Source organism: Aeromicrobium sp. 50.2.37 (assembly GCF_024655735.1).
GTDB lineage: Bacteria > Actinomycetota > Actinomycetes > Propionibacteriales > Nocardioidaceae > Aeromicrobium.
Window position 1 is genome coordinate 50,257 of sequence record NZ_JANLGG010000010.1, and the last position, 56,102, is coordinate 106,358.

A 56,102-nucleotide genomic window follows, 5' to 3' on the forward strand; every position below is an offset into this window, starting at 1 on the left:
GCACGACACGCGGCGGCGTCGGCCGAACCCCCGGTGGACGGTCCGCCGGGCTTGTAGTGTGAGGGCGACGGCACCAGCTCGTCCCCGACGTCGTGACGGAAGAGGAGTGCACCTGTGGCACGCATCGGTGAGACCGCTGACCTGCTGAAGTGCTCGTTCTGCGGCAAGAGCCAGAAGCAGGTCAAGAAGCTCATCGCCGGACCCGGCGTGTACATCTGCGACGAGTGCATCGACCTCTGCAACGAGATCATCGAGGAGGAGCTGGCCGAGGGTGCCGAGCTGAGCCTCGGCGAGCTGCCCAAGCCGCAGGAGATCTTCGAGTTCCTCAACGGCTACGTCGTGGGCCAGGACAACGCCAAGAAGAACCTCGCGGTGGCGGTGTACAACCACTACAAGCGGGTCCAGGCGCAGGCCGCGACGGGTCGTCCCAAGGACGACGCCGTGGAGCTGGCCAAGTCCAACATCCTCATGGTCGGGCCCACAGGCTGCGGCAAGACCTACCTCGCGCAGACGCTGGCCCGCATGCTGAACGTGCCGTTCGCCATCGCCGACGCCACCGCCCTCACCGAGGCCGGCTACGTGGGCGAGGACGTCGAGAACATCCTGCTCAAGCTCATCCAGGCCGCCGACTACGACGTCAAGAAGGCCGAGACGGGGATCATCTACATCGACGAGGTCGACAAGATCTCGCGCAAGGCCGAGAACCCGTCCATCACGCGCGACGTGTCGGGCGAGGGCGTGCAGCAGGCGCTGCTCAAGATCCTCGAGGGGACCACGGCCTCGGTGCCTCCGCAGGGTGGTCGCAAGCACCCGCACCAGGAGTTCATCCAGATCGACACCACCAACGTGCTGTTCATCGTCGGCGGCGCCTTCGCGGGCCTCGAGGAGATCATCGAGCAGCGCAGCGGCAAGGTCGGGCTGGGCTTCAACGTCGGCGGCATGCCCGAGAAGACGCCGGCCGAGCCGGAGAAGGTCTACTCCCAGGTGCTGCCCGAGGACCTGCTCAAGTTCGGGCTCATCCCGGAGTTCATCGGCCGCCTGCCGGTGATCGCCGCGGTCGACAAGCTCGACAAGCCGGCCCTCGTGTCCATCCTCACCGAGCCGCGCAACGCGCTCACCAAGCAGTTCGTCCGGCTGTTCGAGATCGACGACGTCGAGCTCGAGTTCACCGACGAGGCGTGCGAGGCCATGGCCGACCTGGCACTAGCCCGCGACACCGGTGCACGTGGTCTGCGCTCGATCATCGAGCACGTGCTGCAGCCGGTCATGTACGACATCCCCTCCCGCGACGACGTCGCCAAGGTCGTCGTCACCGGCGCCACGGTGCGCGGCGAGGAGGGCCCCACGGTCCTCAGCCGCGACGAGGTCGCGAAGAAGGCGTCCTGACCGTCCGCCCGTGACCGTCGCGTACCGCCGGTACGCGACGGTGGCTAGGGTCGGGGCATGACCGTCGACATCACCCTGTTCGGGGCGACCGGGTTCACCGGCACGCTCACCGCCGTCTACCTCGGCACGCACCTGCCCGAGGGCGGGACCTGGGCCGTGGCGGGGCGCAGCGCCGCCAAGCTGCAGGACGTCGTCGACGAGGTCGCGGCAGCCGGCGGCGTCGCGCCCGAGGTCGTCCTGGCCGACGTGTCCGACCCCGCCTCGATGCGCGCGATGGCCGAGGGCACCCGCGTGCTCATCTCTACGGTCGGCCCCTACGTGCAGCACGGTGACCCGGCGGTGAAGGCCGCGGCGGAGGCGGGCATCGCCTACGTCGACCTGACCGGGGAGCCGGAGTTCGTCGACCGCACCTGGCTGGCGCACCACGAGACCGCCGTGAGGACCGGCGCGACGCTCGTGCACGCGTGCGGCTTCGACTCCATCCCGTACGACCTCGGCGTGCTCTTCACGGTCGAGCAGCTTCCCGAGGGCGTCCCCCTCGACGTCAAGGGCTACATCCGGGCCGGCGGCACGGCGTCGGGCGGCACCTACCACTCGGCGCTCGGGGCCTTCGCACGGATCCGCCAGGCCGGCGCCACCGCCAAGCAGCGCAAGGCCGCGGAGGCCCGGCCGCAGGGCCGGAAGATCCGCGGTGGGGGGACGATCGGCCGCGGGGCCGACGGCAAGGGCTGGGCCCTGCCGCTGCCCACCATCGACCCGCAGGTGGTGCTGCGCTCGGCGCGAGCCCTCGAGCGCTACGGTCCGGAGTTCTCCTACTCCCACTTCGCCCAGTTCAAGCGGCTGCCGATGCTGGCCGGCACGGTCGCCGGCGCAGGCGTCCTGCTGGCCGGGGCGCAGCTGGCGCCCACCCGCAAGGCGCTGCTGAAGCTGCGTGCCCAGGGTGACGGCCCCAGCCCCGAGAAGCGCGCCTCGTCCTGGTTCAAGCTCCGCCTCGTCGGCGAGGGTGGTGGCAAGCGCGTCGTCACGCAGGTGAGCGGCGGCGACCCGGGCTACGACGAGACCGCCAAGATGCTGAGCGAGTCGGCGCTGTGCCTGGCCTTCGACGACGTGCCGAAGGTCGCCGGCCAGACCACCACGGCCGTGGCGATGGGCCGCCCGCTCATCGATCGCCTCCAGCGCAACGGCATCGCCTTCGAGACGCTCGAGTCGCGCTGACCCACGCCCGGCCCCACTCCCACCGGCCCCACTCCCACCGGCCCCACTCCCACCGGCCCCACTCCCACCGGCACCGTCCCCACCTGCGGTGAGCTCTCCACCGAATGAGGTGGTGCGGTGAGGATTCCACCGTCCCAGCGCTGGGACGGTGGAATGCCCACCGGGTGACGGGCGGAGCGGACTCGGCGCGCTACTCGGTCTCGGCGAGCGTGGCGTCGGCCACCAGCTCGCCCGTGCCGTCGGCGGCCTCCGTGGTGAGGTCGCCGGTCACTCGACCGGCGGCCTTCACGTCGTCGACGGCCTGCAGCAGCAGGTCGAGCGAGGCCTGGGGCCCACGGACGGTCACGGCCGTCACCTCGGTGCGCTGGCTGACCTTCGCGGTCGACTTCGCCCCACGGATGCCGGCCAGCGCCTGGGCCGCGGCCGGCAGCAGCGCCGGGTCACCGTCGACGGTCACGTCGTCGGTGGTCGGCCAGGCGGCGCGGTGCACCGAGCCCTCCTGCCACCAGCTCCAGACCTCCTCGGTCACGTAGGGCAGGAACGGGGCGAGGAGGCGCAGCTGCGTCGACAGCGCCAGCACGAACGTGGCGCGGGCGGACTCCCCGGCCGGCGACTCCTGGCGGGCACGCTCCTTGACCAGCTCGAGGTAGTCGTCGCAGAAGTCCCAGAAGAACTTCTCCGCGACCTCGAGGGCCGAGGAGTAGTCGTAGGCCTCGAAATGGGCGGTGGCCTGCTCCACCACGCCGCGGAGCCCCGCCAGCACGGAGCGGTCGAGGGGCTCGGTCACGCGCGTGGCGTCGAGGTCGGCCGCGGTGGCACCGAGGCCGTAGTCCTCGGGGGCAGCGAGGACGAACTTGCTCGCGTTGAGCACCTTCATGGCCAGGCGTCGGCCGACCTTCATCTGGGTCTCGTCGAAGGGGGAGTCCGAGCCGGGGCGCGCCAGCGCGGCGCGCCAGCGGACGGCGTCGGCACCGTACCTGTCGAGGATCTCGTCAGGCACCACGACGTTGCCCTTGGACTTGCTCATCTTCTTGCGGTCGGGGTCGACCACGAAGCCGGAGATCGCCGTGTGCGTCCACGGCACCGAGCCGAACTCCTGGTGCGAGCGCACGACGGTGGCGAACAGCCACGTGCGGATGATGTCGTGCGCCTGGGGGCGCAGGTCCATCGGGAACGTCCGTGCGAACAGGTCGGCGTCGCGCTCCCACCCGCAGGCGATCTGGGGGGTCAGCGACGACGTCGCCCAGGTGTCGAGCACGTCGGGGTCGCCGACGAACCCGCCGGCCGCGCCGCGCTGCGACTCCTCGTAGCCCGGAGGGGCCTGCGACGCCGGGTCGACGGGCAGCGTGTCCTCCGCGGCGAAGATCGGGTCGTCGTAGTCGGGCTCGCCGTCGGCGTCGAGGCGGTACCAGACGGGGAACGGGATGCCGAAGAACCGCTGACGGCTGACCAGCCAGTCGCCGTTGAGGCCCTCGATCCAGTTGGTGAGGCGCGACTGCATGTAGCCGGGGGTCCAGTCGATCTCGTCGCCCCGGGCGATCAGCGCGGCGCGGAGGTCGGCGTCGCGACCTCCGTTGCGGATGTACCACTGACGGGTCGAGACGATCTCGAGCGGCTTGTCGCCGCGCTCGTAGAAGTTGGCCACGCGCTGGGTCGGCTGCGGCTCGCCGTCGAGGTCGCCGCTGTCGCGCAGCGCCTGCACCACGAGCTCTCGGGCCGAGAACACGGTCTTGCCGGCCAGCTCGGTCCACAGCGTCTCGCCGGGACCGCCGGCGACCCACTCCGGGGTCTCGCGCAGGAACCGGCCGTCGCGACCGATCACGGTGCGGTTGGGCAGCTGGAACTCGCGCCACCACTGGACGTCGGTCAGGTCGCCGAAGGTGCAGCAGTGCACGATGCCGGAGCCCTTCTCGGGGTCGGCGAGCGGGCTGGCGATGATCGGCACCTCGACGCCGAACAGCGGCGAGACGGCGGTGCTCCCGAAGAGGTGCGCGTAGCGCTCGTCGTCGGGGTGGGCGATGATCGCGACCGCTGCGGCGGTCAGCTCGGGCCTCGTGGTCTCGACGACGATCGGGCCGGAGGCGTGCTGGTAGGTCACGCGGTGGTAGGCGCCGGGGTAGTCGCGCGCCTCGAGCTCGGCCTGCGCGACGGCCGTCTGGTAGGTCACGTCCCACAGGGTCGGCGCGTCCTGCAGGTAGGCCTCGCCGCGACCCACGTTGCGCAGGAACGCGCGCTGGCTGACGGTCTGGGCGTCGGCGCCGATGGTGGTGTACTGCTGCGACCAGTCGACGCTCAGCCCGAGCGTGCGCCACAGCTTCTCGAAGACCTTCTCGTCCTCCTCCACGAGCTCGTTGCACAGCTCGATGAAGTTGCGCCGGCTGATCGGCACCTGCTTCTTCGGGTCGGGCTTCTCCGGCGGCGTGAAGTCGGCGTCGTAGGGCAGGGAGGGGTCGCAGCGGACGCCGTAGAAGTTCTGCACCCGACGCTCGGTCGGCAGGCCGTTGTCGTCCCACCCCATGGGGTAGAAGACCTCCTTGCCGCGCATCCGCTGGAAGCGCGCCACCACGTCGGTGTGGGTGTAGCTGAACACGTGACCCACGTGCAGCGAGCCCGACACGGTCGGGGGAGGCGTGTCGATGGAGTAGACGTCGGCCCGCTCGGCGGAGCGGTCGAACGTGTAGGTGCCCTGCTCGGCCCATACCTGGCTCCAGCGTTCCTCGAGTCCTTCGAGGGCGGGCTTGGCCGGGACGCGGTTCGCTGCAGTGGTCACGAGAGGACAGTCTAGGAGCCCGGGCCCTGGCGGGGGTGCCGGGCCGTAAGCGGCCGATGGTGCGGCGGGGGTGCCGGGCCGTGGGTGGCAAACGGTGCGGCAGGCCGCGCGGCGCCGGGTTGTGGCGCAGGGCGAGAGGGCGCACGGTGGTGGCATGGCCCTGACATCGATCGAGGACGAGCTCCGCCGGCTCATCGCCGACCGCGTGCGCGCGGTGGCCGAGCAGGACAGCAGGACGTTGGTCGACGCCCACCACCCCGAGGTGGTCAGCTACCCCGTGCTCCCGCCCGTCGAGACCCACGGGACCGAGGCCGTGGCCGACGGCCTGCGCACCTGGCTGGCGTCGTACGCCGTCGGCCCCGAGTACGAGGTGCACCGCCTGCACGTCGGCGGCGCGGACGACATCGGGTACTGCGCCTTCCGCTACCACGTGAGCGGACGCCTGCACGACGGTGGCGAGGTGGACATGTGGGTGCGCAGCACCCTGGTCTGCCGTCGTGTGGACGGCGCGTGGCGCGTCGTCCACCAGCACGAGTCGGTGCCCTTCGACCCGGCCACCGGCGCCGCGCTCGTCTCCGAGGCGCCCGTCGACTGACCCGGGACGACCGGCGCGGTGAGCCGCGACGGGGAACGGCGGAGCAGGGCTAGGCGCGGTGCTCGGGGGAGGAGTGCTCCTCGGCCAGGGGGTCCGCGGGGTGCGAGGGGTCTGCGGCGTGGTGGGCGACCGCGTGGTCGGGGGCGCCGCTCACGTGCCCGCCGTCGGTGCGGAACAGCGCGCTCGGCCACCACATCCAGCGGCCGAGGTCGAGGTTCAGGGCCGTCACCAGCACCGACCTCACGATGATCGTGTCGAGCAGCACGCCGAGGGCCACGGCGAAGCCGAGCTCGGCGAGGAACACGATCGGCAGGGAACCGAGGGCGGCGAACGTGCCGGCCAGCACGAGGCCGGCCGACGTGATGACGCCTCCGGTGGCGGCCAGCCCGATGAGCGCACCCCGCCGGGTGCCGTGCAGGAGCGCCTCCTCGCGGACGCGGGTCATGAGGAAGATGTTGTAGTCGATGCCGAGCGCCACGAGGAAGACGAAGGCGTACAGCGGGAGCGACGAGTCGGCCCCCTCGAAGCCCAGGACGTGGCGGAACACGAGGGCGCTGATGCCCAGGGCCGCGCCGAACGACAGCACCACCGTGGCCAGCAGCACCAGCGGTGCGACCAGTGCCCGCAGCAGCAGGGCCAGGATCAGCAGCACGGCCACCAGGATGATCGGGATGATCAGCCGGTTGTCGGCCGCCGAGGCGTCCTGCACGTCGTGGTTGATCGCCGTGGTGCCACCGACGAGGGCTCCCGGCACGTCGGCCAGCGCGTCGCGGGCCCGGTCGATCGTCTCGAACGCGCTCGTGGAGTCCGGCGCCGCCTCGAGGGTGCCCTCGACGTAGGCGATGTCGCCCTGCACGACCGGCTCGGTCACGGTGTCCGGCGAGATGCCCTGAACGTCCTGCAGTGCCGCAGCGGCCGCCTCGCCCGCGCCGCCGTCGGCCACGACCTGCACCGGGTCACCGGCGCCACCCGGGAAGTGCTCCGCCAGCTTCTCCTCGGCCACGATGGACGGTTGCTCGGTGGTGAACGACTCGGCGTTCGAGAGTCCGTCGGCGTCGAGCTGGACCACACCGAGGGTGAAGGCGCCGAGGGCGAGGGTCGTGACCACCCACACCGTGCGCGGCCGGTGCGCGATGCGCCGGCCCACCCGACCCCAGATGCCGCGCTCGGCGGGCTGCGGGTCGCCGAAGCGCGGCACGAAGGGCCAGAAGACCCAGCGGCCGAACACCACGAGCAGCACGGGGAGGAGGACGAGCATCACGACGAGGGAGACGACGATGCCCGCGGCGGCGACCGGTCCGAGCCCGGACGTCGAGCTCATCTGGGCGAGCAGCAGGCACAGCAGGCCGACGACGACGGTGCTGCCGCTCGCGAGGATGGCCGGCGCGGCGCGGTGCAGCGCGTGCGCCATCGCCTCGTGACGGTCCTCGGTGTTGCGCAGCTCCTCGCGGTAGCGGGCCACGAGCAGCAGTGCGTAGTCGATCCCGGCGCCGAGCACGAGCACCGACAGGATGCCCGCGCTCTGGCCGTTGACCGTCAGGTCCGCGTACCTCGCCAGCAGGTACACGACGCCCTGGGCGGCGAACACGCTGAGCACGCCGCACACGAGCGGGATGATCCACAGGATCGGGCTGCGGTAGGTGAGCAGGAGCATCACGACCACGACCGAGATCGCCGCGAGGAGGAGGATGCCGTCGATGCCGGCGAAGGCCTTCGCCTGGTCCGCGCCGAGCGCTGCGGGGCCGGCCACGTAGACGTCGGCCCCGCCGGCGCCGTCCTCCGCCGCGCTGCGCAGCTCGTCGACGACGTCGGGCAGCCTCTCCCAGCCGGTGTCGGGGTCGATCCGGAGGCTCACCACCAGCTGCGCGGCGACACCGTCCTCGGACGGGATCGGGCCCACGACGTCGCCGGTCACCTCGGGGATCGCCGCGAGATCGGTCTTCAGGGCCTCGAGCCGCGCCAGGTCGTCGGGCTGGGGGCCGTCCTCGCGCACGAGCAGGACGATGGCCGGGATCACGTCGGGGTCGGCGAACTGGGTTGCCTTCGCGATGACCTGCGTCGACTCCGCCTCCGCGGGCAGGAAGGAGGCGACGTCGTTCTCCTGCACGTCGGCGAGCTTCGAGCCGAACGAGCCCAGCCCGCCCAGGGCGATGAGCATGACGACCAGCACGAGCCACTTGGCCCGACGGTGGGCGATCCATCCACTGGTGCGGCGGTTCATGCGCGTGCTCCTGGGGGTCGGGTGCGCGACCGGCGCCGCAGCCCTCTCATCATGGCGGAGGAAGGGGGCCGCGCGGAATCAGGGAGATCCCTGACCTGGTCACCCTGGCCGACCGGGTCCACGCGGTCAGCACGCGCGGCACGGCCTGGGATACTGACAGGGATGAACCCCACCTACGCCGAGGTCGAGGCCGCCCTGCTGGGCCGCTGGCCCGAGACCAGGCTCGAGCCGTCGCTCGAGCGCATCACCGCCCTGTGCCGTCTGCTCGGCGACCCGCAGGACGCCTACCCCGTCGTCCACCTCACCGGCACGAACGGCAAGTCGTCGACGGCGCGGATGATCGACGCGCTGCTGCGGGCGCTCGACCTGCGCACCGGACGCTTCACCAGCCCTCACCTGCAGAGCATGACCGAGCGGATCAGCCTCGACGGCGAGCCGCTCACCGAGGAGCAGTTCGTCGAGGCCTTCGCCGACGTCGCCGCCTACGCCCAGGTCGTCGACGACAGCCAGCCGCACCCGATCTCGTTCTTCGAGCTCACCGTCGCCATGGCGTACGCGGCCTTCGCCGACGCTCCGGTCGACGCCGCGGTGGTGGAGGTCGGCATGGGAGGCGCGTGGGACGCCACGAACGTGGCGACCGGCCGCGTCGCCGTGGTCACGCCCGTGGCCGTCGACCACACCGCCTACCTCGGCGACCGCGCGGTGGACATCGCGCTGGAGAAGTCCGGCATCATCAAGCCGGGCGCCCACGCCGTGCTCGCCGGCCAGGAGCCCGAGGTGCTCGACGTCCTCATGCGCCGCAGCATGGAGGTCGGCGCCACGGCGCTGCGCGAGGGCGTCGACTTCGGGGTCGCCGACCGGCTCAACGCCGTCGGCGGACAGCAGATCAGCCTGCAGGGCCTCAACGCCCGCTACGACGACGTCCTCCTGCAGCTGCACGGCGCGCACCAGGCGCAGAACGCCGCCGTGGCGCTGGCCTCGGTCGAGGCGTTCGTCGGTGCCGAGCTCGACGGTGACCTGGTGCGGTCCGCGTTCGGCGAGGTCACGTCGCCCGGTCGGCTGGAGGTCCTGCGGCGCAGCCCGACGGTGCTGGTGGACTCCGCGCACAACCCGCACGGCGTGCGCGCTGCGCTCGAGACGGTCCAGGACGCCTTCACCTTCAGCCCGCTCGTCGGCGTCGTCAGCGTCATGGCCGACAAGGACGTCGAGCAGATGCTGCGCGAGCTGGAGCCGGTGCTGGCGCACGTCGTGTGCACCCAGAACAGCCTGCCGCGTGCCATGCGGGCCGACGAGCTCGGCGAGCTGGCCGCAGACGTGTTCGGCGAGGACCGGGTCACCGTGGAGCCCGGTCTCGACGACGCCCTCGTCCGCGCCATCTCGATGGCGGAGACCGGCGTGGGCATGGAGGAGGCGATCGGCAGCGGTGGCGTCCTCGTGATCGGATCGGTCGTCACCGCGGGCGAGGCCCGCGTCCTGCTCGGAGCGGGCTCATGAGGGGCATGTGCGCGGCGATGCTGACGTTCGAGGCGATCCTCCTCGGACTCAGCGTGCCGGTGATGATCTCCGTGGAGGACGTGCCGGCCGGCCTGGCGCTCACGCTCGGCCTGGGGCTCGCGGTGCTGTGCATCCTGACGGCCGGCATGCTGCGCAAGCCCTCGGGATACGTCGTCGGCCACGTGCTGCAGGTGGCGGTCGTCGCCCTGGGCTTCCTCGTGCCGGTCATGTTCTTCGTCGGCGGCATGTTCGCCCTGCTCTGGGCCAGCGCCTTCCTGCTCGGCCGACGCATCGAGGCCGACAAGGCCCGGTGGGCCGCCGAAGGTCCCGACCCCGACTGACCCTCGCGTCCCGGGGGAGTGCGGCCTACGGTGGACCCATGGTCAAGGTGCTCGCGGTCGCGGACGAGGTGGTGGAGTCGATCCACCACCCGCAGGTGCGACGGCTGCGGCCGGACCTCGTGCTGGCCGCCGGGGACCTGCCCTGGGACTACCTCGAGTTCCTCTCGTCCTGCCTCGACGTCCCGGTCGTGTTCGTGCCGGGAAACCACGACCCGCGGGTCGTGACCCAGCGCAGCGGTCTCATGGGCGTGCTGACCGGCGACGGCATGCCGTCGGCCGACCCCAGGCCCCTCGGCTGCACCAGCGCCGACGGCGTGGTGGTCGAGGCGGCGGGTCTGCGCATCGCGGGTCTGGGCGGCAGCATCCGCTACAACGCGGGTGCCAACCAGTACACCCAGCGCCAGCTGGCGCGTCGGGCCCGACGACTGGTACGACGGGCCGGTGACCGACCGGTCGACGTGCTGCTCACGCACTCCCCGCCGTTCGGCCTCGGCGACGAGGACGACCCGCCGCACCGGGGCTTCGAGGCGCTGCACGACGTGATCGACCGGCTGCAGCCCACGTGGCACCTCCACGGCCACATCCACCCCTACGGTCTGCAGAAGAGCGACCGGCACGTCGGCCGCACCACGCTGCGCAACGTGATCCCGTGGCAGGTCATCGACGTCGAGCCGCTCGCCGCACCGGTCGCCGCAGGTGTCGGGGGTGGGCGCCGTGGTCGGTGACTCCGGATCGCCCCGTGTGGACGCCGAGAGCGACTTCATGCGTGCGCGGCGGCACCAGGTGCTGTCGGCGCTGGCGGCACGGCTGCGCAACGACCACGACGACGTCGCGCAGTCGATGTCGTTCGACGACGTAGTCGAGGCGCTCGGCCGGCGCGGGGAGCACTACGCGGGCACGCGGGTCATCCCACTCGACTCGATCGTCGGTTCCGTCGACAAGGTACGCGACTTCGACCGTCGGTTCCGGCCGACGTCGACGCGCAGCCGTGAGCGCTGGGAGCGCCTGGCCCGCGCGAGCCGCACCGGCGAGGTGATCCCGCCGATCGAGGTTTACCAGGTGGGCGACCAGTACTACGTGCGCGACGGCCATCATCGCGTCTCGGTGGCCCGCAGCCTCGGCGTGAAGCTCATCGAGGCGCGGGTGACCGTCGTCGACACGTTCCTGAGGCCCGTGGGCGTGGAGCAGCGCAGCGACCTCGAGCTCAAGCACTGGCGGCGCCTCATGCTGGAGCGGGTGCCGTTCACCGGCGAGGCGCGTGCCGCGGTGGCTGTCGACGACCCCTTCGACTACGGCTACCTGGCCGAGACGGTGGAGGCCTGGGCCACCCGCACCATGCACGCCGAGGGCGCGTACATGGACAAGGCGACCATGGCGAGCCGCTGGTACGCCGAGGAGTTCAAGCCGGTCGTCGACATGATCGAGGAGGCCGGCGTCCGCGGGCCCGACGAGCGCCCCGCCGCGGCCTACCTGCGGGTCGCGGGGGAGCGGTACCGCCTCATCCGTGAGCACGAGTGGAACGCTGAGGTGCTCGAGGCCGTGCGCAAGCGCCGCCGCAAGGCCCAGCCGCCCCGCCCGTCCGACCGGTCGTGACCGGTCGGACGTGACGGAGCGCGAGCTCAGAGGCCGACGGTGAGGTTCTCCCCGCTCGTCGGGTCGAACAGGTGCAGCTTGTCGGTGTCGATGAACAGCACCGTGTTGTCGTCGTCGGTGATCTTGCTGGCGGCGTCGAGCGAGACGACCAGCTGGGTGCGCAGCGACTCGCTGTCGGCCTCGCGGGCGAGCTCGCGCAGCTGGTCCTGCGTGGTGGCGTCGGCGTCGTAGGGCACGTAGGCGTACTGCTGGTCGCCCAGCCACTCCCGGACGTCGATGTGCGCCTCGAACGTGCGCGAGGAGTCGGCCTCGTCCTTCAGCACCGACACGTCCTCGAAGTGCTCCGGGCGGATGCCGGCCAGCAGCAGGCCCTTGCCCTCGGCGCGCTCGGCCTTGTCGGCGGGCAGCGGGAAGGTGCCGAACGGCAGGGTGATCTTCCCGTCCTCGACGGTGGCCGGCAAAAAGTTCATCGGCGGCGAGCCGATGAAGCCGGCGACGAAGAGGTTGACGGGCTGCTCGTACAGCTCGCGCGGGGAGGCGAGCTGCTGCAGGATCCCGCGCTTCATGACCGCGACGCGGTCGCCGAGCGTCATCGCCTCGGTCTGGTCGTGCGTCACGTACACGGTCGTGATGCCGAGCTGCTTCTGCAGGCGCGCGATCTCGGTGCGCATCTGGCCGCGCAGCTTGGCGTCGAGGTTGGAGAGCGGCTCGTCGAACAGGAACGCCTTGGCGTCGCGCACGATCGCGCGGCCCATGGCCACGCGCTGGCGCTGACCGCCGGAGAGGTTGCCGGGCTTGCGCTCGAGGTGCTCGTCGAGGTCCAGCGTCTTGCTGGCCTGGCGGACCTTCTCGTCGATCTCCTTCTCCGACACCTTCTTCAGGCGCAGGGGGAAGGCGATGTTCTCGTAGACCGTCAGGTGCGGGTAGAGCGCGTAGTTCTGGAAGACCATGGCCAGGTTGCGGTCACGCGGCGCGAGGTCGTTGACCCGGTCGCCGTCGATGATCATGTCGCCGGAGGTGATGTCCTCCAGGCCCACGATCATCCGCAGCAGGGTCGACTTCCCGCAGCCCGACGGCCCGACCAGGATCAGGAACTCCCCGTCCTCGACGTCGATGCTGATGTCGTTCACGGCGGGGAAGCCGTCACCGTACTTCTTGACGATGTTCTTCATCTCGATGGTGGCCATGGGATCAACCCTTCACTGCGCCGGCGGTGAGGCCCGCGACGATCTTTCGCTGGAAGAAGAGGACGAGGAGGATGACCGGGATCGTGGCGACCACGGCACCCGCGGCCAGCAGGGACGCCGGCCGGTTGAACGGGTCGGCACCGACGAAGAACGACAGTGCCGCGGGGATGGGTCGTGCGTTCTCGGTGGACGTCAGCGAGATGCCGAACACGAAGTCGTTCCACGCGAAGAAGAACGTCAGGATCGCGGCGGTGAACACACCGGGTGCCGCGAGCGGGACGATGACCTTGCGGAAGGCCTGCCAGGAGGTCGCCCCGTCGACCTGCGCGGCCTGCTCCATCTCCCACGGGATCTCGCGGAAGAACGCCGAGAGCGTCCAGATCGCGAGGGGGAGGGTGAAGCTCATGTAGGGGATGATGAGGCCGGGCCACGTGTCGTAGATCCCGAGCGTGCGCCACATGTCGAACAGCGGCCCCACGAGCGAGACCACGGGGAACATGGCGATGACGAGCGCGGTGGTGAGCACGAACCGCTTGCCCTTGAACTCCAGCCGCGCGACCGCGTAGGCGGTGAGCGTGGCCAAGGCGACCGAGAGCAGGGTCGCGATGAGCGAGATGCCGATCGAGTTGAAGATCGCCCGACGGAACTGCTCGTCGGCGATGACGTCGGCGTAGTTCTGCCAGCCGGCGCCACCTCCGCTGGAGGGGAAGAAGCCGGGGCTGCCGTTGGTGACCGCCTCCTGGCTCTTGAAGGACAGCGAGATGATCCAGGCCACCGGGAGGAGGCACCAGATCATGATGGCGACGAAGCCGACGAGCGTGCCGATGCGGGTCGCAGCGTTCCTGTTCATGTCAGCCCTCCTGCCGTGCGTCCGCGAGGTTGACCCGGAACACCTTGACGATCACGAACGCCACCACGAGCACCGACAGGAACAGCAGCACCGAGAGGGCTGAGCCGATGCCCAGCTGGAACTGCTCGATCACCTGCCGGTAGGTGAGGAACGAGATCGACTCGGTGTTGTTGGCACCGGCGGTCATGACGAAGATGTTGTCGAAGATGCGGTAGGCGTCGAGCGCGCGGAACAGCACGGCCACCATGATCGCCGCCCGCATGTTCGGCAGGATCACCTTCCAGAGCCGCTGCCACCACGTGGCCCCGTCGACCTTCGCCGCCTCCAGCATGTCCTCGGGGACCTGCGCGAGGCCGGCGAGCAGGAGCAGCGCCATGAACGGCGTCGTCTTCCAGATCTCCGAGACCATGATCGCCACCATCGACGTCTGGTACTCCGCGAACCAGGTGAAGTCGTCGCCGAGGAAGGGGATCCAGCCGTTCACGAAGCCGTTGGTGTTGGAGAACGCGAACTGCCACGCGAAGCCCGAGACGACGGTGATGATGCCGTAGGGGATGAGGATCGACGTGCGGACGAGGCCGCGGGCGAAGATCAGCCGGTGCATGACCATGGCGAAGACGAAGCCGATGACGAGCTCGAACGCCACGGTGATGATCATGATGCCGACCGTGTTGGCCGTGTCGATCCAGAACAGTCGGTCGGTGAGGGCGGTCCCGTAGTTGGCCAGGCCCACGAACTCACGGTCGTCGGGTGCGGTGAGCGAGTAGCTGAACAGCGACAGGTAGAGCGCCCTCAGCATCGGGAACGCCGTGACCAGCAGCATGAGTGCCACGGCCGGGGCCACGAGGTACAGCGCGAGGCGGCTCTCGGCCTTGGCGCGGTCCGACGCGACGGGCTTGCCCGTGGACTTCTTCGGGGCCTTCTTGGGGGCGGTGGCGGTGCTCACAGGAGTGCCTCCCCTCGGAGGATCGCGGTCAGGAAGTCGGCCGACTGCTTCGGCGTCGACTCCGGGCTCACCGAACGCGGCGAGTGCCAGCGCGACTGGATGGCGCTCGAGACCTGGCTGTAGAAGGCGCTCTTGGGGCGGGGGCCACCGGTGTCGACGCTCTCGCTGTAGAGCTGCAGCAGGTCGGCCGGGTACGCCTCCTTGAGCTCGGCGGAGTCGTAGACCGACTGGCGCGACGGCATGAGGCCCTCGTTGACGGCCAGGGCCGACTGCGCCTCGGCGTTCGTGACGCAGACGGCAGCCTCCTGCGCGAAGTCGGGGTGCTCGGAGAACGCGCCGACGCCGATGTCGATGCCGCCGATCGGGGGCCGGGACTCCTCGCCCTCGACCGTCTGCGGGTACCGGGCCCAGCCGAGGTCCTCGAACTCCTGCTCGTCCTTCGGGCCACCGGGCTTGCCGATGAGCCCCTCGTAGTTCTTGTAGACGAAGGTCCAGTTGGTCATGAACTCGCCGGGGCCGTTCTCGGGGAACATCTGGCCGAGGCTCGTGCCCTCGTTCGAGGTGGTGAGATCGGGCTGCGCGGCGGGGGAGTCGGCGAGCTTCTGGATGACCGCAGCGGCGTCCTTGCCGGCCGCCGAGTCGATCGTGACCTTCGCGTCGCGGCCGTCCTCGACGGTGTCGGGGTCGAGGATGTTGCCTCCGGCGCCCTGGATGAGCGAGTTGATCCACACGACGTAGGCCTCGTAACGGTTGGCCTGCACGCCGACGGTGCCGCCCTCCTCGGAGGCCGCGTCGATGACCTGGTCCCAGGTGACCGGCTGGCTCATGTCGAGCCCGGCGGCCTCGGCGAGGGACTTGCGGAACCACACGACCTGCGTGTTGGCCCACTGCGGCGCGGCGACGACCTGGTCGTTCCACGTGACCGTCTCGGCCGCGCCCTTGAGGACGTCGTCGTCGAGCACCTCGTCGGCGAGGTCGCCCTCGAACGGCTTCAACCACTCGGCGTTGGCGAACTCGGGGACGAACACCGGGTCGAGGCTCATGAGGTCGGTGGAGCTGTCGCCTGCGGCGAGCCGGCGCGCGAGCTGGGTGCGCTGGTCGGTGGCGCTGGCCGGGAGCAGCTGGATGGCGATGTCGTAGTCGTCGGTGCTGCAGTCCTCGGCCAGCTGGTTCAGGGTGTCCTGGCCGTCCGGGTTGATGTACCAGTTGAGCGTGGGCTTGCCCTCGGATCCGCCACAGGCGGCGAGGAGCGAGGAGCCGAGGGCGAGACTCGCGACCATCACCGCCGTCCGACGTCGCGTGGTCGCCATGGGTCGGGTCCCCTTTCCCTCCGTCCCCGACGTGACCGGTGCCACACGGGAGTCATCAACGTAGGACGGTGGCGTCGGGGACGCAACCCCGGGGTCGCCCCGGCCGCGATCAGGCCGGATGGGGGCGGAGCCAGACCGTGGTGTCGGCGGGCAGCTGGTCGTCGGCGACCTCGCCGCTCGAGACGATCAGCTCACCCGGAGGCCGTGGGACCGGCACCGACGACACGTTGGTGTGGACGGTCGCCACCACGTCGCCACCGCTGGCGACGAGTGCGAACGACAGCAGTCCGTCGACGTGCTGCACGGCGTGGTCCTCACCGTCCTCGATCCACGCGAGCGACCGCGTGCCCAGCTCCAGCTCGCGCCGCAGGCGCAGCAGCGTGCGGTACAGCTCGAGCGTCGAGCCCTCGACACCGCGCTGGCGGGCGGGCGCCAGGTCCGCGTAGACCGACGGCTGCGGCAGCCACGGGTCGCCCGCGGGGCCGAAGCCGAGCGACGGGCCGGTGGACTCCCACGGGACGGGCACGCGGCAGCCGTCGCGCCCGCGGCGCTCGTGGCCCGAGAGCTCCCAGGTGGGGTCCTGCAGCACGTCGGTGGAGAGCTCGGTGGCATCGGGCAGGCCCAGCTCCTCGCCCTGGTACAGGTAGGCCGACCCCGGGAGGGCGAGCATGAGGGTGGTCGCCGCGCGGGCCCGGCGCAGGCCCAGCTCCGCGTCGGGCTGCTCGTCGTCGGGGCCGATGCCCTCCGTGTCCACCACACGGGTGGCGTCGCAGCGACCGAGCCTGGTGGCATGCCGCACGACGTCGTGGTTCGAGAGCACCCAGGTCTGCGGGGCGCCGACGTCGGCGGCGCTCTCGAGGGACCGGCCGATCGCGTCCCTCAGGGCGTCGGCGTCCCAGGGGGTCTGCAGGAAGGAGAAGTTGAACGTCTGGTGCAGCTCGTCGGGGCGCACGTACTGCGCGAGTGCCTCGGCAGGGCGCACCCATGCCTCGCCGCACAGCATCCGGTCGTCGTCCTGGTCCCACACGTCGGCGAGCGAGCCTGCGTAGCCCTCGACGAGGGTGCGCCAGGCCCGGTACACGTCGTGGACACCGGGCTGGTCCCACATCGGGAGGGCCGCACTGCGGTCGCGGGTCTCGTCGAGCGACAGGTCGGCGTCGGGCAGGCCCTCGGCCTTGACCAGGCCGTGCGCGACGTCGATGCGGAACCCGTCGACGCCGCGGTCGAGCCAGAAGCGCAGGACCGACAACATCTCCTCGCGGACCTCGGGGTTCGTCCAGTCGAAGTCGGGCTGGGTCACGTCGAACAGGTGCAGGTACCAGTCGCCGGGGGTGCCGTCGGGGTTCGTCGTGCGAGTCCAGGCCGGGCCCCCGAACTTCGACTGCCAGTTGTTGGGTGGCTCTGCGCCGTCGGGGCCCCGCCCGGGTCGGAAGACGTACCGCGCGCGCTCGGCGCTGCCTGGGCCGGCGGCGAGCGCCGCCTGGAACCAGGGGTGCTCGCTCGAGGAGTGGTTGGGGACGACGTCGACGATCACCCGCAGCCGGAGCTGGTGGGCCCGCTCGACGAGGGCGTCGAAGTCGTCGAGCGTGCCGAACAGCGGATCGACGTCGCGGAAGTCGGCGACGTCGTACCCGCCGTCGTTCTGCGGGGACACGTAGAACGGCGACAGCCACAGGGCGTCGACGCCGAGGTCGGCGAGGTGCCCGAGCCGGGAGGTGATGCCGGGCAGGTCGCCGATGCCGTCGCCGTCGGCGTCGGCCCACGACCGGGGGTACACCTGGTAGATGACGGCGTGGCGCCACCAGGGCTGGTTGCTCATGGATTCCTCGGGGTCGGGCTCGCTGGGGTCGGCGCGGACCACGCTACCGACGGGCGCACCACCGGACCGAAGAGCGGGGGCCTTCGCTAGGTTGAGGCCATGTCCCAGCGCACGCTCGTCCTGCTCAAGCCCGATGCCGTCCGTCGTGGTCTCGTCGGAGAGGTCCTCGGCCGCTACGAGGCCAAGGGCCTCTCGATCGTGGCCATGGAGCACCGCGCCATCGACGCCGCCCAGGCCGACGCGCACTACGCCGAGCACGTCGAGCAGCCCTGGTACCCGCCGCTGCGCGACTTCGCGACGTCGGGCCCGCTCGTGGCACTCGTGCTCGAGGGCGACGAGGCGATCGCGGTCGTCCGCGCCCTGAACGGCGCCACCGACGGCCGGGCCGCAGCCCCCGGCACCGTCCGCGGTGACCTCTCCCTGTCCAACCGTGAGAACCTCGTCCACGCCTCCGACTCCGAGGAGTCCGCGGCCCGCGAGATCGCCCTCTGGTTCCCCTCCCTCGCCTGACGCCTCCGGCGGACGCAAGATTCTGTGCTCGTGAGCGGCAGATCGAACGCTTCTGCGTTCGTGTCCGGATCCGGTCACGAACGCAGCATGGTTGAGTTCCTCGCACCCGAACGCAGAATCTTGCGTTGCTCTGGGTCCCAAGATGGGGACCGGGGAAGGAGCTCGGGGGCCAGGGCGCCTTCCCATCCGTGGGCTCGAGCCATCCGGTCGAGCTGGTCCATCACGGTGTGGGGGTGGTGGCGGATCGAGTACGACGAGAAGGTCAGCCCGTGCCGGCCGGTGATCACGATCTCGTTGGCTCGGACGAGGTCCTCGTCCCACTGCTCGATGGCGAGGTGCGGGATCCCGTGCACCTCGACGCCGAACCCGAGGCGCTCGCTCCACACGTCGAGGTAGAAGCGACCAGTCGGACCACGCACCGCCTCCTGCCGTGTGGCGACGGGAAGCCCCGTGGCTCGCCAGATGGCCGCGAAGTCTCGCTCGGGGACCGACTGGATCCCACCGGCCGCGTCGAGGATCGACGAGACGATCACGCTGCGATGCCGACACCGACCGCGGCGGGTCAGGGCCTCACGCAGGTGCCGGGTGGTGACGAGACCGGCCTGCAGGGCGCTGATCACGATCCAGCGTGCGTAGCGTTCGTTGCTGCTCCAGGAGGCGGTGTCGAGGATCGACCGCGCCGGCCTGGTCCGTCTCGGCCGGTGCGTCGGATGCACGTCGACATCGGTCAGCTCGTGCGACCAGTGTGCGGTGGCGCGGTCCCACGACGGTGCCCGTGCTCCCGCCGGCAGGACGACGACGGGGCGGGGGTCGCGCGCGTCGAAGCCGTCCTGTCGGAGCGCGGATGAGCCGGCGAGGGCTGCCCGCGGGGGAGAGGAGGCGAGCGCGACCAGGTCTCGTTCGTGCACGGTCAGGACACCGTTGTGCGTGACGACGACGCCCCGGCACGGGCGCTGCCAGACACCGGCGCGCAGGCGCTGACGCACAGGCCAGGACCCGAACAGCTCGACGGCGTGGCGGACGGACATGACGGACTCCATGCCTCCACCGTGTCGGCCCTCCGGCCCCCGACGAAGGGCGCGGCCGAAGGCTGTGGACGAAGACACGCGGGCACGAGAGCCCTGTGGACGGGGCGACGCAAGATTCTGCGTTCGTAACCGGCGTCTGGATCGATGCTGCGTTCGCGCCCGGATCCCGTCGTCAACGCAGCATCGTTCGGACTCTCGCTCACGAAGGCAGAATCTTGCGTCCTCCAGAGGAGTCAGGCGGGGTCGAGGGGAGGGGGTTCGGCGGGGCCGGTCCAGGGGACGACGACGTGGGCGAGGACGCCGTGGAAGCGGCCACGGACCTCCTCGGGGAGCCAGACGACCTCGTGGGACTGCGAGGCGAGGTCGACGGTGCCGTCGAGGGTCACGGCGTCCACGGCCTGGCGGGGGGCGTCGCCCACCCGCTCCTCGTACTCCACGAGCGTCACGCCGACGCTGATCGGCACCTCGTTGCGATTGACCAGGCCGATGCCCCAGAAGTCCTGCGGGTCGAGCGTGGCGTGCTCCTCGAGGTCGACCATGAGTGCTTCGACCGGGGCCACGACGCCGTCGAGGTCCACCTGCTCCATGCCCTCGACGTGCACCTCGACGCCGCGCACGTTGCGGGCGCCCTGGCCGTGGAAGTGCAGCACGTCGGTGGCGGCGGCACCGGGCGGCGCCACGACGGCGCCCCGGTCGATGCCCAGCACGGTGCCGACCTCGACGTTCGGCAGCTCGCGACCGTACTGGTCGCGGGGCACGAACCGCAGGATGGGGCGCAGGCCCACCTCGGAGCCGTTGCTGAGCGTCACCACCTGGTCGGGCGCATCCGGATCGGACGACTTCGGCACGTAGGAGACCGAGATCGGCGGCTTGCGTCGATTGAACAGACCCATGGCAGGCAAGCGTACGGAGTCGCGCTCAGTACCAGCCGGCGCCCTTCTTGAAGTCCCACGCCGCGCACGGCGAGCCGTAGCGGCCCTCGATGTATCCGAGGCCCCACTCGATCTGGGTCGCCGGGTTGGTGCGCCAGTCGCTCCCGGCGCTGGCCATCTTCGACCCGGGCAGCGACTGCGGGATGCCGTAGGCGCCCGACGACGGGTTCTCGGCGTTGACGCGCCAGCCGCTCTCCTGGCTCCAGATGTTGTCGAGGCACGAGAACTGGCCCTCGTCCCAGCCGTAGTCGGCGAGCATGGCGCGCGCGACGACCTTGGGGTCGGCGGCCTCCAGCGCCGCCTGCCGCTCCTGCTCCCGCTTCGCCTTCTCGGCGGCCGCCTTGCGCTCGGCGGCCTCCTTCTTCGCCTGCTCGGTGGCACGCTGCTGTCCGTCGGCCTTGGCCTGGACCTCCTCGACCTTGCGCTGGGCGCCCTGGTCGACGATCACGGCGTCGGACACGCGCTGGGCCTGCACGAGCGGCGTCGCGATGGCCGACACGGGGCGCAGCCCGGTCGCGGCGGCGGCGCTGTCCCCGGCTCCCACGGCCTGGGCGCCGGCCGTCAGACCGGCGGCCACGACGACCCCGCCGACGGCGAAGGTCGAGAGCATCCGACCGCTCGGCAGCGCGTCGACGACGTCGGCCAGCACGTCGAGGGTGCGGTCGCGGCGTCGTTCGAATGCCGACGGTGCGCGGTGGCGTGCCATCCGGTGCCGACCGCCCGACCGGTCGACGATGTCGTCGTGACGCACGCGCGCTCCTGCCTGGTGGGGGACGAGGGGGCGGGGAAGGGCCCGGTGGAAGAACCACCGAGTGTAGGCAACGATGCTGAGACCTCGCAGCGCTTCTCTCAGGTCGGCGCCCGTCCGGGTCGACACGGCCGCGTAGCCTGGGGCCATGTCCGTCGAGTCCGTCTTCCCCCGTCTCGAGCCGCTCCTGCCGACGGTGGGCAAGCCCATCCAGTACGTCGGCGGCGAGCTCAATGCCACCGTCAAGGAGTGGGACGACGTCAGCGTGCGTTGGGCGCTCATGTACCCCGACGCCTACGAGGTCGGGCTGCCGAACCAGGGCGTCCAGATCCTCTACGAGGTGCTGAACGAGCGTGACTGGCTGCTGGCCGAGCGCACGTACGCCGTGCAGGCCGACATGGAGGCGGTCATGCGCGAGCACCGCATCCCGCAGTTCACGGTCGACGCGCACCGCCCCGTCCGAGCCTTCGACGTCCTCGGCATCTCCTTCGCCACGGAGCTCGGCTACACCAACATGCTCACGGCGCTCGACCTGGCCTCCATCCCGTTGCACGCCGTCGACCGCACCGACGACGACCCGATCGTGCTCGCGGGCGGCCACAGCGCCTTCAACCCCGAGCCGGTCGCCGACTTCCTCGACGCCGCCGTCCTCGGCGACGGCGAGGAGATCGCGCTCGCCATCAGCGAGGTCGTGCGGGAGTGGAAGGACGAGGGACGTCCCGGCGGCCGCGACGAGCTGCTGCTGCGGCTCGCGGCCTCGGGCGGCGTGTACGTGCCGAAGTTCTACGACGTCGACTACCACGACGACGGCCGCATCGCGTCGGTCCGACCCAACCGCGAGGGCGTCCCGTGGCGCGTCGCCAAGCACACGGTCATGGACCTCGACCAGTGGCCGTACCCGCGCAAGCCGCTGGTGCCGCTGGCCGAGACGGTGCACGAGCGGTACTCCGTCGAGATCTTCCGTGGCTGCACGCGCGGCTGCCGGTTCTGCCAGGCGGGCATGATCACGCGCCCCGTGCGCGAGCGCTCGCTGCAGACCATCGGCGACATGATCGACACCGGTCTGAAGGAGTCGGGCTACCAGGAGGTCGGGCTCCTCAGCCTGTCCAGCGCCGACCACACCGAGATCGGCGACCTCGCCAAGCAGCTCGGCGACCGCTACGAGGGCACCAACACGTCGCTGTCGCTGCCGTCGACCCGCGTCGACGCCTTCAACATCACGCTGGCCAACGAGTTCAGCCGCAACGGCCGACGCTCGGGGCTCACGTTCGCGCCCGAGGGCGGCAGCGAGCGTCTGCGCAAGGTCATCAACAAGGCGGTGACCGAGGACGACCTCATCCGCACGGTCACGGCGGCGTACTCGCACGGTTGGCGACAGGTGAAGCTGTACTTCATGTGCGGGCTGCCCACCGAGACCGACGAGGACGTGCTGCAGATCGGCGAGCTCGCCAAGCGGGTCATCGAGGCCGGACGCGAGGCGTCGGGTCGCCGAGACATCCGCTGCACCGTGAGCATCGGCGGCTTCGTGCCCAAGCCGCAGACGCCGTTCCAGTGGGCCGCGCAGCTCGACCACGAGACCACCGACGAGCGTCTGCGGAAGCTCCGTGAGTCCGTGCAGTCGGACAAGCGCTTCGGTCGGGCCATCGGCTTCCGGTACCACGACGGACGACCCGGGATCGTCGAGGGACTGCTGTCGCGCGGTGACCGACGGGTCGGGCGGATCGTGGAGGCGGTGTGGCGTGACGGCGGTCGGTTCGACGGCTGGAGCGAGCACTTCTTCTTCGAGCGCTGGGAGGCTGCGACCGCCGAGGTCCTGGCCGACGAGCCGGTCGACCTCGACTGGTACACCACCCGCGAGCGCGACCACGACGAGGTGCTCCCGTGGGACCACCTCGACGCCGGGCTCGACAAGGAGTGGCTCTGGGAGGACTGGCAGGACGCGCTCGACCCCGACGCCCTCGAGATCGAGGACTGCCGCTGGACCCCCTGCTACGACTGCGGCGTCTGCCCGCAGATGGGCACCGACATCCAGATCGGCCCGACGGGCCAGAAGCTGCTGCCGCTCTCGGTGGTCTGAGCGACCTCAGGCGGCAGGGCGCTCGAGCTCGTGCTCGATCGTCCCACCGCGGTCGACGAGGGTGCCGAAGACGCCGATGAGCACGGCGCCGAGCATGAGCACCGTGACCGGCGCGGTCCACGAGCCGGTCAGATCGTGCAGCAGGCCCGTGCCGAACGGTCCGAGCCCGGCGACGAGGTAGCCGACGGACTGCGCGAACGCCGACAGCGAGGCCGTGCCTTCCGTCGTCGAGGCGCGGCGGCCGAACATGATCAGCACCCAGGTGAACGCGCACCCGCCGAGCCCGAGCAGGATCGCCCACAGCCACGGAGCCGCGGTCGGGGCCCACAGGACCCCGGCCCAGCCGCTCGCGGTCAGGGCGGCGAAGACCCACGGGAGGATCCCGCGGCCGCCGAGGCGGGCCACCAGCGGCGGCAGCAGGAGGGTCATCGGGATGCCGACGGCACCGAGCAGCCCCTGCATCGCCCCGGCCGTGCCCTGCGCGAGCCCGGCGTCGGCCAGGATCGTCGGGAACCAGCCGAACTGGGCGTAGGCCTGGGCCGACTGCGCGCCGAAGCAGAGGGCGCAGGCCCAGGCGAGTCGACTGTGGGCGAGCCGGGCCAGCGACGGTCCGACCGGTCGGACGTCGCGTCCCGCCCGCCCGGCACGGGCCGCGATCGGCAGCCACGGCAGCAGGGCGGCCACGCTCAGCACGGCCCACACCGCGATGCCGGGCCGCCAGCCACCGAGCGCGTCGGCGACCGGCACCGTGACCACCGAGCTCACGGCGCCGCCGGCCATGAGCGCGGCACCGTAGAGCGAGCCGACGAGGGGGAGCCGATCGGGGAAGTGCTCCTTCGCGAGGGCCGGCAGCACCACGTTGCCCACCGCGCACGCGGCGAGCGCCACGACCGACAGCACGAGGAAGAGCGCGGTGGAGTCGACGACCGACCGGGCGAGGAGCCCGAGGGCCAGCACGGCGAGCAGGGCGGCGGCGGTGCGGTCGAGACCGAGCAGGCGGACCACGCGTGCTGCCGTCGTGCCGAAGACGGCGAAGCACAGCACGGGGAGCGTGGTCAGGACGCCCGCGACCGTCGCGCTCATGCCGAGGTCGTCGCGCAGGGGGTCGATGACCACCCCGACGCTGCCGATCGCCACGCGCAGGTTGAGCGCGAGGAGCACGATTGCGGCCCCCACGAGCCAGGCGGGACCACCGCGACGGACCGACGACGAGGAGCTCACCGAGACATCCAACGCCACCGTCCGAAGGCGTCCGCACGCGGCCCTCGGCGAGAGCCCGCGATCGCCGACCTCGGTAGGGTCGGACCCATGTCCGACGGCAGCACGACCCTGCGTGGCACCCCCAACCCGGAGGCGCCCAACCCGCAGCTGCCCATCGTCCAGAGGCTGCGCATCCGCTACGCCAAGCGTGGCCGGCTGCGGTTCACCAGCCACCGTGACTTCGGCCGTGCCTTCGAGCGCGCGGTCCGCCGCGCCCAGGTGCCCATCGCGTTCTCGTCGGGCTACACGCCCCACCCGAAGATCTCCTACGCCGGAGCGGCTCCCACCGGCGCGGCGAGCGAGGCCGAGTTCCTCGAGATCGGGCTCACGCAGCCGCGTGATCCCGAGTCCGTCCGCGTGGCGCTGGACGACGCGCTGCCGCCCGGCATCGACGTGCTGGAGGTCGTTCCCGCGCGCGAGGGCGGGGGCTCGCTCGCGGACCGGCTCGAGGCGAGCGAGTGGGTAATTGAGCTGCGCGGGACCGCGCCGGAACGGGTGCAGGAGGCAGCCGACGCGTTCCTCGCGGCCGAGCAGGTCGACGTCGAGCGGATGACCAAACGAGGTCTGCGGACCTTCGACGCCCGCGCCGCCGTCCAGTCACTCTCCGTTGGTTCGTCCGACACCTCGGGTGTGGCGTATGCGATACTGACGGTGGTCGTCCGACACCAGAACCCGTCGGTCCGACCGGACGACGTACTCACCGGACTTCGCAACCGCGGGGGCCTCGAGCTCGAGCAGACGCCCCTGGCGACCCGCTCGGCCCAGGGTCCTCTGGACGTGGAGGACGGGACGGTCGGCGATCCACTCGCCCTCGACCGCGACGCATCCTGACAGGTGCTGACCGCGGCGGGGCGGACGGGGAGCCGTGTGACAGGCCGGACGTCGACCACCCGGGACGCCCCAGCGCCCCGGCACCGCCAGAAGACTTTCGGTGACCGAGCCCCCGGGCGAGGAGCCGCAGACGCAGAACCCCGGCCGTGCTCCGGCGCTCACGGGGCCTGAGGAGAGCACATGCTCGACGACGACAAGAACACATCCACCGCCGAGACCAGCACCACCTCGCGCACGAGACGACGGGCCGCAGCCCGGCCCGCGGGACCACCCGCGGCCGTGAGCACCGACATCTTCGCCCCGCCCGAGGCCCCGGCGAAGAAGGCGCCGTCGCGTGCCGCGTCCGGCAAGGACCCCGCCACGAAGGACTCCGGCGCGTCCGATGCCGGCTCGACGCAGGAGGCCCCGGCCCGACGGACCGCCAAGAAGGCGGCCTCCTCGGGCGGGTCCGACGGCGACTCCGGGTCCGCCGAGGCCCCGGCGAAGAAGGCGGCGGCCAAGAAGACCACCAAGAAGAGCACCTCCGCGAGCTCGACCGCCAAGAAGACCGCGGCGAAGAAGTCGACGGCGACGAACGACGAGGCCGTCGAGGACGGGGCCGGACAGGACGCCCCGGCCTCGAGCGGCGACTCCGAGCGCGCGAGCGGCGGTGGCCGACCGGCCCGCAGCCGTGGCGGTCGCAAGCCCGCCTCCGACGACGGCGCCACCGCCGCCGTGGCGTTCCAGGCTCCTGAGCCGGTGGCGGCGCCCGCCCGCGACGACCGGTCCTCCGACGACCGTTCCGGCGATGCCGCCGGCTCGGACGAGCAGGGCGACGACTCCGGCGACGGAGCCGGAGGCGGCCCCAAGCGCCGCCGCCGCAGCCGCGGCGGCCGCCGCCGCAACAACAAGGGTGACGACAGCCGCGACGGCTCGGACTCCTCCGACGGCGCCGAGGCCGGCGAGGCCAAGGGCCAGGACGACGGAGCCGGCGGCTCGTCGAACCAGGACGACTCCGGTGACGGGGGAGACGGCGAGGGTCAGAGCACCAACACCCGCCGTCGCCGGCGTCGCGCCCGCTCGGGCGAGCGCGCGTCCGCCTCGCCCGACGATCCGGAGAACACCGTCGTGCGGGTCCGCGAGGGTCGCAACCCCGAGGACGAGATCACCGGCGTGACCGGCTCCACGCGCCTCGAGGCCAAGAAGCAGCGCCGCCGCGAGGGCCGTGAGGCCGGACGGCGCCGCGCGCCGATCGTGTCCGAGGCCGAGTTCCTGGCCCGACGCGAGGCCGTCGACCGTCAGATGGTCGTCCGCCAGCACGTGTCGAAGGGCTCCGGCGCCGAGAGCGACGCCTACACCCAGATCGCCGTGCTCGAGGACTCCGTGCTCGTCGAGCACTACGTGGCCCGCGAGTCGCAGACGTCGCTCATCGGCAACGTGTACCTCGGCAAGGTCCAGAACGTCCTGCCCAGCATGGAGGCGGCCTTCGTCGACATCGGTGCCGGTCGCAACGCCGTCATCTACGCCGGCGAGGTCGACTGGAGCGGCGTGCAGAACGGCAAGGCCCGCAAGATCGAGGAGGCGCTGACCCCCGGCCAGCAGATCCTCGTGCAGGTCTCCAAGGACCCGATCGGCCAGAAGGGCGCGCGGCTCACGAGCCAGATCAGCCTGCCGGGCCGCTTCCTGGTCTACGTCCCGGGCGGCCAGTCCAACGGCATCTCCCGCAAGCTGCCCGACACCGAGCGCGCCCGGCTCAAGGCCCTCCTCAAGGAGGTGCTCCCCGAGGACGCCGGCGTCATCGTCCGCACGGCTGCCGAGGGCGCAAGCGAGGACCAGCTGACCCGCGACGTCACCGCGCTCACGGCGCGCTGGGACGACATCAAGGCCAAGGCCGGGATCGGCGAGGACGGCACCCCGACGGCCAAGGGTCCCCAGCTCCTGTACGCCGAGCCCGACCTCGTGATCAAGGTCGTGCGCGACCTGTTCAACGAGGACTTCGCCTCGCTGGTCGTCGAGGGCTCCGACGCCTGGGACAACATCTCCGGCTACCTGCGCCACGTCGCCCCCGACCTCGCCGAGCGACTGCAGGAGTGGTCGCCCGCCGAGCACGACGGGCGCGACTCCTTCGACGTGCTGCGCATCGACGAGCAGATCCACAAGGCGCTCGAGCGCAAGGTCTGGCTGCCCTCGGGTGGCTCGCTCGTGATCGACCGCACCGAGGCCATGACCGTGGTCGACGTCAACACCGGCAAGTTCACCGGCTCCGGGGGCAACCTCGAGGAGACGGTCACCAAGAACAACCTCGAGGCCGCCGAGGAGATCGTCCGCCAGCTCCGGCTGCGCGACATCGGCGGCATCATCGTCATCGACTTCATCGACATGGTGCTCGAGAGCAACCGTGACCTGGTGCTGCGTCGCCTGGTCGAGTGCCTGGGCCGCGACCGCACCCGCCACCAGGTGGCCGAGGTGACGTCGCTCGGGCTCGTGCAGATGACCCGCAAGCGGATCGGCACCGGCCTGCTCGAGTCCTTCAGCACCGACTGCGACCACTGCAACGGACGCGGTGTGGTCATCACGGCCGAGCCGGTCGAGCCGAAGAAGGACGAGCCGCGCGGCGGTGGACGTCAGCGTCGCGGTCGCGGCGGCAACGGCGGCAACGGCGGCAACGACAACAGTGGGTCGAACGGCGGCGGCGGCGGCAACAACAACGGCGGCGGCGGCAACGGCGGCGGCAACGGCGGCTCGCGTCGCGGACAGCAGAAGTCGACGACGGACGAGGCCGACTCCTTGGAGTCGACGACGTCGACGACGACCTCGTCGTCCTCGAGCCGGTCCTCCCGACGGTCCGGACCCCCCAAGGACGTGCCGACGGCCGAGGACGGCGCCCCGGCGCCTGCCGAGCAGCCGGCCGAGCCTTCCCAGCCGTCGGAGCAGGAGACGCCTGCACCGGCCGTCGACGCGGCGCTCGAGCCCGAGAGCTCGGCACCGGAGACGGCCGAGCAGCCTGTCGACGACGCCGTCGCACCGGAGGCCGAGGCCGCTGCCGAGCCCGTGCAGGACCCCCTGCCCGAGGCCGAGCAGGCGTCCGCTCCCGAGGTCTCGGAGGCGGACGGCGACCAGGCCTCCACCAGCGAGGACGCCCCCGTTTTGACCGAGCCGGGTGACGGTCCGTAGAATGATGTGTCGGCGCGCCCTGCGCGCCGATCCGCATGCCCGGGCGAGAGCCCGGCACCGGTCGCCGAACCAGCCCGCTGCGTTCGCCCGGCCCTGCACAGCCCCAAGCCTTGGCAAGCACAGCTTCCAGCAAGAACCGAGTGAGGAATCCCGTGGTCTACGCAATCGTGCGCAGTGGCGGCACGCAGCAGAAGGTCGCCGTCGGCGACGTCATCGAGATCGACCAGCTCGGCCTGGCCCAGGGCGAGGCGGTCTCGCTGCCGGCCGTCCTGTACGTCGACGGTGACACCGTCACGGCCGACGCCGACTCGCTCTCCCAGGTCTCCGTGACCGCCGAGGCGATCGGCGGTACCAAGGGCCCGAAGATCACCATCCAGAAGTACAAGAACAAGACCGGTTACAAGAAGCGCCAGGGGCACCGTCAGAAGTACACCCAGGTCAAGATCACCGGCATCGCGAAGTAGAGGACTGAACTCATGGCACACAAGAAGGGCGCAGCCTCCACCAAGAACGGCCGCGACTCCAACAGCCAGCGCCTCGGCGTCAAGCGCTTCGGCGGCCAGCTGGTCAACGCGGGCGAGATCATCGTCCGCCAGCGCGGCACCCACTTCCACCCCGGCACCAACGTCGGCCGTGGCGGCGACGACACGCTCTTCGCGCTGTCGGCCGGCTCGGTCGAGTTCGGGACGCGTCGCGGCCGCAAGGTCGTGAACATCCTCCCGGGCGAGTAACCGGCAGAACATCCGTCGAAGGGGTGGTCCGCGCATGCGGGCCACCCCTTCGACGTCCCTGCACCTCCCCTCCACCCCCGTTCCCAGGAGCATCCGATGGCCGTCCCCACCTTCGTCGACCGCGTGACGCTGCACGTCGTCGGCGGCAACGGCGGGCACGGCATCGCGTCGGTGCACCGCGAGAAGTTCAAGCCGCTCGGCGGGCCCGACGGCGGCAACGGCGGCCACGGTGGCGACGTCATCCTGCGGGTCTCGGCCGACGTGACCACGCTCGTGGACTACCACCACGAGCCGAAGCGCAAGGCCGGCAACGGAGCGCCGGGGGAGGGCGGCAACCGCAGCGGCGGTCATGGTGGCGACCTCGTGCTCAAGGTCCCCGACGGGACGGTGGTGCGCTCCGGCGGTGAGCACGGCACCGGCGAGGTGCTCGCCGACCTCGTGGGCCCCGGCACCGAGCTCGTCATCGCCGCGGGCGGCCGAGGTGGTCTCGGCAACGCCGCCCTGGCGTCGGCCAAGCGCAAGGCACCGGGCTTCGCCCTCAAGGGTGAGCCCGGCCAGGAGCGCACGATCATCCTGGAGCTCAAGGTCGTGGCCGACATCGGCCTGGTCGGCTTCCCGAGCGCGGGCAAGTCGAGCCTCATCGCCGCGCTGTCGCGTGCCCGGCCCAAGATCGCGGACTACCCGTTCACGACCCTCGTGCCGAACCTCGGCGTGGTGACGGCAGGGTCGACCACCTTCACCGTGGCCGACGTGCCGGGACTCATCGAGGGCGCCAGCGAGGGACGCGGCCTCGGTCACGACTTCCTGCGCCACGTCGAGCGGTGCGCAGCCCTCGTGCACGTCATCGACTGCGCGACGGTGGAGCCCGGCCGCGACCCGTTGAGCGACCTCGACGTCATCGAGGCCGAGCTGCGTGCCTACGCCGACGGCCTCGCCGAGGGTGCCACCGGCAAGGACCTGCTCGAGCGCCCGCGGCTGGTGGCGCTCAACAAGACCGACGTCCCCGATGCCGCCCAGATCGCCGAGTTCGTGCGCGCCGACCTCGAGGAGCGCGGCTACGACGTGTTCGACGTCTCCGCCGCCAGCCACGCCGGCCTGCGCGAGCTGTCGTTCGCCATGGCCGAGATCGTCGCGCGACGTCGCGCCGACGCGCCCTCGCGGGAGATCACCCGCATCGTGCTGCGCCCCCAGGCCGAGGCCGGCGTGGGCCAGGAGTTCACCGTCGACCAGCGCCGCGGCCCCGAGGGCCAGCAGCAGTGGATCGTGCGTGGCGCCAAGCTCACCCGCTGGGTGGGCCAGACCGACTTCAGCAACGACGAGGCGGTGGGCTACCTCGCCGACCGCCTCGCTCGCCTCGGTGTGGAGGCCAGCCTCGCGAAGCTCGGTGCCGAGCCCGGCGACGACGTCGTCATCGGCGGCACGGCCGACCTCGGCTGGGAGGACGCGGTCGTCTTCGACTTCGACCCCACGATCGAGGCCGGTGCCGAGATGCTGGGTCGTCGCGGTGAGGACCAGCGCCTGGACCGCGACGACCGGCGGACGAACGTCGAGCGTCGCGAGGCGCTGGCCGCCAAGCGGGCGCAGGAGGCCGAGCTCCGCGACCTGCGCGAGCGCGGCGAGGAGCCCGACTGGACCTCCGAGGACGAGGACGTGGACCCCGAGGGCACGGGGGCATGACCCGGCGGGTCGTCGTCAAGGTCGGCTCGTCGTCGCTGACGTCGTCGACCGGCCACCTCGACCCGGCCAAGGTCGACGTCGTGGTGGAGGCCCTAGCCGCAGCCCGGCGAGCGGGTGACGAGGTGGTGCTGGTCAGCTCCGGTGCCATCGCGGCCGGACTGGGGCCGCTCGGGCTCACGACCCGTCCCCGGGACCTGCCGACGCAGCAGGCCGCGGCCAGCGTCGGCCAGGGTGCCCTCGTGGCGCACTACTCCGAGCGGTTCGCGACCCACGGCATCACCGTGGGCCAGGTCCTGCTGACGGTCGACGACGTGACCCGCCGCAGCCACTACCGCAACGCTCACCAGACGTTCGCCAAGCTGCACGAGCTGGGTGTGCTGCCGGTCGTCAACGAGAACGACACGGTGGCCACGAGCGAGATCCGCTTCGGCGACAACGACCGCCTCGCCGCCTTGGTGGCGCACCTCGTGCACGCCGACCTGCTGGTGCTGCTCTCCGACGTCGACGGTCTCTTCACCGGCCACCCGTCGCTGCCCACGTCACGGCCGATCCCCGACGTCCACGGACCGGAGGACCTCCTCGAGGTCGACGTCGCACGGGTGGGGTCGAAGGTCGGTACCGGCGGCATGGTCACCAAGATCGAGGCCGCGCGGATCGCCACCGGTGCGGGCATCCCGGTGGTGCTGGCCCGGGCCGACCGGGCGGTCGCGGCCGTCGCGGGAGAGGCGGTGGGCACGCGCTTCCACCCCACGGGCCGACGCCGGCCCACCCGGCTGCTGTGGCTCGCGCACGCGAGCGAGACCAAGGGCCAGCTGCACGTCGACGCCGGAGCGGTCGCCGCCCTGACCTCGCGCAAGGCCTCGCTGCTGCCGGCGGGAATCGTCGGGGTCAGTGGCGAGTTCGGTGCCGGGGAGCCGGTCGACGTCGTGGGGCCCGACGGCCAGGCGGTGGCCCGCGGACTCGTCAACTACGACAGCGCCGAGCTGCCCAGCCTCATCGGCCGGTCCACGCACGCGCTGGCCGCCGAGCTGGGCGCCGACTACGAGCGTGAGGTCGTGCACCGCGACGACCTCGTCGTCCTCTGACCCGACCCGCTGGGCACGCACGATGCTGCCTTCGTGAGCGAAGCGTGGATCGATGCTGCGATCGTGACGGGATCCGGTCGTCGACGCAGCATCGTTCGGTCCGCCGCGCGGAAATGCAGAATCCTGCGTCCGTCGGGCGTCAGGGGCGGTCGACGTCGACCCAGACGAGCCGGTGGTCCGAGGCGGGGAACGGGAAGGTGCCGGTGAGCCGTGACAGGGGGTCGGCCTGCGTGGGCCAGAAGACGTGGGCGTCGCGGATGCGCAGGTCCCGGCTCGGCAGCACGTAGTCGGCTCGGATGTTGCCCGGCGGCTCCGCGAAGTCGGCGGTGTCGAACCGTGGGTCGCCGCGGTGTGCGTCGTTCGCCCCACCCTGGAGCCGGGCGGCCTCCACGGCGCCCTCGCTGGACGGGGTCACCGACGTGTTCACGCGCGGCAGGTCGAGCAGCTGGTTCGCAGCACCGGGGAGGGAGTCGCCGTCGACGGGGTCGGAGTTCAGGTCGCCGGCGACGACGAACGAGGCGGCGGGGGAGAGGCCCCCGCGCCGGCCGCGGTCGTCCGTGATCCAGCGCGCCTGGCGAGGGGCGCCGACGTAGTCCGCCCAGAAGCGGATCTCGTCGGCGTTGCGGCGGCCGTTGCGGTCCTCGGGACCGTCGAAGACCGGCGGTGTCGGGTGGCTGACGAGCAGGTGGACCGACCGTCGGCCGACCTTCACGGGCACGTCCCAGTGCGACTTGCTCGACAGGCGCAGCACGTCGACGGCCTCGGGGGAATAGTAGTCGACCGGCATGCGGTCGCCCGGCACGTCCTTCCACAGCTGCTTCTGGAACGTGCGGATCCGCTTCTCGTCGATCGGGTAGCGACTCAGCACCGCCATGCCGTGCTGGCCGGGGAACGCGCCGAAGCCGTACGCGTCGTCGGGACCGTCCGCGGCCCCGTCGCCGTCCAGGTCGAGACCGGTGGGGACGCCCGTGTTGACCGGCGCCGTGAACGTGTACCGGTACCGGATCGGCTCCGCCCCGTTCCAGCCTCGCGCCAGGTAGTTCCGCTCGAACAGACGCAGCGCCTCCGGGTCGTGGTCGACCTCCTGCAGCACGAGCACGTCGGGACGGGCCCGCTGGATGGTCTCGGCGACCGCGCGAGCCTGGGCATTCGTGTCGGTCGACAGGTCGCGCCTCAGGTCACCCTCGGCCGGCCGGTTGAGCGAGGCGTTGAACGTCGCGAACCGCACCGACGGCTCGTGGAGTCTGCCGTGCCCGTGGGCCGCCCCTGGGTCGGGCGCGGACGACGCGGCGGAGGGCACGGCCAGGACCGTACCGGCAAGGACGAGCGCGAGCGCGACGACGGCGCGATTCCCCCGAATCATGCGTCCAGTCTGGTGGGTGCGGCCGGCCGCGTCGAGAGCCCGGGGGTGAACGTCCGGTGACGCGCCTAGGCTGGAGACGTGGGACGGACGAAGGCGTCCGACGCGCTGGTCGTCGGGGGCACGGGGATGTTGAGGGGCCTCGTCGAACAGCTCGTGGCGCAGGGCCGCCACACCGTCGTCGTGTCGCGGCACGCCGACGGCACCACTGCGGGTGCCGCGGCCGTGGCAGCGGACTGGTCCGACCCCGACCACCTCGCGGCGAGGCTCGCCGGCGGCAGGTTCGGGCTCGCGGTGCTGTGGGTGCACGGGCCACACCGGGAGGCGGTCACCACCGTGGTCGAACCGCTGCTGGACGAGGGTGCCCTCGTCGTGCAGGTGTGGGGGTCGAGCGGGCCGCCGCCGCGTCCGGACGCGGTACGCGCGGCGCGCGCCGACCTCACCGTCCGGCACGTCGTGCTCGGCTTCGTCCGGGAGGGCGGCCGGTCGCGGTGGCTGACCGACGAGGAGATCGTCGGCGGCGTGGCCACGGCCCTGCACGACGTGTCGCCCGTGCAGGTCGTGGGCATCGTCGAGCCGTGGGCCCTGCGATCCTGACCGGCCCACCCACGGCAGCGCCGACCGTCGTCGGTCGCGGACTACGATTCTCTCCGTGAAGGAACAGGTGCACGAGCTGGCCCGCCGCAGCCGCGTCGCAGCCCGGACGCTGGCGCTCGCGTCGCGGGCGCAGAAGGACGCCGCCCTGCTCGCGATGGCCGACGCACTCGTGGCCGCCACCGAGCGGATCGTGGCCGAGAACGCGGCCGACGTCGAGACCGCTCGCGCCGACGGCACCCCCGAGAACGTGATCGACCGCCTGCTCCTGGACGCCGACCGGGTGGCGGCCTTCGCGCAGGGTGTGCGCGACGTCGCCGCCCTTCCCGACCCCGTCGGCGAGGTCGTTCGAGGGTCCACGCTGCCCAACGGCCTGCGCCTGGAGCAGCTGCGCGTGCCGATGGGGGTGATCGCGATGATCTACGAGGGCCGCCCCAACGTCACCGCCGACGCCGCCGCGATCTGCCTCAAGGCCGGCAGTGCGTCGCTGCTGCGCGGATCGCGGTCCGCGGCCCGGTCCAACGCCGCGATCGTCGACGTCATGCGCGACGCGATCGCCGCCGCCGGTCTGCCCGCCGACGTGGTCCAGGCCGTCCCCGCCCACGACCGCTCCAGCGCCACGGAGCTCATGCAGGCGCGTGGGCTCGTCGACCTGGTGATCCCGCGCGGGGGAGCCGGGCTGATCCGCACGGTCGTCGAGCAGTCGACCGTGCCGGTCATCGAGACCGGGACCGGGAACGTGCACGTCTACGTGGACGCCGACGCCGACCTCGACATGGCGCTCGACATCGTGCTCAACGCCAAGACCCACCGCACCAGCGTGTGCAACGCCGCGGAGTCGCTGCTCGTCCACCGCGACGTGGCCGAGGAGTTCCTGCCGCGCGTCACCGAGGCCCTGCAGACGGCGGGCGTGACGGTCCACGGCGACGCGGCCTTCGCCGCCGTCCCGGGGGTCTTGGCGGCCTCCGACCACGACTGGGCCACCGAGTACCTGTCGCTCGACATCGCCGCCGCGGTGGTCGACTCCCTCGACGACGCGGTGGAGCACATCCGCACCTGGTCCTCGGGACACACCGAGGCGATCGTCACGCGGTCGATCGACGCGGCGCGACGGTTCACGCTGGGGGTCGACTCGGCCGCCGTCATGGTCAACGCGTCGACCCGGTTCACCGACGGGGGCGAGTTCGGCTTCGGGGCCGAGATCGGGATCTCCACGCAGAAGCTGCACGCGCGCGGCCCGATGGGCCTGCAGGAGATGACGACCACGACGTACGTGGTGACCGGCGACGGCCACGTGCGCTGAGCATCACGGGGTCGGGCACCACCACGTCGGCCCGCCCTGCGCGCGCTGGTAGATTGCGACCATGCTCGAGTTCCTGGTCGCAGCCGAAGAGTCCGCCGAGGGCGGCCACATCAACCCGTACATCATCGGCGGTGTCGCCCTCGCGATCCTGCTGGTCCTGCTGTTCGCGCTGCTGGCCTTCGGCAAGGGTCGCGAGCACTCCTGAGCACGTCAGGGTCCGTGGTCGCCGAGCCCCTGCCCACGCGACGACGTCGCGTCGGGGTCATGGGTGGCACGTTCGACCCGATCCACCACGGCCACCTCGTGGCGGCGAGCGAGGTGCAGTCGTGGTTCGACCTCGACGAGGTCGTGTTCGTGCCGACCGGCCGCCCTTGGCAGAAGGCCGACCGGGAGGTCTCGACGGCCGAGCACCGCTACCTCATGACGGTGATCGCCACGGCGGCGAACCCTCGCTTCGAGGTCAGCCGGGTCGACATCGACCGCGACGGCCCCACCTACACGATCGACACCCTCCGCGACCTGGCCGCGGACATGCCCGACGCCGACCTGTACTTCATCACCGGTGCCGACGCGATGGCAGCGATCCTCACGTGGCGCGACCACGAGGAGCTGTTCGAGCTGGCGCACTTCGTCGGCTGCACGCGTCCCGGGCACGAGATGGACGAGCAGACGCTGGAGGGGCTTCCCGCCGAACGCATCACGCTCGTCGAGATCCCGGCCCTGGCCATCTCGTCGACCGACTGCCGTGTGCGCGTCACGTCGGGTGAGCCGGTCTGGTACCTCGTCCCCGACGGCGTGGTGCAGTACATCGGCAAGCACCGTCTCTACTCCCCACCCCCTGCGGCGCCCCCGGGCGTCGTCCGGGGAACCGACCCCGACTCCGAGGAGTCCTCATGACCGCGTCCGACCGGGCGATCGAGCTCGCCCGCGCCGCCGCTGCCGCCGCCGGCGAGAAGCTCGCCACCGAGATCCTCGCCTTCGACGTCTCCGAGCAGCTCTACATCACCGACGTCTTCCTGCTGTGCAGCGCGAGCAACCAGCCGCAGGTGCGAGCCGTGAAGGACGCCGTCGAGGAGAGGCTGCTCGAGCTCGGCGCCAAGCCCGTCCGCCGCGAGGGCGAGCGCGAGGGCCGGTGGGTGCTCATCGACTTCAGCGAGCTCGTCGTGCACGTGCAGCACAGCGAGGAGCGTGCCTTCTACGCCCTCGAGCGTCTCTGGAGCGACTGCCCGACCATCAGCCTCGCGTCGGCATGACGCGTCGGGTCGTGCTCTGGCGCCACGGGCGCACGGAGTGGAACGTCGCGGGCCGGGTGCAGGGGCAGACCGACACGTCGCTCGACGACGTCGGGCGCGAGCAGGCTCGTGCGGCCGCCGCACGCCTCGCGTCGCTCCAGCCGGTGCGGATCCTCAGCTCCGACCTCGAGCGCGCGCGCGACACGGCCGAGGAGCTGTCCCGGTTGTCCGGCGTGCCGGTCGAGCTCGACGAGCGGCTGCGCGAGATGAACTTCGGCGAGCGCGAGGGCCTCACGTGGCGCGAGTCGTGGGACCGCTTCCCCGAGCTCATGAAGGCGATGCTGGAGGACCGCGAGGAGCGGTTCCCGGGGGCGGAGCTGCACGCCGAGGCCGGCGCACGCCTGTCCGAGGCGCTCGGCGAGGCGCTCGAGACGCTGGAGGACGAGCAGACGCTCGTGGTCGTGGCGCACGGCGCCGTCCTGCGGGTCGGGGCCTGCACGTTCCTGGGCTTCCCGGAGGCCACGTGGCGGACCTTCGCCGGGCTCTCGAACTGCTCCTGGATCGCGCTCGAGCAGATCTCACCGGCGCACGGGACGCGCTGGCGGCTCACCGAGTGGAACGCCGGCACGCTGCCCGAGCCGGTCATGTCCGACGACGAGTGACCCCGGTTTGAGTCGCTCCGCGGCAGGGTCTAGAGTGTTCACTCGGTGCTCGACCCGGTCGGGTGCCACCCGCGAGGGGCATTGGCGCAGTTGGTAGCGCGCTTCCATGGCATGGAAGAGGTCAGGAGTTCGAATCTCCTATGCTCCACTCGTAGGACAGAAGGCCCCCGTCACTCGTGATGGGGGCCTTCTTCGCGTCAGGCGGGGGCCTTCTGTCCTACGAATCGAGGCGAGGGATTCGGGGACGACCGAGCGCCAGCGAGGGAGGGAGTCTCCTATGCTCCACTCGAACGAGAGAAGGCCCCCAGTCCTCGGACTGGGGGCCTTCGTCGTTCCGGCGGGGGCCTTCTCCCGTTCGAATCGGGACTGGTGATTCGGGGGCGACCTGCGGCTGCGCTTTCTCGGCTCCTCGTGGACCTGTGCCCCGAAAGGGCCTCGACCGGGCAGCCGGTAGGGGGCCGGTCGGGCTCCCGGGCCGCGGCCTGGATGGTCAGAGGTAGCTGAGGCACGTATCAAGGGCGTTGGAGGTAGGTCTCGTACCTCAAGACCGCTTCGAGAGGTGCGAGGCCTACCTCCGACTGCGTCGTTCGGTGCCCCACCTACCTCTGACGGCCCATCGCCGCGTCGGTGAGGCGGGGCGAGACGAGGGTCGGGCCGGTCCCGTGGCGCGGGCCCGAGGGACCTGGATCAAGATGGCTCCATGACACTGACCGACACGGACCTCACCCACCTGCGCCGCTGCGTCGAGCTGGCGCGGGAGGCGCTCGAGCAGGGGCACATGCCCTTCGGCTCGCTGCTCGTCGGCGCCGACGGCACCGTGCTGCTGGAGGAGCGCAACGAGGAGGGCGGCGGTGACCACACGCGGCACCCCGAGCTCGCACTCTCGGTCTGGGCCTCGACGCACCTGACGCCGCAGGAGCGGGCCGGCGCCACGGCCTACACGACGGGCGAGCACTGTCCGATGTGCTCGGCCGCGCACGGCTGGGTCGGCCTCGGTCGCTTCGTCGTCGCCGTGCGGTCCGACCAGCTGATCGGCTGGCTGGAGGAGTGGGGCGAGGGGGCGTGGCCGGTGGCGCCGCTGCCGATCGAGCAGGTCGTCCCGGGGGCCGTCGTCGACGGCCCCGCGCCGCAGCTGGAGGACGAGATGCGGGCGCTGCACCGGGCCCGCATCGAACGGGACCGCGCGCAGGGGTGAGCACCGCACCGCTCACCGGATGTTCGCGTGTCGTTTCTTGACTCGTTCAAGAAAGTGGCTACAGTCGGGGGCGTGACGTCGATCGAGGCACCCGAGCTCCTGAGGGAGGCGGGACTGCGCGTCACGCGCCCCCGGGTGGCCGTGCTCGACGCGCTCGAACGGACGCCGCACGCCGACACCGCCACCGTCATCGACGCCGCCCGGACCCTCGTCCCCGACGTCTCGCACCAGGCGGTCTACGACACGCTGGCCGCCCTCACCCAGGTGGGGATCGTCCGGCGCATCCAGCCGCACGGCCACACCGCGCGCTACGAGCGACGCGTGGGGGACAACCACCACCACGTGGTGTGCCGCGGCTGTGGCGACATCGCCGACGTCGACTGCGCCACGGGCGAGGCACCCTGCCTCGTCCCGTCGTCCGACCACGGCTTCGTCATCGACGAGGCCGAGGTCATCTTCTGGGGCACCTGTCCCTCCTGCACCGCCTGACTCCCGCGTCGTCGACGCGGACCGCCCGACCTGTCCAACCCCGTGAGAGGAACCCACGTGAGCGAGCACGACAAGCCCGACGCCGAAGTCGGCGAGATGAACGAGCCGGACCACGCCAAGGGCGCAACGGGAGGCGGCTGCCCCGTCGCGCACGAGTCGTTGCCCCACCCCACCCGCCAGGACGCGAACAAGGTCTGGTGGCCCGAGGGCATCAACCTCAAGGTCCTGGCGAAGAACCCCGCCGTCGCGAACCCGCACGGCGAGGACTTCGACTACGCCGCTGCCTTCGAGTCCCTCGACCTCGCCGAGGTCAAGCGCGACATCGAGCAGGTCCTCACCACGTCGCAGGACTGGTGGCCGGCCGACTTCGGCCACTACGGCGGCCTCATGATCCGCATGGCCTGGCACAGCGCCGGCACGTACCGGGTGCACGACGGCCGCGGTGGCGCCGGTGCGGGCCAGCAGCGCTTCGCCCCGCTGAACAGCTGGCCCGACAACGGCAACCTCGACAAGGCCCGCCGTCTGCTGTGGCCGGTCAAGAAGAAGTACGGCAAGAGCCTCTCGTGGGCGGACCTCATGGTCCTCACGGGCAACGTGGCGCTGGAGTCGATGGGCTTCGAGACCTTCGGCTTCGCCGGCGGTCGCGAGGACGTGTGGGAGCCCGACGCCGACGTGTACTGGGGCCCGGAGACCACCTGGCTCGGTGACGAGCGGTACTCCGGCGACCGCGACCTCGAGAAGCCGCTGGCCGCCGTCCAGATGGGCCTCATCTACGTCAACCCCGAGGGCCCCAACGGTGAGCCCGACCCGCTGGCCGCCGCCCGCGACATCCGCGAGACGTTCGGCCGCATGGCGATGAACGACGAGGAGACCGTCGCGCTCATCGCGGGCGGCCACACCCTCGGGAAGACCCATGGTGCCGCCGACCCCGACGAGTACGTCGGGGCCGAGCCGGAGGGCGCGAGCCTCGAGGAGCAGGGCCTGGGCTGGAAGAACTCCTTCGGGACCGGCCACGGCAACGACACCATCACCTCCGGCCTCGAGGTCACCTGGACCCGCACCCCGGTGCAGTGGTCGAACGACTACTTCGAGCTCCTCTTCGGCTGCGAGTGGGAGCTCACCAAGAGCCCCGCCGGAGCCTGGCAGTTCGAGGCCAAGGACGCCGAGGCGATCATCCCCGACGCCCACGGCGGTCCGAACCGCAAGCCGCGGATGCTGGTCACGGACGTGGCGCTGCGCGTCGACCCGGCGTACGAGAAGATCTCGCGCCGCTTCAAGGACGACCCGGCGGCGTTCGCCGACGCCTTCGCGCGGGCCTGGTTCAAGCTGACGCACCGCGACATGGGTCCGATCCAGCGCTACCTCGGCCCGGAGGTCCCCTCCGAGACGCTCATCTGGCAGGACCCGCTGCCCGAGGCCACCGGCGCTCCGCTCGACGAGGCCGCCGTGGCGGACCTCAAGCAGCGGGTCGCCGACTCCGGCCTCAGCGTGACCGACCTCGTGAGCACGGCGTGGGCGTCCGCGTCGACGTTCCGCAGCAGCGACAAGCGTGGCGGGGCCAACGGTGCCCGCGTGCGCCTCGATCCGCAGGTCGGCTGGGAGGTCAACAACCCCGGCGAGCTGCGTCGTGTGCTGGGTGTCCTCGAGGGCATCCAGGCCGACTCCGGCACGTCGGTCTCGCTGGCCGACCTCATCGTCCTGGCCGGTGGCGTCGGCATCGAGCAGGCCGCCAAGGCGGCCGGCCGTGAGATCGCGGTCCCGTTCACCCCGGGCCGCGTCGACGCCACGCTCGAGCACACCGACGTCGAGTCCTTCGAGTGGCTCGAGCCGCGTGCCGACGGGTTCCGCAACTACCTCGGCAAGGGCAACCGACTGCCGGCGGAGCACCTGCTGGTCGACCGGGCGAACCTGCTCGGCGTCAGCGCCCCGCAGATGACGGCCCTCGTCGGCGGTCTGCGCGCCCTCGGTGCCACCTACGACCGGTCCGCGCTGGGCGTCCTGACGGACCGTCCGGGCACGCTCACGAACGACTTCTTCGTGAACCTTCTCGACATGGACGTCACCTGGACCTCGGTCGATCCCGAGGCCGGCATCTACGAGGGTCGTGACGCGTCCGGCGAGGTGCGTTGGACCGGCAGCCGCGCCGACCTCGTGTTCGGCTCGAACTCCGAGCTGCGCGCCGTGGCCGAGGTCTACGCGAGCGACGACGGTGCCGACGCGTTCGTCGACGAGTTCGTCGGGGCCTGGGTCAAGGTCATGGAGGCCGACCGCTTCGACGTGCAGCGCTGAGCGAGGAGCACGACCCGCGAGGGGCCCGGACCACCACGGTCCGGGCCCCTCTCGCGTCGTCCAGGTCTGTCCGGGCTCGCGTCTACGCTCGCCGCATGGGACGCATCGTCTACGACACGGCCACGAGCCTCGACGGCTGGATCGCCGACGAGCGGCACTCCCTCGACTGGCTGTTCGCCGTCGACGGCGGCGAGCAGCCCGAGGAGGGGCTCCTGCCGGCCGACGCGGCGGTGCTGGTGGAGGGGTCCAGCACCTACGAGTGGCTCCTGCGCACCGAGGACGTGCTCGAGCACCCGGAGAGGTGGCGGGCCTTCCACGGCGACCGCCCCACCTTCGTGTTCACCACCCGCGACCTCCCCGTGCCGGCCGGCGCCGACGTGCGCCTGGTGCGTGGTCCCGTCGCCGACGTGCTGCCGCGGATCCGCGAGGCCGCAGCGGGACGCGACGTGTGGGTCGTCGGGGGAGGGGACCTCGCCGCCCAATTCCTCGAGGCCGGCGCGCTCGACGAGATCGCGGTCTCCGTCGCCCCGGTCACCCTCGGCAGCGGCGCCCCGCTGCTCCCACGCCGCGTGGAGTCGTCCCGCCTGCGTCTGCGCAGCGCGACGGCCGTGGGCCAGTTCGCGCGGCTGGTCTACTCCGTCGAGGGGTCAGGCCAGGCCGACGGCCAGGGCGACGACGCCGAGCAGCGGTAGGGCACCCTGCGTGATCGCAGCGCGGGCCTTGTCCGGGCTGGAGAGCAGCAGCACCGCGGCTGCGGCCAGCATGGAGCCGGCACCGACGAAGGCCATCGTGGCCCCGACGACGGTCTCGTCGACCGCCACGAGGACCACGCCGGCGCCCGCCACGAGAGCCAGGAACAGGTTGTAGAAGCCCTGGTTGTAGGCCAGCTCGCGCGTGGCCTGGGCATCCTCGGGCGTGGTCCCGAACGTCGCCCGCCCGCGGGCCGACGTCCACGCGAACGACTCCAGCCAGAAGATGTAGACGTGCAGCAGGGCGGCGAGCCCCACGAGGACCAGACCGACGATGAGCATGGCGACATCATGACCGATCGAGGCGTCCGTCGGGGTGCTGGCACCGCGCACCCCCACGGGCGTACGGTCCACCGAGGGCAGGAGGTGCCGTGAAGGTCGTCGTCGCAGGCGGTACGGGGGTCATCGGTCGGAGGGTCGTCGAGCATGCTCGCCGGCGGGGTCACGACGTGACGGTGCTGTCGCGAGGCAGTGGTCACGACCTCCGGCGGAGCAGGGCCGGTCTCGACGACGCCCTCGCAGGCGCCCATGCCGTGCTGGACCTCACGAGCGGCGTCACCCTCTCGGCTCGCACGGCGGTGCGCTTCACGACTTCGGTGACGCGCCGGCTGCTCACCGCGGGCGCCCGGGCCGGTGTGGGTCACCACGTGGTGCTCTCGGTGGTCGGCATCGACGACATCGACGCCGGCTACTACGCAGGCAAGCTCGCGCAGGAGCGGATGGTGTCCACCGGCCCTGTTCCGTGGACGATCCAGCGGGCGGCGCAGGTGCACGAGTTCGCCGAGCAGGCCCTGGACCTCGCCTCCGTCGGCGGCATCTCCCTCGTCCCGCGGATCCTCGCCCGGCCCGTGGCCGCCGACACCGTGGCCGAGCGTCTCGTCGACCTCGTGGAGTCCGGGCCGCAGGGTCGCGCGCCGGACCTGGTCGGGCCACGCGACGAGGTCGTCGCCGACCTCTCCCGGCAGTGGTTGGCGGCGACCGGACGGCGTGGCCGGGTCGTGCAGGTCTCCCTGCCCGGTGCCTACGGGACGGGGATCGCCTCCGGTGCGCTGCGCGGCAGCCCGGGCGCGACGGGGGAGGGGCCGGAGTTCCGGGAGTGGCTGGCGCGGCGGTGAGCCACCTCACGTAGAGCATTGGTTGCGTTGGTCAACCATTTCGCTATAGTTGACGAAGTCAACCAATCCGTCCTCTCGTGAAGTGAGCCTCCGTGTCCGAACCCAGCGTCACCACCCAGGCGCCCGCGGCCGAGGCCGCGGGCCAGATGACCCACCGCCAGGTGCTCGAGGCCCTCAGTGGCCTGCTGCTCGCGATGTTCGTCGCGATGCTGTCGAGCACCGTGGTCACCAACGCGCTCCCGCGCATCGTCACCGACCTCGAGGGCAGCCAGACCGGCTACACCTGGGTCGTCGTCGCCACCTTGCTGGCCATGACGGCCACCACCCCGATCTGGGGCAAGCTGGCCGACCTGTTCAGCAAGAAGATGCTCGTGCAGATCGCCCTGGTGATCTTCTCGGCCGGCTCGCTCGTGGCGGCGTTCGCGCCCAGCATGGGCGTCCTCATCGGTGCGCGCGCGCTGCAGGGGCTCGGCGTCGGCGGTCTGACCGCACTCGTGCAGGTCGTCATCGCCTCGATGGTCACCCCGCGGGAGCGTGGCCGCTACTCCGGCTACATCGGCGCCGTCTTCGCGCTGGCCACGGTCAGTGGCCCGCTGATCGGCGGACTGATCGTCGACAGCCCGCTCGGCTGGCGCGGCTGCTTCTTCGTCGGCCTGCCCTTCGCCCTCGCCGCCTTCGTGCTGCTCCAGCGCACCCTTCACCTGCCCGTGGTCCGTCGAGAGGTCTCGATCGACTACGCGGGAGCGACGCTGATCATGGGCGGCGTGAGCCTGCTGCTGGTGTGGGTCTCGCTCGCCGGCTCCAGCTTCGCGTGGGCCTCGGCCACGTCGGCCGGTCTGGTGATCGGTGGCGTCGTGCTCATCGCGGCCGCACTCGTCGTCGAGGCGCGGTTCGCCACCGAGCCGATCATCCCCCTGCGCCTCTTCCGCGACCGCACGACCTCCTTGGCCACGCTCGCCTCGGTGATGATCGGCATCGCGATGTTCGGCGCGACGGTCTACCTCAGCCAGTACTTCCAGTTCTCGCGCGGCATGTCCCCGACCGAGGCCGGGCTGATGTCGATCGCCATGGTCGGCGGGCTGCTCGTCTCGAGCATCACCTCCGGGCGCATCATCAGCCGCACCGGTGTGTGGAAGCGCTGGCTCGTGGGCGGCATGGTCCTCGTGACGGCCGGCTTCGCCCTGCTCGGCACGATCGACGGCTCGACGCCGCTGTGGACCGTCGGCCTGTACATGGCCCTCGTGGGGCTCGGCCTCGGCGCCACCATGCAGAACCTGGTCCTGGCCGTGCAGAACAACACGCGTCTGGAGGACATGGGGGCCGCCAGTTCGGTCGTCGCCTTCTTCCGCTCGATGGGCGGATCGGTCGGCGTCGCGGTGCTCGGGACGATCCTCAGCCACGACGTCAAGCGCAACGTCAGCGACGGCGTCCAGCAGCTGACGGCATCCGGCCAGCTCGACCGGGCCGACCTCCAGGCCGCTCAGCAGTCGACCGGCCACATCCCCGACATCTCGGCGCTTCCCGGCCCGTTCCGCACCCTCTACGAGGCCTCGTTCGGGGAGGCGTTCGGCCACATCTTCATGGTGGCGACGCCCTTCGCGGTCGCGGCGCTGGTCTGCATCCTGTTCATCAAGGAGGTGCCGCTGCGCACCACCATCGAGAAGGACGTGGACGTGCTCGAGGCGGAGGGCGAGCAGGTCGACGTGGTGACGAGCGTTCGATGAGCTCGAGCGTCACGCTCGATCCGACCCTGGACGCCCTGAGGCGGGTCGAGCACGAGGTCGCCACCCTGATGCGGCGCGCCCGGCGCGCGGTCGCCGACCGGGCCCGCCTCGTGCACCCCGACCTCCAGCCGGTCGGCTACCTGGTGCTCGTGCAGGTCGACGAGGACGGGCCGGTCCGGGGCAGTGCGGTCTGCGAGACCCTCCAGCTCGACAAGGGCGCGGTGAGCCGGACGCTGCAGCACCTCATCGAGCTCGGCCTCGTCGACCGCACGCCCGACCCGGACGACGGGCGCGCGACGCTCGTCTCGGTCAGTGCGGAGGGCCGACGTCGTGTCCGCGGTGTCGATGCCGAGCGCCGGGAGCTGCTGGCGCGCCGGTTCGACGGCTGGGACGAGCGAGACCTGGAGGGCGTCGCCGACGCGCTCCAGCGCTACAACGGCAGCTTCGAGAGCGAGCCCGAGGTGCCGCTCACGGGAGCGCCCGACGCATGAACACGCTGTTCGGGTCGGTCCGGTAGTCGGCGAAGGGGCCGCACACGACGAATCCGTGCCGGGTGTAGAGCCGGCGTGCGGGGGCGAAGTGGTCCTGGCTGCCCGTCTCGAGGGCGACGACCACCAGGCCCTCCGCCCGCGCCAGGTCGAGCAGGCGGGCGAGCAGCGCGGTCGCGACGCCCCGACCACGTGACCTCGGCGTGGTGCGCATGGCCTTCAGCTCGCCCAGGTGCGCGTCGTGGTGCTTGAGGGCACCGACGCCGAGCAGCGCGTCGCGCTCGGGGCCGGCCTCCCGGGCGGCGAGGAGTCGCACGTCGGGGCGGGCCAGCGCCTCGTGGGGGAGGGCATGCACGCTCTCCGGTGGCGACGTGGCACGCATCTCGGCGAGGTGCTCGTCGAGCAGGAGGGCGACGTCCGGGTCGTGGGGCGAGGCCGTCTCGATGCGCACGAGTCCATCATCCACAACGGGTCCGAGTACCGTGTGCAGGTGCAGCGAGAGGAGCCGACCGCGCGACCGCGCCAGCCGTGGTGGCGCCTCGTGGTCGTCGGTCTGGTCGCCGTCGCAGCAGCCGGACACCTGCTCGTGGTGACCCTCGCGGCGCTCCCGCCGAACACCTACTCCGACGCGGCACGCCCGGCCACCTCCTACCTGGGGGCCTACTTCGCGCAGAACTGGCGCCTGTTCGCACCGAACCCGGTCTCGTCGGACCGGGTCGTCCGGTTCCAGGGGGCGTACGAGCAGGACGGGGAGCTGGTCGTCACCGACTGGCTCGACTGGACCGACGTCGAGCTCGACCTCGTGCGGCACCGGCTGGTCGGTGGCCGCGCGGGCTACGTCACCACGAAGCTCTACGGCCCGCTCGGGTCGCGCTACCGACCGCTCGACGCCGACCAGCGAGCCATCGCCGACATCGCCGAGCCCGTGGAGGTCCTGGGCTGGCCGACGCTGCGCCGCGAGCTGGTGGCGGTCTCCGACGACCAGCTCGACGACCGACAGGTCGACCTCTACCTCGTGTACGACCGCGCAGCCGCACGGCTGGCGACCGAGGCGCTGGAGGCGCAGCACCCGGACCGCCGCATGGTGGCCGTCCGCTACGCCACGCGCAGCCAGGGGGTCACACCCTGGGGCTCCCGCGGGGAGGACGCCGAGGCCCGGGAACGGGCGCGGCCCACGCCGGTGCAGAGGATCAACGGCTGGCGTGAGCCCCTCCGAGGGACCGCGGCCGAGCGGGCGTCGGTCCGCGACTTCTGGGAGCGGCACCGATGACGGCTGCACCGATGAGGGCTGCACCGATGAGGGCGGGGCTCGACAAGGTCTGGGACTGGCTCACCGGGCGTCCGCACGCGACGCGCGGTCTCGCGGTGACGCGCATCGTGCTGGGCTTCATCGTCTGGACGCAGATGGTCGTCAACTGGCCCGACCGTCACTACACGTGGGGTGACGGCGCTGCCTGGACCTCGTCGGTGCGTGACGCGAAGCCCTGGTGGGGTCTCTTCGGCATCTTCCAGCAGGCGGACGGACTCACCTTCGACCTCCTCTACCTGCTCACCGTGGTGGCCGGCCTCCTGCTCATGGTCGGTCTCTGGACACGTGGTGCCGCCGTGCTGACGCTGTTCCTGTGGATGTCGCTGTACGTGAGCAACCCGTTCGTCGGCTCCGGTGGCGACGCCATCCTGCGCATGGTGCTGCTCTACGCGTGCTTCACCGACGCCGGTCGGCACTTCTCGGTCGACGCCTGGCTGCGTGGCCGGCGGGGAGTGGTCCGGCCGATCCTGCCGCCCTGGCTCTCGACCACCCTGCACAACGTGGCGGTCGTGCTGATCATCCACCAGGTCGTGATGGTCTACGTCGGGTCGGCGCTGTGGAAGGTGCAGAGCGCCGTGTGGCTGGAGGGCCGAGCCGTCTACTACCCGCTGCAGACCGAGGCCTACTCGCCGTGGCGAGACCTCATCCACCCGTTCTCGAGTGCCGAGCCGATCGTGCTCGTGGCCACCTGGACGGCGATCGCGGTCCAGCTGCTCTTCCCGGTCCTGCTCCTGTACCGCAGCACCCGCGCCCTCGGGCTGGTGGTGGTCACGGGCATGCACGTGGGCATCGGCGTGTTCATGGGCATCATGTACTTCTCGCTCGTCATGATCGCCGTCGACATGATGCTCGTCAGCGACGCGTCCTGGCGGCGAGCCGCACGGTGGTGCCGAGCGCGTCTGGACCGGGTGCGTGCGAAGGCCCGCGCGCGCAGCTCCGACGAGACCACGACTGTGTGATGCGTCTCAACGTCCGGCCGATGGGACCGATGTTCCACGATTGCCTGAGATCTGCGTAAGATGTTGCCCGCGGTCGCCTGTGGCGGTCGTCACTGGCACGCGGCACACGTCGAGGGAACGATCTTCTCGCGCCGCAACAACAGCGACACGGGAGTCATTCCACATGAACAAGCTCGGCAGGAACACCCTCGCGCTCGGAGTGAGCACCTTGCTCATCACGTCCGCGGTGTCCTTCTCGGCCAACGCGGCTGAGAACTACGAGTCCTACGGCCAGGCGCAGTACGTGCTCGGTGCCGGGGCCCTCGACGGCAACGTCATCGACCCGCTGGTCGACAACGTCGTCGAGTCGCCCACCACGGACGCGTGCGAGCCCACCGAGGAGGACTGCCCCGAGAGCGACTCCACGGAGAGCCCGCTCGGCGACGCGCTGGCCCCCCTGACCACCGGTCTGGGTGACGCCCTGGGCGGCATCGACGGCACCGGGGTCGTCGGCAACTACGCCTCGGCCAAGAACGGCACCTCCTACGCCGCCTCCGGTGCGGTCAGCAACGAGGGCGTCATCGACCTGGGCAGCGACACCGACCCGAGCTCGCCGACCGCCGTCTTCGGCCTGAGCAGCGGTGCGCTGGAGCCCGTCGCGAACGCCGTCGCCGACCTCCGCCTCGAGATCGGCGCCGCCTCCGCGGCCGCCAAGCTCGTCCCGGGCGACGACGACTCCTTCCCGGCTCCCGCCTGGAGCGCGGGCAACACCGTCACGCCCACCTCCGACGGATCGGGCCTGGACTACAACATCGCCGGCGCCGACGTCGTCCTCGAGGTCCCCGCCCTCCAGGCCCTGAACCCCGCGATCGGCGGGGTCATCGACGACGCGCTCGCCTCCGAGGTCAACCTCAACGCCGAGACGGTCTGTGAGCTGCTCGAGGGCGTCGGCGAGGCCCTGACGGTCGACGTCCCGGTCCTCGGTGAGCTCGACCTCTGCACCAACCTGGCCACCATCACCGGCGCGCTCGGTCCGGACTTCCTGAACGCGGAGATCACCGGCCTGGACAGCATCACCGGCGGCCTGGAGAACATCACGAACGACGGCATCACGTTCGACTTCACCGAGGGTGAGATCCGCATCGACCTCGCCGTCGCCGCCGAGTCCGTCCTGGGCACCGACATCAACGAGCTCGCTCCGAACACCGAGATCCTCGGCGAGGTGCTCTCCAGCCTGACGCTGAACCTCGACACGCTGGTCGCGAGCCTGTACGACGACCTGGTGGCCGACATCATCGAGAACGTCGGCCTCACGGTCACCCTCGCCGGCACCGAGCTTCCGGCCATCGACCTCAGCACGCTGGGCGAGGCCGGTCTGAGCGATCTGCTCAGCGCGGTCTTCGGCGGTCTGAGCGACGGCCTCGAGACGGTCGGCGACCCGCTGTCCGAGGCGCTCTCGACGATCACCGGGCAGCTCGCGCCGCTCGTGGAGCTCACGGTGAACGTGCCGGACTACTACGCCGAGATCCAGCAGGCCGACGGCAACGTGGGCACCACGGCCGCCGACACCGTGTACTCCAACACGGCCCTGCGCCTGACGGTCCTCGGTGTGGGCGGCGACGCCACGCTCGTCGACCTGCTGCTCGGCAACGCGCTGGTGGGTCCGAACGCCGTGGTCGAGGCCGCTGACGACCTCGACGTCGACGGCACCGACGTCGACCTCGACGGAACCGACAACGACGCCCAGGCCGACGCCGATGCGGTGGCGGACGCCGACTCCGACGCCCAGGCCGACGCTGCGGCGGACGCCGACGCGCAGGCCGACGCCGACGTGACGACCACGCTGCCGGCCACCGGTGCCCCGAACCTGCTGCCGTTCTGGCTGCTGGGTCTCGGCCTGGTGCTCTTCGGAGCCGCGGTGCTCATCAACGAGCGCCGTCGTCTGAAGATCTGACGACGTAGCACGACGCCTGCCCGGTGACCGGTCTCGGTCACCGGGCAGGCGTCTGTCACGACCTACGATGGAAGGCATGTCGGTGGAGGGAGGTGGCAGTGGCGGATCGCGGCGGGCCGACGTTGCTCGGCACGACTGGCGCACGACGCTCGTCCTGGTGCTCGCGTCCCTCGCCCTCGTCCACTCGGCGCTGCTCGCCCTGTGGCTCGCTCCGTCGGGCCCGGTCCGCGAGGCGGCCGGGGGATCCCTGCTCGCCAGCTACGTCGACCCCTACTTCCGGCAGTCGTGGGACCTGCTCGAGCCCAGCTCCCAGCGCGTCGACGAGTCGCTCTGGGTCCGGGCACGCGTGCGGGTGGGGAAGGACGAGGTGAGACAGACTCCCTGGCTGGACGTCACCCGTGCCGACCTGACGCGGACGCGCAACGACGTCGCCCCCGCGCGCGTGCACCTCGCCGGCCGCCGCCTCGCCACCAACCTGAACAACGCGATGTTCGGTCTCGGCTCGTCGGGCCGCCGCGTCGTCCTCGACTCCTACGTCGGCCGCCCCGTCGAGGAGCTGCGCGACGCCCTGCAGGGTGCGGGCGTGCCGGCCGACGCCGTGCGCGGCTACCTGGACCTCGACACGATGGTGACCCGCTTCGCCTCGCTCTACACCCAGGCCTACGCCGACCAGAGGGTCGTCCAGGTCCAGTACCGGGTGGGCCGTCGGATCGTGCCGCCGCACGAGCAGCGTGACGCCGAACGGGTCACGGCCGTGGACTTCGAGTGGTTCGACGCCGGGTGGCGTCGTGCGGTGCGTGGCTCCGCCGAGGCGCAGGCCGCCTTCGACTCCTACCTGGCGGACGCATGAGCACGATCTGGCGCCTCAGGGACGCGCTCGGCAGCACCCGCAGGTCGGCGGAGCGGTGGCTCACGTCCGAGCGCCACGCCCTGCACGCCGTGGCCGCGGCACGGATCCTCATCGGCCTGTGCGTGCTGGGGCTGCTGCTGACGAACTTCTCCACCCGACAGGTGTGGGTCGGGGACGCCTCCGCCTGGGCCGAGCCCGCCCGCGCGGTGAGCCGGTTCCCCGAGATCGCGCTGCTGGACGGGGTGAGCGGCGACCTGCTCACCGCCATCTACGTGGCGGTGATCCTGGGAGCCGTGGGGCTCGTGCTGGGATGGCACGCCAAGGCCATGACCATCGTGGTGCTCGTCGGGTTCATCGCCGTCACCGCGCAGAACCCGGTGCTGGGATCGATCGGTGACAACCTCGTCCGGCTCGCGCTGCTGTGGATGCTGCTCATGCGGACCTCGGAGGTCTGGTCGCTCGACGCGAACCGGGTCGAGCCGCGCGAGAGCGACGACGTCGCGCCGGAGTGGGTGCGCACCGGGCTGCACAACGTGGGCCTGGTGGGCCTGGGCACCCAGACGATCCTCGCGTACTTCGCCGGCGGTCTCGACAAGGTCTCCCAGCCGGCCTGGCAGGACGGCACCGCCCTCTACACGACGTTGCAGCTGCCGGAGTTCCGACCGTTCCCCTGGCTCTCGGACCTGATCTCCAACGGTGACCTCCTCCTGGCGGTCCTCACGTGGACCGTGCTCGGCGTGCAGCTGTTCTTCGCGCCGATGCTGCTGCGGCGGGGGAGCCGCGACCTCGTGGCGATCGTGGCGATCGTCGTCAACCTGCTCTTCGCCGTGGTGCTCGGCACGCCGTGGTCGTCGTTGGCGGTCATCGCGGTGACGGGGCTGTTCGTGAGCGACGACCGGTGGGCCGAGCTGGGGGAGCGTGTCGCGGACCTGTTCTGGCCCGTCCTCGACCGGACGGCGGACGCCCGCTACGCGGTGGCCGACCGGGTGGCCGACTGGTGGTACGACCGCGTCCTGAGCGTCGTCGACCGGATCCGCTTCAGCGTGTTCCGACGCTGACCTGTTGAGCGGCCCGCCGGCCGGCGACCACCAGCAGCACGACGGGCACCACGAGCGTGCCGGCGACGGCGTTGAGCGTGCCGAAGCCCTGCCACGCCACGAGCACGCCTGCGAGAAGGCCTCCCGCGGCCCCGGCCAGGTTCATCGTCAGGTCGCCGAGCCCTTGCACCAGCGGGCGCACCGCGGGATCGGTGGACCGGGTGAGCAGCGCCGCCCCCGCGATGGTGGCGGCGGACCAGCCGAGGCCCAGGAGCACCAGGCCGACCGTGATCCGTACCTCCGACGTGCCGGAGGTCCCGGCGACCACGACGGCCGCGACCAGCACGAGCTGACCGGCGAGGATGGTGCGAGCCGGACCCCAGCGGTCCGCCAGCCACCCCATGACCGGTGACAGTGCGTACATGCCGGCGATGTGCAGGCTGATGGTCAGCCCGATCACCTCCACCCCGGCGCCGTGGTCCTGCATGTGGACCGGGGTCAGGGCCATGACGGACGCCATCACGGCGTGGGCGAGCGCGATGGTGACGACGGCCGTGCGCGTCTCGCCGCGGACGTGCGGCAGGGCGGCGCGGACCCGGGGCACCGGGACGTCGATCCCGTCGCGCTTGGCCGGCGGCAGCGGATCGGGGCGCAGGAGCACCAGGACGACGGTGCCGGCCACCGCGAAGGCCACGCACGAGAAGACCAACGGGCCGGCGAGGTCGGGCACCCCGAGCGCCCGTGCCGTGGTGGTGCCCGGGCCGATCAGGTTGGGCCCGAGCACGGCGCCGACGGTCGTGGCCCACGTGACGAGCGCCAGGGACCGTCCGACGTGCCGCGGCTCGGCGCGGTCGACCGCCGCGAAGCGCGACTGCAGGTTGGAGGCCGTGCTGACCCCGCAGAGGAACAGTCCGACCAGGACGAGCAGCAGGCTGTCGGCGTCGGCACCGAGCACCACGACGGCGGCCCCGACCGCGCCGAGGAACCAGCCGGTGGCCAGGGCCGGCCTGCGCCCGGCACGGACCGCCAGGGTCGCGAGCGGGACGGTCGCGAGCGCCGCACCGAGGGTGAGCATGACGGTCGACATCCCGGCCCAGCCCGAGGAGCCGGAGACCTCCCGCAGGAGCAGCACGCCCACGGCCAGACCAGCTCCGTTGCCGACGCCGCCGACCACCTGCACGGCCACGAGGGTCCGCAGGATCCGGCGCTGCAGGCGCGCCTGCTCGGTCACGACGCCCAGATGGTCACACGGTCCTCGGGCGCGAGCCACAGCTCGTCGTCGGGGGTGACGCCGAACGCCTCGTGGAAGGCGTCGATGTTGCGCACGACCTGGTTGCAGCGGAACTCCGGCGGCGAGTGCGGGTCGACGGTGAGGCGGCGGACCGTCTCGGCCGGTCGCACCTTGGCCTGCCAGGCCTGGGCCCACGAGATGAAGAACCGCTGGTCGCCCGTGAGCCCGTCGATCGTGGGTGCCTCGCCTCCGGTGGCGATCCGGTACGCCTGGTAGGCGATGCCGAGACCCCCGAGGTCGCCGATGTTCTCGCCGATCGTGAGCTCGCCGTTGACGGTGTGCCCGTCGGCACCCTCGGGCGACAGTGCGGCGTACTGCTCGACGAGAGCGGCCGTGAGCTTCTCGAAGGCCACCCGGTCGTCGTCGGTCCACCAGTTGCGCAGGGCCCCCGTGCCGTCGAAGTGGCTGCCCTGGTCGTCGAAGCCGTGCCCGATCTCGTGGCCGATCACCGCGCCGATGGCGCCGTAGTTGACGGCGTCGTCGGCGTCGGCGTGGAAGAACGGCGGCTGCAGGATGGCCGCGGGGAAGACGATCTCGTTCATGGTGGGGTTGTAGTACGCGTTCACGGTCTGCGGCGTCATGTACCACTCGTCGCGGTCGATCGGTCGCCCGATCTTGGCCAGCTCACGGTCCATCGCCACCGACAACCCGCGTCGGGCGTTGCCCAGCAGGTCGGTCGGGTCGGTCTCGAGCGCCGAGTAGTCCTTGAAGGCATCGGGGTGGCCGACCTTGGGGTGGAACGCCTCCAGCTTCGCCAGCGCCTCGGCCTTGGTGGTGTCGCTCATCCACGGCAGGGCGGTGATGCTGCGCCGGTAGGCCTCGACGAGGTGGGCGATGAGGTCGTCCATCCGCTCCTTGGAGTCGGCCGGGTACTCGGTGCGCACGTAGATCCTGCCGACGGCCTCGCCCATGGCCGACTCCACGAAGCCCACGCCACGCTTCCACCGGGGGCGGAGCTCGTCGGTCCCGCTCAACGTGCGGCCGTAGAAGGAGAAGTTCTCCTCCACGAACGCGGCCGGCAGGTAGGGGGCTGCGGCGTGCAGGACCTGCCAGCTCAGCCAGTCGCGCCACGCGGGCAGGCGGTCGGCCGTGAGCAGGCCGGCGAGCCCCTCGAGGAAGGACGGCTGGGAGACCACGACCTCCCGGAGGGCGGCCGCGGGGATGCCGGCCGCGGTGGACCAGGCCGTGAGGTCGAGCGGGCCGAGAAGTGACTGCACGGCCTCGACGTCGAGCAGGTTGTAGGTCTTCTGCGCGTCGCGGCAGGCCACACGGTCCCAGTGGTGGGCGGCGATCTGCGTCTCGAGGTCGAGCACGCGCGCGGCGCGGTCGGCCGGGGCCTCGAACCCACCGAGGGCGAACATGCGCTCGAGGTGGCCGAGGTAGGCCTCACGCAGCTCCGCGGAGTCGTCGTCGGTGTAGTAGGACTCGTCGGGCAGACCGATGCCGCTCTGCACGAGGTGCGTGACGTAGCGGTCGGGGTTGCCGCGGTCGGGAGCGATGTAGAGACCGATCACGCTGCCCACCCCGGAGCGCTCGAGGTGGCCCAACACCTGCACGAACGTCGGGACGTCGGCGATGCCGTCGATGCGGCGCAGGTCGTCGCGCAGCGGCTCGAGACCGAGGGCGTCGACGCGGTCGGTGTCCATGAAGCTGGTGTAGAGGTCGCCGATCTTGCGGCGCTCGTCGTCGAGCCCCTCGACGCCCGCGACGACGTCGTCGCGCGCTGCCTCGATGATGCCGCGGACCGTCTTCTCTGCCTCGTCGACGAGGGTCACGAACGCTCCTGCGGTGGCGCGGTCGGGCTCGATGGCCGACTCGCGCAGCCAGGGTCCGTTGACGTGCCGGAACAGGTCGTCCTGCGGACGCACCTCGGCGTCGAAGGCGGCGGTGTCGATGGCCGGTGGGGCGCCGTGGGGAGAGGGGCCGTCGGGGGAGGGGGAGGCTGCGGTCGTCGGGGTCTCGTGGCTCACCTGGTTAGGCTACCCATCGTGTCGACGTCGCGCCCCGCTCACCTGACCGTGCTCGACGTCCGGGAGGTCACGCCGCACCTGAAGCGTCTGGTGCTCGGCGACGGTGAGGTCGCCCGGGGCTTCGACGAGCTGGCCGGACGCTGGGCCGGCTGGGCCGACTCCTACGTCAAGCTGGTGTTCCTGGCCGACGGCGTCGACTACCCCGATCCGCTCGACCTCGACGACGTCAGGGCGACGTTGCCGAACGAGGCGTGGCCGGTGCTGCGCACCTACACGGTGCGACGCCTGGACCTGGACGCCCGCGAGCTCTGGATCGACGTCGTCGTGCACGGCGACGCGGGCGTGGCCGGCCCGTGGGCGGCGCAGGTGCGACCGGGGGCGACGATCCACGTGCGCGGACCCGGAGGCGCCTACTCGCCGCGCGAGGACGTCGACCACCACCTGCTCGTGGGAGACGAGTCGGCTCTTCCTGCCATGGCCGTCGCGCTGGAGCACCTGCCCGAGGGTGCGCGGGCGACGGTGTTCTGCGAGGTCGACGACGCCCGCGACGAGATCGACCTGCCCACGGCGGGGGAGGCCACGGTCCACTGGCTGCACCGCGGCGACGCCCCGGCGGGCAGCACCTCGCTCCTCGACGACGCGGTGCGCGCGTGGGACTGGCCCGAGGGTCGCGTCCAGGCCTTCGTGCACGGCGAGTCGAGGCTCCTGAAGACCGTGCGCCCGTACGTGCGCGAGCGGGTGGAGCGGGCCGACCTGTCGGTCTCGGCGTACTGGCGCCTCGGCGAGACCGAGGAGGGGTTCCGACGCTGGAAGAGCAGCCAGGACGACGCGATCATCCGGCCGGTCGGCTGAGGGGACCATCGCGGCCTGCGGGTGCGCTGCAGCTGGGGGCGCGCGACCTTGCCGCTGCGATGCTGCGGCTCGCGCTGGGTGTGGCCCCCGAAAGGGCCTTCGACCGAGCGGCGGCGACGTCGCTGGCTCGGCTCTCGGGCTGCGGCCTGGGTGGGCGGTAGGTGGCGCGCGTATCCCGAAACTCGGAGGTAGGCGGCGCGCGGAAAGCGGGCTCGTATCCGCGTGCTACCTACCGCTCCTCCGCGGGAAGCGCGCGCCACCTACCTCCCGACACCCTCGCGGCCCCGGGGCGACGCTCAGCGCAGGTGCAGGACGGCGCGGTTGAGCCGGCGGGCGGTGGCCAGGAGCAGCCGCTCGATGGGCTCGAGCGGCGTCCCGCGCCACGGCGCCAGCGCGTCGAGGCGGTAGTAGAGGCCTCGCACCCGGTTGCCAAGCGTGGTGGGCACGCGTGCGGGTGCGGGGAGACCGTGCCGGGCTCGCTCGGCCAGAAGGCGCTCGACCTGCGTCTGCCAGTCGTCGGCCGCGGGGTCGTGGAAGTAGTTGTCGTGTGCCCAGCCACGGTCCACGCTCCGGAACCGTCCCTGCGCGACGTCGGCGAGCGTGCCCAGCAGCCCGCTCCCCACGAACACGCTGTTGAGGTGGGCGTCGTCCACGCCCAGGTCGGTGAGCACGACGGCGGGGACGCCGGCGGCCACGGCCTCCAGCGCCGCGGAGGAGCCGACCGTGACGAAGCCGGAGGCGCCGCGCAGGTGTTGGCTCATGGGGCCGTCGACCACGCGCAGCCCCTCGGGGGTGGCGCCGTCGGCGTGCAGGCGTGCGAGCAGCGCCGCGTAGTCGCCGGCGCCCCGGTGCGCCTCGACCTCGCCGACGCGCGAGCGCACCTTCACGTGCACCTCGCGCCCCGGCTGCACGGCGGTGGCGAGTCCGCGCAGGACCCTCTCG

Annotated in this window: 51 protein-coding genes and 1 tRNA gene; 35 read left to right on the plus strand and 17 right to left on the minus strand. The window is 71.7% G+C overall.

Going from position 1 to position 56,102, the window contains the following annotated elements; genetic code table 11:
- The first annotated feature begins 114 nt into the window (after positions 1–114).
- The gene (gene clpX / locus NUV38_RS07170; protein WP_257728466.1) at positions 115–1,386 is read left to right on the plus strand and encodes an ATP-dependent Clp protease ATP-binding subunit ClpX; all 1,272 of its coding nucleotides are present in this window, start codon (positions 115–117) and stop codon (positions 1,384–1,386) included.
- Positions 1,387–1,443: 57 nt separating this feature from the next.
- A complete protein-coding gene (locus NUV38_RS07175) occupies positions 1,444–2,601 on the plus strand; it encodes a trans-acting enoyl reductase family protein (RefSeq protein ID WP_257728467.1) in 1,158 nt (385 codons plus the stop codon).
- A 190-nt stretch (positions 2,602–2,791) separates the two neighbouring features.
- Here NUV38_RS07175 and valS read toward each other — a convergent pair whose 3' ends face one another.
- Positions 2,792–5,371: a valine--tRNA ligase gene (gene valS / locus NUV38_RS07180; protein WP_257728468.1), complete on the minus strand. Its 2,580-nt coding sequence runs from the start codon at positions 5,369–5,371 to the stop codon at positions 2,792–2,794.
- Between the two features lie 154 nt (positions 5,372–5,525).
- Between valS and NUV38_RS07185 the strand changes: the two genes are divergently transcribed.
- On the plus strand, positions 5,526–5,966 hold the full coding sequence (locus NUV38_RS07185) for a nuclear transport factor 2 family protein (RefSeq protein ID WP_257728469.1): 441 nt from the start codon (positions 5,526–5,528) through the stop codon (positions 5,964–5,966).
- Positions 5,967–6,015: 49 nt separating this feature from the next.
- Here the strand turns inward: NUV38_RS07185 and NUV38_RS07190 are convergent, their stop codons facing one another.
- The gene (locus tag NUV38_RS07190) at positions 6,016–8,187 is read right to left on the minus strand and encodes an MMPL family transporter (protein ID WP_257728470.1); all 2,172 of its coding nucleotides are present in this window, start codon (positions 8,185–8,187) and stop codon (positions 6,016–6,018) included.
- Positions 8,188–8,349: 162 nt separating this feature from the next.
- Between NUV38_RS07190 and NUV38_RS07195 the strand changes: the two genes are divergently transcribed.
- The 4 genes from NUV38_RS07195 to NUV38_RS07210 are packed head-to-tail and all read left to right on the plus strand — an operon-like array spanning position 8,350 to position 11,615.
- Positions 8,350–9,681, plus strand: a complete 1,332-nt coding sequence (locus NUV38_RS07195; RefSeq protein ID WP_257728471.1) for a folylpolyglutamate synthase/dihydrofolate synthase family protein — start codon at positions 8,350–8,352, stop codon at positions 9,679–9,681.
- A complete protein-coding gene (locus NUV38_RS07200; protein ID WP_055965092.1) occupies positions 9,678–10,022 on the plus strand; it encodes a DUF4233 domain-containing protein in 345 nt (114 codons plus the stop codon). The genes NUV38_RS07195 and NUV38_RS07200 overlap by 4 nt, the downstream gene beginning before the upstream one ends.
- Positions 10,023–10,060: 38 nt before the next feature.
- Entirely contained in the window at positions 10,061–10,747 is a 687-nt protein-coding gene (locus NUV38_RS07205; RefSeq protein WP_257728472.1) for a metallophosphoesterase, read from the plus strand.
- Positions 10,728–11,615, plus strand: coding sequence for a ParB N-terminal domain-containing protein (locus NUV38_RS07210; protein WP_257728473.1), 888 nt, complete (start codon positions 10,728–10,730; stop codon positions 11,613–11,615). The genes NUV38_RS07205 and NUV38_RS07210 overlap by 20 nt, the downstream gene beginning before the upstream one ends.
- Before the next feature lie 26 nt (positions 11,616–11,641).
- On the opposite strand, the gene NUV38_RS07215 is transcribed toward NUV38_RS07210, so the two are convergent.
- The 5 genes from NUV38_RS07215 to NUV38_RS07235 form a co-directional block, all read right to left on the minus strand.
- A complete protein-coding gene (locus NUV38_RS07215; RefSeq protein ID WP_257728474.1) occupies positions 11,642–12,802 on the minus strand; it encodes an ABC transporter ATP-binding protein in 1,161 nt (386 codons plus the stop codon).
- Between the two features lie 4 nt (positions 12,803–12,806).
- Positions 12,807–13,652 (minus strand): carbohydrate ABC transporter permease, encoded by an 846-nt coding sequence (locus tag NUV38_RS07220; protein WP_257728475.1) that lies wholly within the window; start codon positions 13,650–13,652, stop codon positions 12,807–12,809.
- Position 13,653: 1 nt separating this feature from the next.
- Positions 13,654–14,598, minus strand: a complete 945-nt coding sequence (locus NUV38_RS07225; protein WP_257728476.1) for a carbohydrate ABC transporter permease — start codon at positions 14,596–14,598, stop codon at positions 13,654–13,656.
- The gene (locus NUV38_RS07230; protein ID WP_257728477.1) at positions 14,595–15,908 is read right to left on the minus strand and encodes an extracellular solute-binding protein; all 1,314 of its coding nucleotides are present in this window, start codon (positions 15,906–15,908) and stop codon (positions 14,595–14,597) included. The genes NUV38_RS07225 and NUV38_RS07230 overlap by 4 nt, the downstream gene beginning before the upstream one ends.
- 109 nt (positions 15,909–16,017) lie before the next feature.
- Positions 16,018–17,727, minus strand: coding sequence for a glycoside hydrolase family 13 protein (locus NUV38_RS07235; protein WP_257728478.1), 1,710 nt, complete (start codon positions 17,725–17,727; stop codon positions 16,018–16,020).
- Positions 17,728–17,826: 99 nt separating this feature from the next.
- Here NUV38_RS07235 and ndk point away from each other — a divergent pair, with 99 nt between their 5' ends.
- Positions 17,827–18,237 (plus strand): nucleoside-diphosphate kinase, encoded by a 411-nt coding sequence (gene ndk, locus NUV38_RS07240; protein WP_257728479.1) that lies wholly within the window; start codon positions 17,827–17,829, stop codon positions 18,235–18,237.
- A 74-nt stretch (positions 18,238–18,311) separates the two neighbouring features.
- Here ndk and NUV38_RS07245 read toward each other — a convergent pair whose 3' ends face one another.
- The 3 genes from NUV38_RS07245 to NUV38_RS07255 form a co-directional block, all read right to left on the minus strand.
- The gene (locus NUV38_RS07245) at positions 18,312–19,277 is read right to left on the minus strand and encodes a hypothetical protein (RefSeq protein WP_257728480.1); all 966 of its coding nucleotides are present in this window, start codon (positions 19,275–19,277) and stop codon (positions 18,312–18,314) included.
- Positions 19,278–19,498: 221 nt separating this feature from the next.
- Positions 19,499–20,158, minus strand: coding sequence for a hypothetical protein (locus NUV38_RS07250; protein ID WP_257728481.1), 660 nt, complete (start codon positions 20,156–20,158; stop codon positions 19,499–19,501).
- A gap of 25 nt (positions 20,159–20,183) precedes the next feature.
- Positions 20,184–20,948 carry a lytic transglycosylase domain-containing protein gene (locus NUV38_RS07255; protein WP_257728482.1) on the minus strand — a complete coding sequence of 255 codons (765 nt, stop codon included), beginning with the start codon at positions 20,946–20,948 and terminating at the stop codon, positions 20,184–20,186.
- 145 nt (positions 20,949–21,093) lie between these two features.
- On the opposite strand from NUV38_RS07255, the gene NUV38_RS07260 reads away from it, so the two are divergent.
- On the plus strand, positions 21,094–23,022 hold the full coding sequence (locus tag NUV38_RS07260) for a TIGR03960 family B12-binding radical SAM protein (protein WP_257728483.1): 1,929 nt from the start codon (positions 21,094–21,096) through the stop codon (positions 23,020–23,022).
- A 6-nt stretch (positions 23,023–23,028) separates the two neighbouring features.
- Here NUV38_RS07260 and NUV38_RS07265 read toward each other — a convergent pair whose 3' ends face one another.
- Positions 23,029–24,243, minus strand: coding sequence for an MFS transporter (locus tag NUV38_RS07265; RefSeq protein WP_257728484.1), 1,215 nt, complete (start codon positions 24,241–24,243; stop codon positions 23,029–23,031).
- A gap of 87 nt (positions 24,244–24,330) precedes the next feature.
- Here NUV38_RS07265 and NUV38_RS07270 point away from each other — a divergent pair, with 87 nt between their 5' ends.
- From NUV38_RS07270 to proB, 6 genes are all read left to right on the plus strand, one after another.
- On the plus strand, positions 24,331–25,113 hold the full coding sequence (locus tag NUV38_RS07270; RefSeq protein WP_257728485.1) for a TIGR03936 family radical SAM-associated protein: 783 nt from the start codon (positions 24,331–24,333) through the stop codon (positions 25,111–25,113).
- A 180-nt stretch (positions 25,114–25,293) separates the two neighbouring features.
- Positions 25,294–28,266, plus strand: coding sequence for an Rne/Rng family ribonuclease (locus NUV38_RS07275; protein ID WP_257728486.1), 2,973 nt, complete (start codon positions 25,294–25,296; stop codon positions 28,264–28,266).
- A gap of 152 nt (positions 28,267–28,418) precedes the next feature.
- The gene (rplU, locus tag NUV38_RS07280) at positions 28,419–28,730 is read left to right on the plus strand and encodes a 50S ribosomal protein L21 (RefSeq protein ID WP_055965138.1); all 312 of its coding nucleotides are present in this window, start codon (positions 28,419–28,421) and stop codon (positions 28,728–28,730) included.
- A 12-nt stretch (positions 28,731–28,742) separates the two neighbouring features.
- Positions 28,743–28,997 carry a 50S ribosomal protein L27 gene (rpmA, locus tag NUV38_RS07285; protein WP_257728487.1) on the plus strand — a complete coding sequence of 85 codons (255 nt, stop codon included), beginning with the start codon at positions 28,743–28,745 and terminating at the stop codon, positions 28,995–28,997.
- 96 nt (positions 28,998–29,093) lie between these two features.
- The gene (gene obgE / locus NUV38_RS07290) at positions 29,094–30,674 is read left to right on the plus strand and encodes a GTPase ObgE (RefSeq protein ID WP_257728488.1); all 1,581 of its coding nucleotides are present in this window, start codon (positions 29,094–29,096) and stop codon (positions 30,672–30,674) included.
- A complete protein-coding gene (proB, locus tag NUV38_RS07295; protein WP_257728489.1) occupies positions 30,671–31,759 on the plus strand; it encodes a glutamate 5-kinase in 1,089 nt (362 codons plus the stop codon). Before obgE ends, proB begins: the two co-directional genes overlap by 4 nt.
- A gap of 139 nt (positions 31,760–31,898) precedes the next feature.
- Here the strand turns inward: proB and NUV38_RS07300 are convergent, their stop codons facing one another.
- Positions 31,899–33,122: an endonuclease/exonuclease/phosphatase family protein gene (locus NUV38_RS07300; RefSeq protein ID WP_257728490.1), complete on the minus strand. Its 1,224-nt coding sequence runs from the start codon at positions 33,120–33,122 to the stop codon at positions 31,899–31,901.
- Positions 33,123–33,200: 78 nt separating this feature from the next.
- Between NUV38_RS07300 and NUV38_RS07305 the strand changes: the two genes are divergently transcribed.
- The 11 genes from NUV38_RS07305 to NUV38_RS07355 all read left to right on the plus strand — a co-directional run bounded on the left by NUV38_RS07305 (position 33,201) and on the right by NUV38_RS07355 (position 41,575).
- Positions 33,201–33,716 carry a hypothetical protein gene (locus tag NUV38_RS07305; RefSeq protein ID WP_257728491.1) on the plus strand — a complete coding sequence of 172 codons (516 nt, stop codon included), beginning with the start codon at positions 33,201–33,203 and terminating at the stop codon, positions 33,714–33,716.
- A 55-nt stretch (positions 33,717–33,771) separates the two neighbouring features.
- Positions 33,772–35,016: a glutamate-5-semialdehyde dehydrogenase gene (locus NUV38_RS07310; protein WP_257728492.1), complete on the plus strand. Its 1,245-nt coding sequence runs from the start codon at positions 33,772–33,774 to the stop codon at positions 35,014–35,016.
- Positions 35,017–35,077: 61 nt separating this feature from the next.
- On the plus strand, positions 35,078–35,221 hold the full coding sequence (locus tag NUV38_RS07315; RefSeq protein ID WP_257728493.1) for a hypothetical protein: 144 nt from the start codon (positions 35,078–35,080) through the stop codon (positions 35,219–35,221).
- 14 nt (positions 35,222–35,235) lie between these two features.
- Positions 35,236–35,913 carry a nicotinate-nucleotide adenylyltransferase gene (gene nadD / locus NUV38_RS07320; protein WP_257728494.1) on the plus strand — a complete coding sequence of 226 codons (678 nt, stop codon included), beginning with the start codon at positions 35,236–35,238 and terminating at the stop codon, positions 35,911–35,913.
- A complete protein-coding gene (gene rsfS, locus NUV38_RS07325) occupies positions 35,910–36,269 on the plus strand; it encodes a ribosome silencing factor (RefSeq protein WP_257728495.1) in 360 nt (119 codons plus the stop codon). Before nadD ends, rsfS begins: the two co-directional genes overlap by 4 nt.
- Complete coding sequence (locus NUV38_RS07330; protein ID WP_257728496.1) at positions 36,266–36,910, plus strand: histidine phosphatase family protein; 645 nt, start codon at positions 36,266–36,268, stop codon at positions 36,908–36,910. The genes rsfS and NUV38_RS07330 overlap by 4 nt, the downstream gene beginning before the upstream one ends.
- Positions 36,911–36,985: 75 nt before the next feature.
- A tRNA-Ala gene (locus NUV38_RS07335) sits at positions 36,986–37,058 on the plus strand.
- Between the two features lie 552 nt (positions 37,059–37,610).
- Positions 37,611–38,105 carry a nucleoside deaminase gene (locus tag NUV38_RS07340; RefSeq protein WP_257728497.1) on the plus strand — a complete coding sequence of 165 codons (495 nt, stop codon included), beginning with the start codon at positions 37,611–37,613 and terminating at the stop codon, positions 38,103–38,105.
- Between the two features lie 72 nt (positions 38,106–38,177).
- Complete coding sequence (locus NUV38_RS07345; RefSeq protein ID WP_055965165.1) at positions 38,178–38,594, plus strand: Fur family transcriptional regulator; 417 nt, start codon at positions 38,178–38,180, stop codon at positions 38,592–38,594.
- A gap of 96 nt (positions 38,595–38,690) precedes the next feature.
- Positions 38,691–40,883, plus strand: coding sequence for a catalase/peroxidase HPI (gene katG, locus NUV38_RS07350; RefSeq protein WP_257728513.1), 2,193 nt, complete (start codon positions 38,691–38,693; stop codon positions 40,881–40,883).
- Between the two features lie 95 nt (positions 40,884–40,978).
- On the plus strand, positions 40,979–41,575 hold the full coding sequence (locus tag NUV38_RS07355) for a dihydrofolate reductase family protein (protein ID WP_257728498.1): 597 nt from the start codon (positions 40,979–40,981) through the stop codon (positions 41,573–41,575).
- Here the strand turns inward: NUV38_RS07355 and NUV38_RS07360 are convergent.
- Positions 41,531–41,914, minus strand: a complete 384-nt coding sequence (locus NUV38_RS07360; RefSeq protein ID WP_257728499.1) for a DUF1304 domain-containing protein — start codon at positions 41,912–41,914, stop codon at positions 41,531–41,533. The two genes, NUV38_RS07355 and NUV38_RS07360, sit on opposite strands and share 45 nt — an antisense overlap.
- Positions 41,915–42,003: 89 nt before the next feature.
- Here NUV38_RS07360 and NUV38_RS07365 point away from each other — a divergent pair, with 89 nt between their 5' ends.
- The 3 genes from NUV38_RS07365 to NUV38_RS07375 all read left to right on the plus strand — a co-directional run bounded on the left by NUV38_RS07365 (position 42,004) and on the right by NUV38_RS07375 (position 44,962).
- Complete coding sequence (locus NUV38_RS07365) at positions 42,004–42,747, plus strand: SDR family oxidoreductase (RefSeq protein ID WP_257728500.1); 744 nt, start codon at positions 42,004–42,006, stop codon at positions 42,745–42,747.
- Between the two features lie 92 nt (positions 42,748–42,839).
- Positions 42,840–44,471, plus strand: a complete 1,632-nt coding sequence (locus NUV38_RS07370; RefSeq protein WP_308219666.1) for an MDR family MFS transporter — start codon at positions 42,840–42,842, stop codon at positions 44,469–44,471.
- Complete coding sequence (locus NUV38_RS07375) at positions 44,468–44,962, plus strand: MarR family winged helix-turn-helix transcriptional regulator (protein WP_257728501.1); 495 nt, start codon at positions 44,468–44,470, stop codon at positions 44,960–44,962. Before NUV38_RS07370 ends, NUV38_RS07375 begins: the two co-directional genes overlap by 4 nt.
- Here NUV38_RS07375 and NUV38_RS07380 read toward each other — a convergent pair.
- Positions 44,940–45,410 (minus strand): GNAT family N-acetyltransferase, encoded by a 471-nt coding sequence (locus NUV38_RS07380; protein WP_257728502.1) that lies wholly within the window; start codon positions 45,408–45,410, stop codon positions 44,940–44,942. The genes NUV38_RS07375 and NUV38_RS07380 overlap by 23 nt on opposite strands.
- A 39-nt stretch (positions 45,411–45,449) precedes the next feature.
- Between NUV38_RS07380 and NUV38_RS07385 the strand changes: the two genes are divergently transcribed.
- The 5 genes from NUV38_RS07385 (at position 45,450) to NUV38_RS07405 (ending at position 51,068) form a co-directional block, all read left to right on the plus strand.
- The gene (locus NUV38_RS07385; RefSeq protein ID WP_257728503.1) at positions 45,450–46,229 is read left to right on the plus strand and encodes a DUF5819 family protein; all 780 of its coding nucleotides are present in this window, start codon (positions 45,450–45,452) and stop codon (positions 46,227–46,229) included.
- A gap of 26 nt (positions 46,230–46,255) precedes the next feature.
- Positions 46,256–47,227 carry an HTTM domain-containing protein gene (locus NUV38_RS07390; RefSeq protein ID WP_257728504.1) on the plus strand — a complete coding sequence of 324 codons (972 nt, stop codon included), beginning with the start codon at positions 46,256–46,258 and terminating at the stop codon, positions 47,225–47,227.
- Between the two features lie 163 nt (positions 47,228–47,390).
- Positions 47,391–49,160: a choice-of-anchor G family protein gene (locus NUV38_RS07395; protein ID WP_257728505.1), complete on the plus strand. Its 1,770-nt coding sequence runs from the start codon at positions 47,391–47,393 to the stop codon at positions 49,158–49,160.
- Between the two features lie 76 nt (positions 49,161–49,236).
- Positions 49,237–50,010, plus strand: a complete 774-nt coding sequence (locus NUV38_RS07400; RefSeq protein ID WP_257728506.1) for a DUF5819 family protein — start codon at positions 49,237–49,239, stop codon at positions 50,008–50,010.
- Positions 50,007–51,068 (plus strand): HTTM domain-containing protein, encoded by a 1,062-nt coding sequence (locus NUV38_RS07405; protein WP_257728507.1) that lies wholly within the window; start codon positions 50,007–50,009, stop codon positions 51,066–51,068. The genes NUV38_RS07400 and NUV38_RS07405 overlap by 4 nt, the downstream gene beginning before the upstream one ends.
- Here the strand turns inward: NUV38_RS07405 and NUV38_RS07410 are convergent.
- Positions 51,049–52,278: an MFS transporter gene (locus NUV38_RS07410; protein WP_257728508.1), complete on the minus strand. Its 1,230-nt coding sequence runs from the start codon at positions 52,276–52,278 to the stop codon at positions 51,049–51,051. The genes NUV38_RS07405 and NUV38_RS07410 overlap by 20 nt on opposite strands.
- The gene (locus tag NUV38_RS07415) at positions 52,275–54,233 is read right to left on the minus strand and encodes a M13 family metallopeptidase (protein WP_257728515.1); all 1,959 of its coding nucleotides are present in this window, start codon (positions 54,231–54,233) and stop codon (positions 52,275–52,277) included. The genes NUV38_RS07410 and NUV38_RS07415 overlap by 4 nt, the downstream gene beginning before the upstream one ends.
- Before the next feature lie 93 nt (positions 54,234–54,326).
- Here NUV38_RS07415 and NUV38_RS07420 point away from each other — a divergent pair, with 93 nt between their 5' ends.
- Positions 54,327–55,160, plus strand: a complete 834-nt coding sequence (locus NUV38_RS07420) for a siderophore-interacting protein (protein ID WP_257728509.1) — start codon at positions 54,327–54,329, stop codon at positions 55,158–55,160.
- 296 nt (positions 55,161–55,456) lie between these two features.
- Here NUV38_RS07420 and NUV38_RS07425 read toward each other — a convergent pair.
- On the minus strand, positions 55,457–56,102 hold a 646-nt coding region (locus NUV38_RS07425; RefSeq protein ID WP_257728510.1), incomplete at its 5' end, for a DUF6716 putative glycosyltransferase.

What these genes read in the sequence shown, in the direction of transcription:
- NUV38_RS07315 (WP_257728493.1), top strand. Translation starts at nt 35,078, where the DNA reads ATGCTCGAGTTCCTGGTCGCAGCCGAAGAGTCCGCCGAGGGCGGCCAC.
- rpmA (WP_257728487.1), top strand. Translation starts at nt 28,743, where the DNA reads ATGGCACACAAGAAGGGCGCAGCCTCCACCAAGAACGGCCGCGACTCC.
- NUV38_RS07405 (WP_257728507.1), top strand. Translation starts at nt 50,007, where the DNA reads ATGAGCACGATCTGGCGCCTCAGGGACGCGCTCGGCAGCACCCGCAGG.
- obgE (WP_257728488.1), top strand. Translation starts at nt 29,094, where the DNA reads ATGGCCGTCCCCACCTTCGTCGACCGCGTGACGCTGCACGTCGTCGGC.
- NUV38_RS07395 (WP_257728505.1), top strand. Translation starts at nt 47,391, where the DNA reads ATGAACAAGCTCGGCAGGAACACCCTCGCGCTCGGAGTGAGCACCTTG.
- NUV38_RS07195 (WP_257728471.1), top strand. Translation starts at nt 8,350, where the DNA reads ATGAACCCCACCTACGCCGAGGTCGAGGCCGCCCTGCTGGGCCGCTGG.
- proB (WP_257728489.1), top strand. Translation starts at nt 30,671, where the DNA reads ATGACCCGGCGGGTCGTCGTCAAGGTCGGCTCGTCGTCGCTGACGTCG.
- NUV38_RS07235 (WP_257728478.1), bottom strand. Translation starts at nt 17,727, where the DNA reads ATGAGCAACCAGCCCTGGTGGCGCCACGCCGTCATCTACCAGGTGTAC.
- NUV38_RS07330 (WP_257728496.1), top strand. Translation starts at nt 36,266, where the DNA reads ATGACGCGTCGGGTCGTGCTCTGGCGCCACGGGCGCACGGAGTGGAAC.
- NUV38_RS07185 (WP_257728469.1), top strand. Translation starts at nt 5,526, where the DNA reads ATGGCCCTGACATCGATCGAGGACGAGCTCCGCCGGCTCATCGCCGAC.
- NUV38_RS07400 (WP_257728506.1), top strand. Translation starts at nt 49,237, where the DNA reads ATGTCGGTGGAGGGAGGTGGCAGTGGCGGATCGCGGCGGGCCGACGTT.
- NUV38_RS07275 (WP_257728486.1), top strand. Translation starts at nt 25,294, where the DNA reads ATGCTCGACGACGACAAGAACACATCCACCGCCGAGACCAGCACCACC.
- NUV38_RS07205 (WP_257728472.1), top strand. Translation starts at nt 10,061, where the DNA reads ATGGTCAAGGTGCTCGCGGTCGCGGACGAGGTGGTGGAGTCGATCCAC.
- NUV38_RS07270 (WP_257728485.1), top strand. Translation starts at nt 24,331, where the DNA reads ATGTCCGACGGCAGCACGACCCTGCGTGGCACCCCCAACCCGGAGGCG.
- NUV38_RS07390 (WP_257728504.1), top strand. Translation starts at nt 46,256, where the DNA reads ATGAGGGCGGGGCTCGACAAGGTCTGGGACTGGCTCACCGGGCGTCCG.
- NUV38_RS07230 (WP_257728477.1), bottom strand. Translation starts at nt 15,908, where the DNA reads ATGGCGACCACGCGACGTCGGACGGCGGTGATGGTCGCGAGTCTCGCC.
- NUV38_RS07175 (WP_257728467.1), top strand. Translation starts at nt 1,444, where the DNA reads ATGACCGTCGACATCACCCTGTTCGGGGCGACCGGGTTCACCGGCACG.
- NUV38_RS07215 (WP_257728474.1), bottom strand. Translation starts at nt 12,802, where the DNA reads ATGGCCACCATCGAGATGAAGAACATCGTCAAGAAGTACGGTGACGGC.
- NUV38_RS07300 (WP_257728490.1), bottom strand. Translation starts at nt 33,122, where the DNA reads ATGATTCGGGGGAATCGCGCCGTCGTCGCGCTCGCGCTCGTCCTTGCC.
- NUV38_RS07220 (WP_257728475.1), bottom strand. Translation starts at nt 13,652, where the DNA reads ATGAACAGGAACGCTGCGACCCGCATCGGCACGCTCGTCGGCTTCGTC.
- rsfS (WP_257728495.1), top strand. Translation starts at nt 35,910, where the DNA reads ATGACCGCGTCCGACCGGGCGATCGAGCTCGCCCGCGCCGCCGCTGCC.
- NUV38_RS07340 (WP_257728497.1), top strand. Translation starts at nt 37,611, where the DNA reads ATGACACTGACCGACACGGACCTCACCCACCTGCGCCGCTGCGTCGAG.
- NUV38_RS07360 (WP_257728499.1), bottom strand. Translation starts at nt 41,914, where the DNA reads ATGCTCATCGTCGGTCTGGTCCTCGTGGGGCTCGCCGCCCTGCTGCAC.
- katG (WP_257728513.1), top strand. Translation starts at nt 38,691, where the DNA reads ATGAACGAGCCGGACCACGCCAAGGGCGCAACGGGAGGCGGCTGCCCC.
- NUV38_RS07250 (WP_257728481.1), bottom strand. Translation starts at nt 20,158, where the DNA reads ATGGGTCTGTTCAATCGACGCAAGCCGCCGATCTCGGTCTCCTACGTG.
- NUV38_RS07355 (WP_257728498.1), top strand. Translation starts at nt 40,979, where the DNA reads ATGGGACGCATCGTCTACGACACGGCCACGAGCCTCGACGGCTGGATC.
- NUV38_RS07190 (WP_257728470.1), bottom strand. Translation starts at nt 8,187, where the DNA reads ATGAACCGCCGCACCAGTGGATGGATCGCCCACCGTCGGGCCAAGTGG.
- NUV38_RS07200 (WP_055965092.1), top strand. Translation starts at nt 9,678, where the DNA reads ATGAGGGGCATGTGCGCGGCGATGCTGACGTTCGAGGCGATCCTCCTC.
- NUV38_RS07260 (WP_257728483.1), top strand. Translation starts at nt 21,094, where the DNA reads ATGTCCGTCGAGTCCGTCTTCCCCCGTCTCGAGCCGCTCCTGCCGACG.
- NUV38_RS07245 (WP_257728480.1), bottom strand. Translation starts at nt 19,277, where the DNA reads ATGGAGTCCGTCATGTCCGTCCGCCACGCCGTCGAGCTGTTCGGGTCC.
- NUV38_RS07375 (WP_257728501.1), top strand. Translation starts at nt 44,468, where the DNA reads ATGAGCTCGAGCGTCACGCTCGATCCGACCCTGGACGCCCTGAGGCGG.
- ndk (WP_257728479.1), top strand. Translation starts at nt 17,827, where the DNA reads ATGTCCCAGCGCACGCTCGTCCTGCTCAAGCCCGATGCCGTCCGTCGT.